Origin of the sequence: Microbaculum mangrovi (assembly GCF_051390635.1) — a bacterium.
Lineage (GTDB): Bacteria > Pseudomonadota > Alphaproteobacteria > Rhizobiales > Tepidamorphaceae > Microbaculum.
Genome location: NZ_JBPODT010000001.1, coordinates 1,274,377 through 1,331,398 on the forward strand (window position 1 = coordinate 1,274,377; position 57,022 = coordinate 1,331,398).

General features: G+C 65.4%; 50 protein-coding genes, 1 tRNA gene and 1 pseudogene (1 of these 52 cut by a window edge). 27 read left to right on the top strand and 25 right to left on the bottom strand.

Features of this window, described 5'->3' with window-relative positions; genetic code table 11:
* Window positions 1-538 carry the 3' portion of a peptidoglycan DD-metalloendopeptidase family protein gene (locus ACSF9G_RS06100; RefSeq protein WP_436639483.1) on the top strand. The gene continues 1,406 nt to the left of window position 1, outside the view, so the window shows 538 of its 1,944 coding nt (coding positions 1,407-1,944); the start codon falls outside the window, past its left edge; its stop codon occupies window positions 536-538.
* Window positions 539-620: 82 nt separating this feature from the next.
* On the opposite strand, the gene clpB is transcribed toward ACSF9G_RS06100, so the two are convergent.
* Window positions 621-3,224 carry an ATP-dependent chaperone ClpB gene (gene clpB, locus ACSF9G_RS06105; RefSeq protein WP_436639484.1) on the bottom strand — a complete coding sequence of 868 codons (2,604 nt, stop codon included), beginning with the start codon at window positions 3,222-3,224 and terminating at the stop codon, window positions 621-623.
* 176 nt (window positions 3,225-3,400) lie between these two features.
* Between clpB and ACSF9G_RS06110 the strand changes: the two genes are divergently transcribed.
* Window positions 3,401-4,159, top strand: coding sequence for an MOSC domain-containing protein (locus ACSF9G_RS06110; protein WP_436639485.1), 759 nt, complete (start codon window positions 3,401-3,403; stop codon window positions 4,157-4,159).
* A gap of 80 nt (window positions 4,160-4,239) precedes the next feature.
* Here the strand turns inward: ACSF9G_RS06110 and ACSF9G_RS06115 are convergent, their stop codons facing one another.
* The 6 genes from ACSF9G_RS06115 to ppk2 all read right to left on the bottom strand — a co-directional run bounded on the left by ACSF9G_RS06115 (window position 4,240) and on the right by ppk2 (window position 11,975).
* Window positions 4,240-4,890, bottom strand: a complete 651-nt coding sequence (locus ACSF9G_RS06115) for a DUF4167 domain-containing protein (protein WP_436639486.1) — start codon at window positions 4,888-4,890, stop codon at window positions 4,240-4,242.
* 422 nt (window positions 4,891-5,312) lie between these two features.
* A complete protein-coding gene (prmC, locus tag ACSF9G_RS06120; RefSeq protein ID WP_436639487.1) occupies window positions 5,313-6,203 on the bottom strand; it encodes a peptide chain release factor N(5)-glutamine methyltransferase in 891 nt (296 codons plus the stop codon).
* The gene (gene prfA, locus ACSF9G_RS06125; protein WP_436639488.1) at window positions 6,203-7,282 is read right to left on the bottom strand and encodes a peptide chain release factor 1; all 1,080 of its coding nucleotides are present in this window, start codon (window positions 7,280-7,282) and stop codon (window positions 6,203-6,205) included. Before prfA ends, prmC begins: the two co-directional genes overlap by 1 nt.
* Before the next feature lie 34 nt (window positions 7,283-7,316).
* Window positions 7,317-9,575 carry a phosphoenolpyruvate--protein phosphotransferase gene (gene ptsP, locus ACSF9G_RS06130; RefSeq protein WP_436639489.1) on the bottom strand — a complete coding sequence of 753 codons (2,259 nt, stop codon included), beginning with the start codon at window positions 9,573-9,575 and terminating at the stop codon, window positions 7,317-7,319.
* A 94-nt stretch (window positions 9,576-9,669) separates the two neighbouring features.
* Entirely contained in the window at window positions 9,670-10,923 is a 1,254-nt protein-coding gene (locus tag ACSF9G_RS06135) for an aspartate kinase (protein WP_436639491.1), read from the bottom strand.
* Window positions 10,924-11,054: 131 nt separating this feature from the next.
* On the bottom strand, window positions 11,055-11,975 hold the full coding sequence (gene ppk2 / locus ACSF9G_RS06140; protein ID WP_436639493.1) for a polyphosphate kinase 2: 921 nt from the start codon (window positions 11,973-11,975) through the stop codon (window positions 11,055-11,057).
* 188 nt (window positions 11,976-12,163) lie between these two features.
* Between ppk2 and ubiG the strand changes: the two genes are divergently transcribed.
* On the top strand, window positions 12,164-12,919 hold the full coding sequence (gene ubiG, locus ACSF9G_RS06145; protein ID WP_436639495.1) for a bifunctional 2-polyprenyl-6-hydroxyphenol methylase/3-demethylubiquinol 3-O-methyltransferase UbiG: 756 nt from the start codon (window positions 12,164-12,166) through the stop codon (window positions 12,917-12,919).
* 15 nt (window positions 12,920-12,934) lie between these two features.
* Here the strand turns inward: ubiG and ACSF9G_RS06150 are convergent, their stop codons facing one another.
* The 4 genes from ACSF9G_RS06150 to ACSF9G_RS06165 all read right to left on the bottom strand — a co-directional run bounded on the left by ACSF9G_RS06150 (window position 12,935) and on the right by ACSF9G_RS06165 (window position 15,448).
* Window positions 12,935-13,381, bottom strand: coding sequence for a DUF1178 family protein (locus ACSF9G_RS06150; protein WP_436639497.1), 447 nt, complete (start codon window positions 13,379-13,381; stop codon window positions 12,935-12,937).
* Complete coding sequence (locus ACSF9G_RS06155) at window positions 13,378-14,247, bottom strand: carbon-nitrogen hydrolase family protein (RefSeq protein ID WP_436639499.1); 870 nt, start codon at window positions 14,245-14,247, stop codon at window positions 13,378-13,380. Before ACSF9G_RS06155 ends, ACSF9G_RS06150 begins: the two co-directional genes overlap by 4 nt.
* A 92-nt stretch (window positions 14,248-14,339) precedes the next feature.
* A complete protein-coding gene (gene grxC, locus ACSF9G_RS06160) occupies window positions 14,340-14,594 on the bottom strand; it encodes a glutaredoxin 3 (RefSeq protein ID WP_436639501.1) in 255 nt (84 codons plus the stop codon).
* A 59-nt stretch (window positions 14,595-14,653) separates the two neighbouring features.
* Complete coding sequence (locus ACSF9G_RS06165; protein WP_436639503.1) at window positions 14,654-15,448, bottom strand: ComF family protein; 795 nt, start codon at window positions 15,446-15,448, stop codon at window positions 14,654-14,656.
* A 121-nt stretch (window positions 15,449-15,569) separates the two neighbouring features.
* Here ACSF9G_RS06165 and ACSF9G_RS06170 point away from each other — a divergent pair, with 121 nt between their 5' ends.
* Window positions 15,570-16,490: a methyltransferase domain-containing protein gene (locus ACSF9G_RS06170; protein ID WP_436639505.1), complete on the top strand. Its 921-nt coding sequence runs from the start codon at window positions 15,570-15,572 to the stop codon at window positions 16,488-16,490.
* Window positions 16,491-16,511: 21 nt separating this feature from the next.
* On the opposite strand, the gene ACSF9G_RS06175 is transcribed toward ACSF9G_RS06170, so the two are convergent.
* Genes ACSF9G_RS06175 through ACSF9G_RS06190 form a run of 4 tightly spaced genes read right to left on the bottom strand, consistent with a single transcriptional unit; the run spans window position 16,512 to window position 19,343 of the window.
* Entirely contained in the window at window positions 16,512-16,691 is a 180-nt protein-coding gene (locus ACSF9G_RS06175; RefSeq protein WP_436639507.1) for a Flp family type IVb pilin, read from the bottom strand.
* 50 nt (window positions 16,692-16,741) lie between these two features.
* Window positions 16,742-17,155 (bottom strand): (deoxy)nucleoside triphosphate pyrophosphohydrolase, encoded by a 414-nt coding sequence (locus ACSF9G_RS06180; protein ID WP_436639509.1) that lies wholly within the window; start codon window positions 17,153-17,155, stop codon window positions 16,742-16,744.
* Window positions 17,156-17,165: 10 nt separating this feature from the next.
* Complete coding sequence (gene argJ, locus ACSF9G_RS06185; RefSeq protein WP_436639511.1) at window positions 17,166-18,407, bottom strand: bifunctional glutamate N-acetyltransferase/amino-acid acetyltransferase ArgJ; 1,242 nt, start codon at window positions 18,405-18,407, stop codon at window positions 17,166-17,168.
* 24 nt (window positions 18,408-18,431) lie between these two features.
* Window positions 18,432-19,343, bottom strand: coding sequence for a peptidylprolyl isomerase (locus ACSF9G_RS06190; protein WP_436639513.1), 912 nt, complete (start codon window positions 19,341-19,343; stop codon window positions 18,432-18,434).
* A gap of 369 nt (window positions 19,344-19,712) precedes the next feature.
* Here ACSF9G_RS06190 and secA point away from each other — a divergent pair, with 369 nt between their 5' ends.
* The 3 genes from secA to ACSF9G_RS06205 all read left to right on the top strand — a co-directional run bounded on the left by secA (window position 19,713) and on the right by ACSF9G_RS06205 (window position 25,333).
* Window positions 19,713-22,535: a preprotein translocase subunit SecA gene (gene secA, locus ACSF9G_RS06195; RefSeq protein ID WP_436639515.1), complete on the top strand. Its 2,823-nt coding sequence runs from the start codon at window positions 19,713-19,715 to the stop codon at window positions 22,533-22,535.
* A 68-nt stretch (window positions 22,536-22,603) separates the two neighbouring features.
* Window positions 22,604-23,485: a lipid kinase gene (locus tag ACSF9G_RS06200; protein ID WP_436639517.1), complete on the top strand. Its 882-nt coding sequence runs from the start codon at window positions 22,604-22,606 to the stop codon at window positions 23,483-23,485.
* A 72-nt stretch (window positions 23,486-23,557) separates the two neighbouring features.
* Window positions 23,558-25,333, top strand: coding sequence for an SLC13 family permease (locus tag ACSF9G_RS06205; RefSeq protein ID WP_436639519.1), 1,776 nt, complete (start codon window positions 23,558-23,560; stop codon window positions 25,331-25,333).
* 115 nt (window positions 25,334-25,448) lie between these two features.
* Here ACSF9G_RS06205 and ACSF9G_RS06210 read toward each other — a convergent pair whose 3' ends face one another.
* The 4 genes from ACSF9G_RS06210 to ACSF9G_RS06225 form a co-directional block, all read right to left on the bottom strand.
* Window positions 25,449-26,876 (bottom strand): L,D-transpeptidase family protein, encoded by a 1,428-nt coding sequence (locus ACSF9G_RS06210; protein ID WP_436639521.1) that lies wholly within the window; start codon window positions 26,874-26,876, stop codon window positions 25,449-25,451.
* Between the two features lie 179 nt (window positions 26,877-27,055).
* Window positions 27,056-28,009, bottom strand: a complete 954-nt coding sequence (locus ACSF9G_RS06215; protein ID WP_436639523.1) for an acetyl-CoA carboxylase carboxyltransferase subunit alpha — start codon at window positions 28,007-28,009, stop codon at window positions 27,056-27,058.
* A gap of 91 nt (window positions 28,010-28,100) precedes the next feature.
* On the bottom strand, window positions 28,101-29,084 hold the full coding sequence (locus tag ACSF9G_RS06220) for a site-specific tyrosine recombinase XerD (protein ID WP_436639525.1): 984 nt from the start codon (window positions 29,082-29,084) through the stop codon (window positions 28,101-28,103).
* 10 nt (window positions 29,085-29,094) lie between these two features.
* Window positions 29,095-29,238, bottom strand: a complete 144-nt coding sequence (locus ACSF9G_RS06225) for a histidine kinase (protein WP_261615046.1) — start codon at window positions 29,236-29,238, stop codon at window positions 29,095-29,097.
* A 175-nt stretch (window positions 29,239-29,413) separates the two neighbouring features.
* On the opposite strand from ACSF9G_RS06225, the gene ACSF9G_RS06230 reads away from it, so the two are divergent.
* From ACSF9G_RS06230 to ACSF9G_RS06240, 3 genes are read left to right on the top strand one after another with little or no spacing between them, the layout of a single operon-like run.
* Window positions 29,414-30,109 carry a shikimate kinase gene (locus tag ACSF9G_RS06230; protein ID WP_436639527.1) on the top strand — a complete coding sequence of 232 codons (696 nt, stop codon included), beginning with the start codon at window positions 29,414-29,416 and terminating at the stop codon, window positions 30,107-30,109.
* Entirely contained in the window at window positions 30,106-31,251 is a 1,146-nt protein-coding gene (gene aroB, locus ACSF9G_RS06235) for a 3-dehydroquinate synthase (protein WP_436639529.1), read from the top strand. Before ACSF9G_RS06230 ends, aroB begins: the two co-directional genes overlap by 4 nt.
* Window positions 31,248-32,576, top strand: coding sequence for an HlyC/CorC family transporter (locus ACSF9G_RS06240; RefSeq protein WP_436639531.1), 1,329 nt, complete (start codon window positions 31,248-31,250; stop codon window positions 32,574-32,576). The genes aroB and ACSF9G_RS06240 overlap by 4 nt, the downstream gene beginning before the upstream one ends.
* A 7-nt stretch (window positions 32,577-32,583) precedes the next feature.
* Here ACSF9G_RS06240 and ACSF9G_RS06245 read toward each other — a convergent pair whose 3' ends face one another.
* Window positions 32,584-33,984, bottom strand: coding sequence for an MFS transporter (locus ACSF9G_RS06245; RefSeq protein WP_436639533.1), 1,401 nt, complete (start codon window positions 33,982-33,984; stop codon window positions 32,584-32,586).
* Between the two features lie 122 nt (window positions 33,985-34,106).
* Here ACSF9G_RS06245 and ACSF9G_RS06250 point away from each other — a divergent pair, with 122 nt between their 5' ends.
* Window positions 34,107-34,721: a helix-turn-helix transcriptional regulator gene (locus tag ACSF9G_RS06250; RefSeq protein WP_436639535.1), complete on the top strand. Its 615-nt coding sequence runs from the start codon at window positions 34,107-34,109 to the stop codon at window positions 34,719-34,721.
* Here ACSF9G_RS06250 and ACSF9G_RS06255 read toward each other — a convergent pair.
* Window positions 34,718-35,002 (bottom strand): BolA family protein, encoded by a 285-nt coding sequence (locus tag ACSF9G_RS06255; RefSeq protein ID WP_436639537.1) that lies wholly within the window; start codon window positions 35,000-35,002, stop codon window positions 34,718-34,720. The genes ACSF9G_RS06250 and ACSF9G_RS06255 overlap by 4 nt on opposite strands.
* Before the next feature lie 110 nt (window positions 35,003-35,112).
* Here ACSF9G_RS06255 and ACSF9G_RS06260 point away from each other — a divergent pair, with 110 nt between their 5' ends.
* From ACSF9G_RS06260 to ACSF9G_RS06275, 4 genes are all read left to right on the top strand, one after another.
* Window positions 35,113-35,751: a J domain-containing protein gene (locus ACSF9G_RS06260; protein WP_436639555.1), complete on the top strand. Its 639-nt coding sequence runs from the start codon at window positions 35,113-35,115 to the stop codon at window positions 35,749-35,751.
* A 77-nt stretch (window positions 35,752-35,828) separates the two neighbouring features.
* A complete protein-coding gene (gene cobS / locus ACSF9G_RS06265; RefSeq protein WP_261615038.1) occupies window positions 35,829-36,815 on the top strand; it encodes a cobaltochelatase subunit CobS in 987 nt (328 codons plus the stop codon).
* Window positions 36,816-36,853: 38 nt separating this feature from the next.
* Window positions 36,854-38,767 (top strand): cobaltochelatase subunit CobT, encoded by a 1,914-nt coding sequence (cobT, locus tag ACSF9G_RS06270; RefSeq protein WP_436639561.1) that lies wholly within the window; start codon window positions 36,854-36,856, stop codon window positions 38,765-38,767.
* 7 nt (window positions 38,768-38,774) lie between these two features.
* Entirely contained in the window at window positions 38,775-39,806 is a 1,032-nt protein-coding gene (locus ACSF9G_RS06275; RefSeq protein WP_436639563.1) for an esterase-like activity of phytase family protein, read from the top strand.
* A 129-nt stretch (window positions 39,807-39,935) separates the two neighbouring features.
* Here ACSF9G_RS06275 and ACSF9G_RS06280 read toward each other — a convergent pair whose 3' ends face one another.
* On the bottom strand, window positions 39,936-40,484 hold the full coding sequence (locus ACSF9G_RS06280) for a queuosine precursor transporter (protein WP_436639684.1): 549 nt from the start codon (window positions 40,482-40,484) through the stop codon (window positions 39,936-39,938).
* A 130-nt stretch (window positions 40,485-40,614) separates the two neighbouring features.
* Window positions 40,615-40,908 (bottom strand): 50S ribosomal protein L28, encoded by a 294-nt coding sequence (gene rpmB, locus ACSF9G_RS06285; protein ID WP_436639565.1) that lies wholly within the window; start codon window positions 40,906-40,908, stop codon window positions 40,615-40,617.
* Between the two features lie 225 nt (window positions 40,909-41,133).
* Here rpmB and ACSF9G_RS06290 point away from each other — a divergent pair, with 225 nt between their 5' ends.
* The 8 genes from ACSF9G_RS06290 to ACSF9G_RS06325 all read left to right on the top strand — a co-directional run bounded on the left by ACSF9G_RS06290 (window position 41,134) and on the right by ACSF9G_RS06325 (window position 50,285).
* On the top strand, window positions 41,134-42,063 hold the full coding sequence (locus ACSF9G_RS06290) for a sulfotransferase (protein WP_436639567.1): 930 nt from the start codon (window positions 41,134-41,136) through the stop codon (window positions 42,061-42,063).
* A gap of 138 nt (window positions 42,064-42,201) precedes the next feature.
* On the top strand, window positions 42,202-43,071 hold the full coding sequence (locus tag ACSF9G_RS06295) for a DUF3108 domain-containing protein (RefSeq protein WP_436639569.1): 870 nt from the start codon (window positions 42,202-42,204) through the stop codon (window positions 43,069-43,071).
* A gap of 132 nt (window positions 43,072-43,203) precedes the next feature.
* Entirely contained in the window at window positions 43,204-43,935 is a 732-nt protein-coding gene (locus ACSF9G_RS06300) for a class I SAM-dependent methyltransferase (protein ID WP_436639571.1), read from the top strand.
* A gap of 439 nt (window positions 43,936-44,374) precedes the next feature.
* Window positions 44,375-47,536, top strand: a complete 3,162-nt coding sequence (locus ACSF9G_RS06305) for a helicase-related protein (protein WP_436639573.1) — start codon at window positions 44,375-44,377, stop codon at window positions 47,534-47,536.
* The gene (locus tag ACSF9G_RS06310) at window positions 47,533-47,925 is read left to right on the top strand and encodes an RNA-binding S4 domain-containing protein (RefSeq protein WP_436639575.1); all 393 of its coding nucleotides are present in this window, start codon (window positions 47,533-47,535) and stop codon (window positions 47,923-47,925) included. Before ACSF9G_RS06305 ends, ACSF9G_RS06310 begins: the two co-directional genes overlap by 4 nt.
* 88 nt (window positions 47,926-48,013) lie before the next feature.
* Window positions 48,014-48,352, top strand: coding sequence for a ferredoxin FdxA (fdxA, locus tag ACSF9G_RS06315; RefSeq protein ID WP_436639577.1), 339 nt, complete (start codon window positions 48,014-48,016; stop codon window positions 48,350-48,352).
* A gap of 338 nt (window positions 48,353-48,690) precedes the next feature.
* A complete protein-coding gene (locus tag ACSF9G_RS06320) occupies window positions 48,691-49,260 on the top strand; it encodes a CarD family transcriptional regulator (protein WP_261615028.1) in 570 nt (189 codons plus the stop codon).
* Window positions 49,261-49,421: 161 nt separating this feature from the next.
* Complete coding sequence (locus tag ACSF9G_RS06325) at window positions 49,422-50,285, top strand: RNA polymerase factor sigma-32 (protein ID WP_425256230.1); 864 nt, start codon at window positions 49,422-49,424, stop codon at window positions 50,283-50,285.
* Window positions 50,286-50,353: 68 nt separating this feature from the next.
* On the opposite strand, the gene ACSF9G_RS06330 is transcribed toward ACSF9G_RS06325, so the two are convergent.
* Together ACSF9G_RS06330 and ACSF9G_RS06335 are read right to left on the bottom strand one after the other, a co-directional pair.
* On the bottom strand, window positions 50,354-51,871 hold the full coding sequence (locus ACSF9G_RS06330; protein WP_436639580.1) for a M48 family metalloprotease: 1,518 nt from the start codon (window positions 51,869-51,871) through the stop codon (window positions 50,354-50,356).
* Complete coding sequence (locus tag ACSF9G_RS06335) at window positions 51,855-52,652, bottom strand: thermonuclease family protein (protein ID WP_436639582.1); 798 nt, start codon at window positions 52,650-52,652, stop codon at window positions 51,855-51,857. Before ACSF9G_RS06335 ends, ACSF9G_RS06330 begins: the two co-directional genes overlap by 17 nt.
* Before the next feature lie 111 nt (window positions 52,653-52,763).
* Between ACSF9G_RS06335 and ACSF9G_RS06340 the strand changes: the two genes are divergently transcribed.
* From ACSF9G_RS06340 to ACSF9G_RS06355, 4 genes and pseudogenes are all read left to right on the top strand, one after another.
* Window positions 52,764-52,840: transfer RNA gene (locus ACSF9G_RS06340), tRNA-Arg, on the top strand.
* Between the two features lie 528 nt (window positions 52,841-53,368).
* Window positions 53,369-54,778, top strand: a complete 1,410-nt coding sequence (locus tag ACSF9G_RS06345) for a DUF1254 domain-containing protein (RefSeq protein WP_436639584.1) — start codon at window positions 53,369-53,371, stop codon at window positions 54,776-54,778.
* A gap of 11 nt (window positions 54,779-54,789) precedes the next feature.
* On the top strand, window positions 54,790-55,812 hold the full coding sequence (locus ACSF9G_RS06350; RefSeq protein ID WP_261614296.1) for a DUF1254 domain-containing protein: 1,023 nt from the start codon (window positions 54,790-54,792) through the stop codon (window positions 55,810-55,812).
* Window positions 55,813-55,876: 64 nt separating this feature from the next.
* Window positions 55,877-56,843, top strand: a pseudogene (locus ACSF9G_RS06355) (IS481 family transposase).
* The last annotated feature ends 179 nt before the right edge of the window (window positions 56,844-57,022 follow it).

Genomic DNA, 57,022 nt, shown 5'->3' on the forward strand with positions numbered 1-57,022 from the left:
TTTTTATGACGAGACGGGCAAGAGCGCGAAGAAGTTCCTGATGCGCAAGCCGGTTTCGGGCGGCACATTCCGCTCCAGCTTCGGCATGCGACGCCATCCGATTCTTGGCTACACGCGCATGCATTCCGGTGTCGACTGGGCGGCGCGCACGGGTACGCCGATCATGGCGTCAGGGAACGGCACCATCGCCTATGCCGACTGGAAGTCGGGCTATGGCCGCCACATCCGGATCCGCCACGCCAACGGATACGAGACGTCCTACAGCCACATGTCGGGCTTTGCCCGGGGCATCGCCGAAGGCTCGCGCGTCCGCCAGGGTCAGATCATCGGCTATATCGGCTCGACCGGCCTCTCGACCGGTCCGCACCTGCACTACGAGGTGATGGTCAACGGCCGGAACGTGGATCCGATGCGCATTCGTCTGCCGCGCGGCCGCGTGCTCGACGGACGCATGCTCGCCGCCTTCGAAAAGGAACGCGTCCGTATCGACGCCCTGATGAACCGCGCCCCGGCCTCGACACAGGTCGCCTCGCGCTGACCGGCGCCCGGCCACGAACCGAACAAAAAAACGCCCCGCCCGGACCTCCGGACGGGGCGTTTTGATTCGGACTGAAAGCCCGTCAGGCCGCCTTCTCGGAGACCTCCGCCGGGGCAAAGGTCAGCTCGCCCTCGGCTTCGCTGACGTGAACCTTTTCACCGTCATTAATCTCGCCGGCGAGGATCTTGCCCGCCAGCGGATCCTGCACCGCCTTCTGGATCACCCGTTTCAGCGGACGGGCGCCATAGGCCGGATCGTAACCCTTGTCAGCCAGCCAGTTGCGGGCCTTCTCGTCCAGATCGAGCGTGATCTTGCGCTCGGCCAGTAGTTTGCGCAGCCGCACGAGCTGGATGTCGACAATCGCACCCATCTGGTCGCGGCGCAGCCGGTGGAACAGCACGATCTCGTCGAGCCGGTTCAGGAACTCCGGCCGGAAGCTCGCCTTCACCACGTCCATGACCTTGTCGCGAACGGCATCCGAATCCTCGCCTTCCGGCTGATTCGCGAGATACTCCGAACCGAGATTCGAGGTCATCACGATCAACGCGTTTCGAAAATCGACCGTACGGCCCTGGCCGTCGGTCAGGCGCCCGTCGTCGAGCACCTGCAGAAGGACGTTGAACACGTCCGGATGCGCCTTCTCGATCTCGTCGAACAGCACCACCTGATAGGGCCGGCGCCGAACCGCTTCGGTCAATGCGCCGCCCTCCTCGTAGCCGACATAGCCGGGAGGCGCGCCGATCAGCCGGGCCACGGAGTGCTTCTCCATGAATTCCGACATGTCCATACGGACCATCGCCGTCTCGTCGTCGAACAGGAATTCGGCGAGCGCCTTGGTGAGCTCGGTCTTGCCGACGCCCGTGGGGCCCAGGAACATGAACGAGCCAATCGGCCGATTGGGGTCCTGCAGGCCCGCCCGGGCGCGGCGCACGGCGGTCGACACCGCTTCGACGGCCTCGTCCTGGCCGACGACGCGCTTCGCCAACGCCTCTTCCATACGCAAGAGCTTGTCGCGCTCGCCCTCCAGCATCTTGTCGACGGGGATCCCGGTCCAGCGCGATACCACCTGACCCACATGGTCGGGCATCACCGTTTCCTCGAGCATGACGTCGCCGCCTTCCTCGGTGTCCTCGATCTCCGCGACCTTCTTCTCCAGATCCGGAATGACCCCGTAGGCGAGTTCGCCGGCGCGCTGGTACTCGCCCGAGCGCTGCGCCTGGGCCAGCTCGTTGCGGGCATCGTCGAGCTGCTTCTTGAGGTCGGCGGCCGATCCGAGCTTGTCCTTCTCCGCCTTCCAGCGGGCCTCCAGATGAGAGGCCTTCTCCTCGAGGTCGGCGAGATCCTTCTCCAGCTTTTCGAGTCGGTCCCTCGAAGCCTTGTCGGTCTCTTTCTTCAGGGCCTCCCGCTCGATCTTGAGCTGGATGACGCGCCGGTCGAGCTCGTCGAGTTCCTCGGGCTTCGAATCCACCTGCATGCGGAGCCGCGACGCGGCCTCGTCAACGAGGTCGATCGCCTTGTCCGGCAGGAAACGGTCGGTGATGTAGCGATTCGACAGGGTCGCCGCTGCAACGAGCGCGGCGTCGCCGATTCGCACCCGGTGATGCTGCTCGTAGCGCTCCTTCAGGCCGCGCAGGATCGACACGGTGTCTTCCACCGTCGGCTCCGACACGAACACGGGCTGGAACCGGCGGGCGAGCGCGGCATCCTTCTCGACGTGCTTGCGATACTCGTCGAGCGTGGTCGCGCCAATGCAGTGCAAATCGCCGCGCGCGAGCGCGGGTTTGAGTAGATTGGACGCATCCATCGCCCCGTCTGCCTTGCCGGCCCCGACGAGCGTATGCATTTCGTCGATGAACAGGATGATTCCGCCTTCCGCCGAGCTGACCTCCTGCAGCACCGCCTTAAGCCGCTCCTCGAACTCGCCGCGATACTTGGCCCCGGCGATCAGCGCGCCCATGTCGAGGGCGAGAAGTTTCTTGTCCTTCAGGCTCTCCGGCACGTCGCCATTGATGATTCGCAGCGCCAGGCCTTCGGCGATCGCGGTTTTGCCAACGCCGGGCTCGCCGATGAGGACCGGGTTGTTCTTCGTTCGCCGCGACAGGACCTGGATCGTGCGGCGAATCTCGTCGTCGCGACCGATGACGGGATCGAGCTTGCCCTCGCGGGCGGCTTCGGTCAGGTCCCGCGCATAGCGCTTCAGCGCGTCATAGGCGTTCTCGGCCGATGCCGAATCGGCGGTACGGCCCTTGCGCAGCTCGTTAATCGCCGCGTTGAGGCTGTTCGCCGTCACGCCCGCGTCGGCGAGGATACGAAAGGACTCCGCACTCTTCTCCACCGACAGGGCCAGCAGCAACCGTTCGACCGTGACGAAATTGTCGCCGGCCTTGGAGGCTGCTTCCTCCGCGGTCTTGAAGACGCGCGCGGTCTGGGGCGCAAGATAGAGCTGACCGGCACCGCCGCCCTCGACCTTGGGCATCCTCGCCAGCGCCATCTCGACGGCTTGCAGCGCATCTTGCGGCCGGCCGCCGGCCTTCTGGATCAGGCCCGCGGCGAGACCCTCGGGATCGTCGAGCAGGACCTTGAGAAGATGTTCGGGGGTAAACTGCTGGTTGCCCTCGCGCAGGGCAAGCGCCTGGGCCGACTGGACGAAGCCGCGCGCCCTTTCGGTGTATTTCTCGAAATTCATGTGTCCCTCTTTTCCGGCACGTCGACACGGCCCAAAAGCACCGGATCGACATCCATAAGGAATTGTATTCGAGCGAGTGCCGTAGCCACCCGCTTCCCTAATATGGTGTTGCTTCCGCGCCACAAAAGGGGTGATGGTAGCGGCATTCGCTTCCATCGATTTGTCTAGGATTCCCCGTGCCAGACGCCACTATCGCCGCCCTTTATCGCTATCCCGTGAAGGGCCTGTCCGCGGAGCCGCTGGACACGGTCACGCTTTCTCCCGGCGCACCGCTCCCCTTCGACCGGGCCTGGGCGATCGAGAACGGACCAAGCGGCTTCGATCCGAACGCGCCGGCAAAGATGCCGAAGATCAAGTTCCTGATGCTGATGAAGAACGAGCGTCTGGCTGCGCTGGAAACCAGATTCGACGAAGAGACCGGCGAGCTGACGATCCTGCGCCACGGCAAACGGGTCGCCGGCGGCAAGCTTGACGAGCCGCTCGGCCGCCAGCTCATCGAACAGTTCTTTTCCGCCTATATGGCGGACGACCTGCGCGGCCCTCCGAGAATCCTGTCGCAACCCGGCCACACCTTTTCCGACGTCGGCAAACCGGTCGTCTCGATCATGAATCTGGCGAGCGTGCGCGACCTCGAACGGATCGCCGGGCGGTCCGTTCATCCGCTGCGTTTTCGCGCCAACGTCTACTGCGAGGGATGGCCGGCCTGGACCGAGTTCGACAAGGTCGGTGCGGAACTGCGGATCGGCGATGACGTCGTCGTCAAGGTCGTCCAGCGGATCGTCCGGTGCGCGGCGACGAACGTGGATCCGGAAACGGCCGCGCGCGACATGCAGATCCCGCGGCTTCTGGACCGGAATTTCGGTCACTCCGACCTCGGGATTTACGCCGAGATCATTCGCGGCGGCACGATTCGTAGCGGCGATACGCTCGCCTAGGACGCCGTCCTAGGAATCAGGCCTCATAGCAAACAGGCCCCTGAAGGGGCCTGCGCAATCGTCCCAGTCTTGTCTGGCGCTCAGTCGCCTGCGGGCGCCAGCGTCTCGGCCGCCGCGTCGCCGGCCGCCTTGGTTTCGGGCTTGTCCGCCTCGGCGCTGCCGTTCGAGCCGCTCGCCGGAGTGGCGTCATCGGGCTGTTTGGCTGCAGCTTCCGGGCTTGTGCGGCGACGGCGCCGCTTCGGCGGCTGAACCCCATTGCCGTCCGCAGCCGCATCCTGCTCCGGCTTGGCCGCTTCGCCTTCAGTGGAGGCTGCAGCAACCGACACGTCCGGCTGAGGCTGTTCACTTTGTTGCGGCTGAATGGCCGGCTGAGGCCCCTGACCACGCTGAGGCTGAGCCGTCGTGTCCTCATCGGCGTCATCGTCGCCGTCGTCGGACCCGTTCATCCGCTGCCGAGGCTGATCGCCCTGGCCGGACTGCTGCGGATTCTGGGCCTGCGCCGCGGCGATGATCCGGAAATAATGCTCGGCGTGCTGGAGATAGTTCTCCGCGCCGACAGGATCACCCGACGACTGCGCGTCGCGGGCAAGCTGCAAGTACTTCTCGGCGACATGCGAGGCCGTGCCTCGAATTTTCACGTCGGGACCATTACTTTCGTAGGTCCGTGATAGCGGACTCGGGCCCCTGCGGCCTCGTCCGCGCATTCTCTTGTTCTGCTGTCCCGGTCTCATGGGAGTTTAGTCATCTCCATTTGAAAGAAATATCATCCCAGCCGAGGCGATTAACGCCTATCTCGGCAACGAACGGGTTTCACGCTCGCCGTGTCCTGCTCCGAACTTTCAGGTCGCTGCCATCGTGTGGCGCATATCGGTCCGTTTCAGAGCGATTTCCCGGTCCTTGTCGCCAGCGCGGGCGAATACCTCTCCGGATCCGAGTGCAATCGCGTGCACCCATAGACCGGATAGCGCGGCGAAGTACGGGAACTTCTCCTATTTCGAGGCGTGGTCCATATGCCCCATTCCCATCGGTCAGCGCTCTTGCCCCAAAGGCACCGCCGGAAGGCGCAAGCAGCTTCGTAACGAGCCGCCTCCGAACCACGTTTTCGAAACTAGCCTGTTCGGCCCGGCATTCCAAGCGCTTTTTGACTGAAACCTTACGCAGCGTCATAAGGCGCCACCTCAAGCACGCGCTCGACGTCGCTGAGGTCACGGATGGTCCGACGGACCGTCAAGCCGCGCTTTTCCGCAAGAGCCGCGACCGCCATGCGCTGGCCGATCCCAAGCTCCAGAACCAGCGCCCCGCTGGGCTTCAGAACCCGTGCCGCGTCGGCGAGGATCGCCCGATAGGCGTCTAGCCCATCCGCCCCACCGTCAAGGGCGGCGATCGGGTCGTGGTCCGCGACTTCACGAGCAAGCCCGGCGCGGTCCCCCGTAGGAATATAGGGAGGATTGGATACGATTACATCGAATCCGTCGGTGGTCAGGGCCGCCGACCAGTCGCCGACCACGAAACCGGCGCGTCCCCCGACACCATTCGCCGCCGCGTTCTCCATAGCGACGCCGGCCGCGCCGGCTGCAATGTCGAGTCCGATCCCGTAGGCGGCCGGCAGTTCACTCAATAACGCGACCAGGAGACATCCGGTTCCGGTTCCCAGGTCCGCGATGCGCAGCGGCGCCGCCCTGCCGGGTCCCGCATCGATGAATTCCAGCGCTGCCTGCACCACCGTTTCGCTGTCCGGTCGCGGCTCCAGCGTGTCCGGCCCGAGGATGAACTCGAGACCCCAGAACTCGCGATTCCCCAGTATCCGACCGACCGGTTCGCCCTCACGCCGACGGGCGATCAACGCTTCGATGCGGGCCTGATCCTCTTCACCAAGCACGCGACGCCCCTCGGCGATCATCGCCACCCGATCCAGTCCGAGCGCATGGCCGGCGAGGAGGCGTGCGTCGAGGTCCGGGGTCGCGACGCCGGCCGCCGCCAGTTGGCGCCGCGCTTGCAGCACGGCTTCGGAAAGCGTCGGGGCGGCTCCGCCCGACGGGTTCATCAGACCCGTACTTCCGGCCGCAGATCCTCGGCGGCCAGCCGGCGGGCCTGATCCTCGGTGATCAGCGCATCGATGACTTCGCCCAGCGCCTCGCCTGCGATCACCTTGTCGAGCTTGTAGAGCGTCAGGTTGATGCGGTGATCGGTAACCCGGCCCTGCGGGAAATTGTAGGTGCGGATCCGTTCCGAGCGGTCGCCCGAGCCAACCTGCCCCTTGCGGTCGGCCGCGCGCTCGGAGTCGCGCCGCTCGCGCTCCTCGTCGTAGAGTTTCGCGCGCAGCAGCTTCATCGCCTTGGCCTTGTTCTTGTGCTGCGACCGCTCGTCCTGCACGGCGACGACAATACCGGTCGGCAGATGGGTGATACGCACAGCCGAGTCGGTCGTATTGACGTGCTGGCCGCCGGCACCCGACGAACGGTAGACGTCGATCCTCAGGTCGCCCTCGTCGACGTCGATGTCGACATCCTGGGCTTCAGGCAGCACGGCGACGGTCGCCGCCGATGTATGAATACGCCCCGACGCTTCCGTTTCCGGCACCCGTTGCACCCGGTGAACGCCGGATTCGAACTTCATCTTGGCGAAAACGCCGCGGCCCGACACCTCGGCGATGATCTCGCGAAAGCCGCCGCGGTCCGATTCGCTTTCCGACAGAACATTGACCTTCCAGCCTTCCAGCTCGGCGTAGCGCTGGTACATGCGGAACAGATCCGCCGCGAACAGAGCCGCCTCTTCGCCGCCGGTGCCGGCACGGATTTCCAGGATTGCGCCCTTTTCGTCCGCAACGTCACGCGGCAGGAGCAGGATGCGCATCTCGCGCTCCAGGTCCTCGATTTTTATCTGCAGGTCGGCGACTTCGGCCTCGGCGAGATCCGCCATCTCCGGATCGTCGAGCATGTTGCGGGCTGATTCCAGGTCGGCGCTCATCTTCAGGAGGTCGCTTGCCTTCGCCGCGACGGCCGAGATCTCGGCGTGCTCGCGCGACAGCCGCACGAATGCCTCCGCATCGGGCGGCGACGACATTTCGTGTTCGATCCGCTCCAGGCGGTCGACAAGAGACTGCAGCTTTTCCCTGGCTATCATTCGGGGGCTATCATTCGCGGGCTATCACCATTCGTCAGATCTGCACGTCGTGCTGGTGCGCGAAGGCGATCAACTCCTTGCGCAGACCTTGGTGCGGCATGTGGAGTTCGGGCATCAACCAGTTCTGCAGCGCGCCGAGATCGAGACTCATCAGCATCGACTTGACCGGTCCGATGGCTGCCGGCGCCATCGAGATCGACCGGTAGCCGATGCCGAGCAACGCCATCGCGCTCAACGGATCGCCGGCGAGTTCGCCACACAACGTTACGGGAACGCCGCCCGAATCAGCCACCTCGATCACCTTGCGCAGGGCCCGCAGAGGCGCCGGCGACAACGGGTCGAACCGATCGGCGAGCTGCGAATTCGCCCGGTCGATGGCGAACAGGAACTGCAGCAGATCGTTCGAGCCGACCGACAGGAAATCGACGCGGGCCACGAGTTCCTCGAGCTGCCACAGCAGGGACGGCACCTCGACCATCGCTCCAAGCAGTATCTTGTTCGGAATCGGATGGCCGTGCCGCTCCAGGTACCGCCGGTCACGTTCGACCAGTTCCCGGGCCCGGTCAAACTCGTCGACCTCGGTGATCATCGGGAACATGAGCCTGAGTTCACGGCCGGCGGCGGCGTGCAGCAGTGCCCGAATCTGGGTCCGCAGCAACCCTGGCCGGTCGAGTGCCATGCGGATCGCCCGCCAGCCGAGCGCCGGGTTCTCCTCCTGCGCACTGCGCATATAGGGAAGCACCTTGTCGCCGCCAACATCGAGCGAGCGGAACGTCACCGTCAGCCCGTTCGCGGCGTCAAGCACAGCGCGATAAAGAGCGAGTTGCTCGCGCATCCGCGGGAATGTCGCCGCGACCATGAACTGCAGCTCGGTGCGGAACAGTCCAATTCCCGCCGCCCCCGCTTCCTTGACGTGCGGCAGATCAACCAGCAGTCCGGCATTGACCATGAGGTCGATGGTCTGGCCGTCGCGGGTGACGGCCGGCTTGTCCCTGAGCTGGCGGTACTGCTCCTGCCGACGCGCCCGGAATCTCACTTTCTCGATATAGGCGGCCTCGACATCGGCGGGCGGACGCACGTGCACCTCGCCCGAAAGACCGTCGACTATGATCGGATCGCCGAAATTGACCAGGTCGAGTATGCCGTCGACCTGGCCGACGGTAGCGATGCCGAGTGCGCGGGCGACAATCGTCACGTGGCTGGTCGGGGCCCCCTCCTCGAGCACGAGTGCGCGCAGACGCTCGCGGTCGTAGTCGAGCAATTCGGCGGGGCCCATGTTGCGCGCCACGATGATCGCGTCCCGCGGCAACTCGAACTCGGCGAGATGGTCCCAGCCGACAAGCTGGCGCAGGAGCCGGTTGGCGAGATCGTCGAGATCATGCAGTCGGTCGCGCAGATAGGGGTCGGTCTGGCGCAGCATCCGAGCGCGCGTATCGTTCTGGACGCGCTCGACCGCCGCTTCCGCCGTGAGGCCCGTCGTCACAGCCTCGCGGATACGTTCCGCCCAGCCCCGGTCGTAGGCGAACATGCGGTAGGCTTCGAGCACCTCGCGATGCTCGCCGGCGCGCAGGATGTCGGACCGCGTCAGCAGGTCCTCGACCGAGGTGCGCACATGGCCCAGGGCCTCTTCGAGGCGCGCCAGTTCCGAGTGCGGGTCCTCCGCGATCAGGTTCGTGACGACCAGTCGCGGCTCGTGCAGGACAACGTGACCAAGGCCGAGGCCTTCGGTAAGCGCGCGTCCGGTCAGGTGTTGCGGACGACGCAGGGCCAGGTTTTCACCGGGCGTGACGAGGCTATCCAGTTCGTCGCCGGCGATCATCTCGGCGAGCACCATCGCCGTAGTCTGCAGCGCCTCGACCTCTTCCTCAGAGTAGATTCGCTGCGTCCGGTTCTGCACCACGAGCACGCCGAGCGTCTGGCCGCCGCGCAGGATCGGCACTCCGAGGAAGGAGTGGTAGATCTCCTCGCCGGTCTCCGGCAGATAGGCGAACGCGGGGTGCTGCTGGGCGTCGGGCAGGTTCAGCGGCTCGGCTTCGGCCGCGATGGTGCCGACCAGGCCTTCTCCGAGATTCAGGCTGGTTTTATGGATTGCCTCGCGCTTCAGCCCCTCGGTGGCGAACAGCTCCAGGCGTGCGTCACCGCGCAGGACATAGACCGAGCACACCTCCGCCACCATGTTGGAGGCGATGGTCACAACGATCTTGTCGAGCCGTTCCTGCGCGTTGACCGGATCCGCCATCAACTCGCGGAGCCGTCTTAGCATAACGCGCGGGCCGCCGATCGAGCCCCGCATTCCGGTCGTTCCCTGGTGCGCCGCGTGGTGCGACGATTCTAACCCACCTAGCCCCTAACGGGACCAGTGCAGCCGGCGGGATCAGTCCGTCGCGTTAGTGATTGTTGAGACCGTATAGCGAATGCAAAGTCCGCACCGCAAGTTCGGTATAGGCCGCATCGATCAGGATCGATATCTTGATCTCCGATGTGGTGATGGCCTGAATGTTGATGCCCTTTTCGGCCAAAGCCTGGAAACACTGCGCCGCGACGCCCGCATGACTGCGCATTCCGATACCGATGACGGAGACTTTCACGACATCGGCCGATCCGGTTACTTCCTCGTATCCGATCTCGTCGCTGGCGGCGCGAATCACCTCCAGGGCCCGGTCAAAATCCGCCCGCGGCACTGTGAAGGTCATGTCGGTGTGGCCGCCGTCGGCGGACACGTTCTGGACGATCATGTCGACATTGATGTTGGCCTCGGCGAGCGGCACGAAAACGCTTGCCGCCACGCCCGGCTTGTCGGCGACGCGTCTCAGCGTGATCTTCGCCTCGTCCTTGGAAAAGGCAATTCCGGTGACGATCTGCTTTTCCACGATCTCGTCCTCGTCGCAGATGAGTGTACCCGACGGCAGTCCGCCCGCGCCCGCCTGGGGCGCATCCGGGTCATCGAAACTGGAGCGCACGAAGGTGCGCACTCCGTGCACCATCGCCAGCTCCACGGAACGGACCTGCAGCACCTTCGCGCCGAGCGAGGCCATTTCGAGCATTTCCTCGAAGGCGACCCGATCGAGCCGCCTGGCATCCGGCACGATGCGCGGGTCCGTCGTATAGACGCCGTCGACGTCGGTATAGATGTCGCAGCGGTCGGCACTGATCGCCGCGGCAATGGCCACCGCGCTGGTATCCGAACCGCCGCGCCCGAGCGTGGCGATACGGTTGTCTGGGGCGATACCCTGGAACCCGGCGATCACCGCGACATGGCCCTGGCGGAACCGGTCGACAAGGATTTCCGACGGGATTTCCTTGATCCGCGCCGCGCCATGCGCCGAATCGGTACGGATCGGAATTTGCCAGCCGAGCCAGGAGCGAGCCGAGACGCCCATGTCCTGCAGCACGATGGCGAGCAGCCCGCTGGTAATTTGCTCGCCGGCGGCGACCACCGCGTCGTACTCGCGCGCATCGTGCATCGCCGCGGCTTCCCGCGTCCATGCGACGAGCTGATTGGTGAAGCCGGCCATCGCCGAGACCACGACGGCAACCTCGTTACCGACGTCGACCTCCCGCTTCACGTGGCGCGCCACGTTGCGAATGCGGCCGATATCGGCGACGGAAGTCCCGCCGAATTTCATCACGATACGGGCCATGCTGGGATCCGAAAACGGGGTCTCGTTGCAACAGAAAACGCACGAAAGCGCGAGGCGGGCCTTTCCCGCGCACTAGATACTCGTTCGCTTCCGTTGGCGCAACTGGCCGCTTCGACACCGGCGCTCTCGCTCTAATAGCGTTCGGGCACGTAGAGTTCGTCGGGCAGAACCTTGCGTTCGTAGGACGGATTGAAGACACGCTCGGGCAGATCGACCGCCTCCTGCGGAATGTCTTCGTAGGGCACCTGGGTCAACAGGTGGTGGATGCAGTTCAGCCGCGCCCGCTTCTTGTCGTCCCCCTCCACGATCCACCAATGCGCCTCGGGGATGTTCGTCTTGTCGAGCATCTCCTCCTTGACCTTGGTGTAGTCTTCCCAGCGTATCCGGGACTGGAGATCCATCGGGCTCAGCTTCCACTGCTTGAGCGGATCGTGGATGCGCATCATGAAGCGCAACTGCTGTTCCTGATCTGTGATGGAGAACCAGTACTTGATGAGCTTGACGCCCGATCGCACCAGCATGCGCTCGAATTCCGGGACGTCGTGGAAAAACTCCTCGACCTGTTCGGGTGTCGCGAAGTCCATCACACGCTCGACGCCGGCGCGGTTGTACCAGGACCGGTCGAACAGCACCATTTCTCCGGCGGCGGGCAGGTGCGGCACGTACCGCTGGAAGTACCACTGCGTCTTCTCGCGCTCGCTGGGAGCCGGCAGCGCCACCACCCGGCAGACACGCGGGTTGAGTCGCTGGGTAATGCGCTTGATGACGCCGCCCTTGCCGGCTGCGTCGCGCCCCTCGAAGATGACGACGAGCTTGTAGCCGGTATGGGCGATCCAGTCCTGCAGCTTGACCAGTTCCGCCTGGAGACGGAACAGCTCGTGGAAATAGAGCCGACGGTCGATCTCCGATTTGTGCCTGAGCGCCTTGATCGCGTCGAGGTTGCCCATCAGGCGCTCGTCGTCGATCTCCATCTCCAGTTCTTCGTCGAAACTGTCCTGCAGCTCCGCCTCGACCCAGGTTTTCCCGTCGCTTTCCGGTCCGTCCGTCGTCATCCCGTTCTTCCTGATTGGCCTCGCCACTCGCCGGCGACATGTTCAAACTAGGACGACGATTTGACAATCGCATATCGGGAACATATCGGACCGGAACATCGGGCGAACGCGCGATGACGCGCCGGTGCCGGCGACGTCTCGGTCAAACTGTGCTTGACTTGAAGCCCCCGTCGCGAGAGGCGTAGCGCATGGCCACGCGCAAGACAGCAACCGCAACCACCATCGACGAGGCCGAGGTCGCCCATTTCTCGGCGCTCGCCGCCGAATGGTGGAATCCGACCGGTAAGTTCGGCGTCCTGCATAAGTTCAATCCGGTCCGGCTCGACTATATCCGCGACCACGTCACCGCGCATTTCGGCCGCGATTCCCGCAGCGACAGGAGCCTCGAGGGACTGCGCGTTCTCGATATCGGCTGCGGCGGAGGGCTGCTCTGCGAGCCGATGGCACGGCTCGGCGCAGATGTCGTCGGCGTCGACCCGGCGGAGAAGAACATCGGCACCGCCCGTGTCCATGCGCAAGGATCGGGCCTGGCTATCGACTACCGCGCCACCACCGCCGAAGCGCTGGCGGAGGCGGGCGAGGGCTTCGACGTCGTTCTCAACATGGAGGTCGTCGAGCACGTTGCCGATATCGATCTGTTCCTCGGCGCGTGCGCGGATATGGTGAAACCCGGCGGGCTGATGTTCGTCGCCACCATCAACCGCACGCTGAAAGCGTTCGCGCTGGCGATCGTCGGGGCGGAATACGTGCTCGGCTGGGTCCCGCGTGGAACCCACCAGTGGGACAAGTTCGTAACGCCGGGGGAACTGGAAGAGGCGCTCAGTCACCACGGCATGTCGGTGCTCGACCGCGCCGGCGCCGTCTATTCGCCCCTGACGGACGAATGGCGGCGCAGCGCCCGCGATCTCGACGTCAATTTCATGCTGGTGGCCGAAAAGGCCTGAGTGCGACCCGCCCGCTCAGTTCTTGTCCTCGGGCAGGATCGGCAGCGGATGCAGCTCGACCCCCTCATCGATCAGCGACTTGGCGTCCTCAAGGCTCGCCTCGCCATAGATCGAGCGCTTGTCGGCTTCCTCGTAATGGATCTTGCGCGCTTCCTCGGCGAAACGCTCGCCGACATACTCGGAATTCTCCACCACGTGCTTCTTCAGTTGCCGCAGGGTATCGATCAGTTCCGCATGGCGCGGATCCGACGTGGCCACCGGCACAGCCTCCGCCGGTGCCTGGGCGCCCTTTTTCTTGGTCCCCGTTACCGCCGGCGCCATCAACGCCTTGGAAACCGTCGTCGAGCCGCAGGCCGGGCAGGCGACGGCCTCGGCCTTCACCTGCTTGTCGAAGCTGGCCGAATCCTTGAACCAGCCCTCGAACTCGTGGTCCTGCTCGCAGATCAGCGAGTAGCGGATCATGACGCGCGCCGTTCCTGCGTTTCGACCGGCGGCTGGAACGTCCGGTCATGGGTCAGCGAGGGCACCCGCCCGCGCGCTTCCTCGACCTTCGCCAGATCGATCTCGGCGACAATCACCTCCGGCTCCGTGCCCGCTTCCGCGAGCACTTCGCCCCACGGCGCCACGATCAGGCTGTGGCCGTATGTCGCCCGCCCGTTCTCGTGCATGCCGCCCTGCGCGGCGGAAATCAGGAAAGCGCCGTTCTCCACCGCCCGCGCCCGCTGCAGCAGGTGCCAATGCGCCTCGCCGGTCACCTTGGTGAAGGCGGCGGGTGCCGAAAGCACCGTCGCACCGGCCTTGGCGAGCGCCCGGTAGAGATAGGGGAAGCGGATGTCATAACAGATCGACAGCCCGAGGCGTGCCCAGGGCAGATCCGCGACGACCGCCGCCGTACCTGAACGGTAGGTCGCCGATTCGCGGTAGGTCTCGCCGTTGGGCAGGTCGACGTCGAACATGTGAATCTTGTCGTAGCGGGCGGCGATCACACCCTGCGGATCTATGACAAAGGCCCGGTTGGCGCCCTGCGTCTCGGAGACCCGGATGGCGAGCGAGCCGACATGCAGCCAGATGCCGAGTTCGGCGGCGAGTTTGCGGAAGACGGCGAGCGCCTTGTCGTTCTCCTCGTCGGTAATGGATTCGAACAGTTTCGCCCGCTGGAGTTCCATGATCCCGGTCTGTTCGGGCGTCTGCACGTAGTCGACACCGCGCTTGGCCGCTTCCCGGATCAGGGCGACGGCCGCCTCGATGTTGCGGTCGACCGACCGCGTCCCCTGCATCTGGACGCAGGCTGCCGTGAATTTCCGGGAACCGGCCATCTTCGCGGTCATATCGTCACCTTCGAACAATCGAACCGGGCCATGTTACCCGAAACAGCCTATCGGCGGCACGTTGGTTCATGGTTAACGGATCGTTTATGGCGTCATGCCGCCAGCAAGTCGTCCAGCTTGCCCTGGCGGTCAAGAGCATGGATGTCGTCCGATCCCCCCACCGATACCCCGTCGATGAACACCTGAGGCACCGTATGGCGGCCGGATTTCTGCATCATTTCGGTGCGCAGCGCTGGGGTCCGGCTGACGTCAATCTCCTCGAATTCGACGTTCTTCGCCTTCAAGAGCCGCTTCGCGGTGAAGCAATAGGGGCAAAACGGGGTGGTGTAGATGATGACTTTGGCCATTGAAGAAATCCCGATCGGTACGACACCGGACATATGCCGGGCACGGAATATATGGCGGCTCAAATCAGGGCAACAACCCTGGCGAAGGTCAGCACATCGACCCTCGCCGCTCCCGCGCGCCGGCAGACACGGGCGCAGGCGTCCACCGTCGCCCCCGTCGTCATGACGTCGTCGACGATCAGCACTCGCCGCCCCTCCACCAGCGGGCGGTCCTCCCGCATCACCTTGAAGGCGCCCGAGACGTTTCTCCGCCGTTCGGACGCCGAAAGGCCGATCTGGCGGCGTGTGCCTTTCACCCGCGTGATCGCGGTCGGCGCGTAGTCGCGACCGGTTCGCCGCGCGATAGGCTCGGCGAGAAGGGCGGACTGGTTGAAGCGGCGCGAGAACAGGCGCCGGCGATGCAGCGGCACCGGCACGACCACATCGCAATCGCCGATCAGCTCGGCGCCGGCGCGGATCATCTGCATGGCCATGACATCGGCCATCTCCAGCCGATCTTTAAATTTCAACGCATGGACCAGCGCCCGCGCGGGACCATCGTAGCGGGCAACCGTGCGGGCGCGGTCGTAATCCGGCGGATCGGAGATTGCCGCCGGGCTGACGAGCGGCTCGCCGGAATCGTAGGGAAACGGCGTGCCGAGCGTCTGGCAGAAGGGTGGCGCGACGAAATCGACCCTGGCCCAGCACGGCCCGCACAGGCCCGGCGCCGTCACCGCGCCGCCGCAGGCCGCGCAGCGCGGCGGCAGGACCAGGTCGACGACACGCCTGCCGGCGCCCCCCAGGGCCACCGCGATCGTGTTCACGAAGCCGGAGCGGATCCGCTTCGCGATCGCTCCTTCGACCTCGACGCTCATGACCGGCCATCCTGCCTTGGCGGCAAGCGTCGGTCGCCGCTGGCGATCCGTCAAGCGCCTTTGACCATTGGCCCGCCACGCGTCATATCTGCCCTGAAGATAGAAACCAGGATGCTTTCCCGTGACCGACGGGCTGACATTGTTCGACCGGGCCGCGCTCGCCCGCAATCGCGCGCGTGCCGCCGAAACCCTTGCGGAGGCCGATTTCCTGCTAGCCGAGGCCGCCGACGGGCTCGCCGCCCGCCTGCTGCCGATCGCCCGCGAGTTTCCCCTCGCCCTCGATCTCGGCGCCCATGACGGGCGGCTCGGCCGCGCCGCGCTCGCCACCGGCAAGATCGGCACGCTGATCAGCGCCGAGCGTTGCCGGCCGCTGTTATCCAGACTACCGGCGCCCAGGCTCGCCCTCGACGAGGAGGCGCTGCCGATCCGCGACGAAAGCCTCGATCTGGTGCTGTCGTCGCTGACGCTGCAATGGGTCAACGACCTGCCCGGGACTCTGATCCAGATCCGCCGCGCGCTGAGGCCCGACGGCCTGTTCATGGCCGCGATCATCGGCGGCGAATCGCTGAAGGAGCTGCGCGAGGCCTTCATTGCCGCTGAGACGGAGATCCTTGGCGGGATCTCGCCACGGGTCGCTCCGTTCGTGGAGATCCGCGATGCCGGCGCACTGCTGCAACGGGCGGGCTTCGCCTTGCCCGTCGTCGACGCCGACACGCTGACGGTGCGCTACGGGCAGCCCTTCGCGTTGCTGCGTGACCTGAAGCGCATGGGTTGGTCGAACGCGCTCACCGAGCGGGCGCGGGCGCCGCTGCGCCGCGACGTGCTGGTCAGGGCCATGGAACTCTACGCCGAGCGCAATGCCGATCCCGACGGGCGCCTACGCGCCACGTTCGAGTTCATCTATCTGCTGGGCTGGGCGCCGGACGAGAGCCAGCAGAAACCGCTGATGCCGGGCAGCGCGCGGATGCGCCTCGCCGATGCGCTGGGCACGAGAGAGCACTCGGCCGGAGAGCGCGCCGGCAATCGGGCAGATCCGGATTGAGGCGGATCCGCCGAGCGCCGGTTATTTGAAGCTGTCGTTGACGGCCTGGTAGTTGGAAGTCAGCGTTCCGCCGAACTCGAATACAATGGCGGTAATCGCAACAAAGATCCCTGCGGCAATCAGGCCATACTCGATTGCCGACGCGCCACGCTCGTCGGCAAAGAAACGTTTCAGGGGATTTTGAACTCGCGACGGAATCATTGTCCGGTCCTCGCAATCTCTTTGGTCCGCCCCCTTTAATCCGCGCAGACCTACAGAAGATCGCGTAGCATCGGCACCAGAGGCAGGTCCGCGGGCGGCATCGGATAGTCGCCGAGGCGCAGAGGCCGCACCCAGGCGAGTTCCTGGCCTTCCAGGGGCCGGACATCGCCCTTCCAGCGCCGGCAAACGAAAAGTGGCATCAAAAGATGAAAGCTTTCGTAACCGTGGCTCGCAAAGGTCAGGGGGGCGAGGCAGGAGTCGTGAACCGTGATTCCGAGCTCTTCCTCGAGTTCACGCGTGAGCGCGTCCTCAGGCGTTTCGCCTGGCTCGACCTTGCCGCCGGGGAATTCCCATAGTCCTTCCATGGGCTTACCCGTCGGCCGTCGGGCGATCAGCACCCGCCCGTCGACATCGACCAAGGCGACGGCAGCGACCAGAACGAGCGGGCGCCCGGCTGTCGGCATGGTAAACTCGTCAGCTCCGGTAATCGGCGTTGACCGCGATATATCCGTGAGTGAGGTCGCAGGTCCAAACCCGCGCCTTGCCGTCGCCGATCCCCAGATCGACACGGATCACGATCTCCGGGGTCTTCATGTAGGCCGACACGGTCTTTTCGCTGTACTCGGGGTCTCGCTCCCCGTCGACGGCCACCCGGATATCTCCGAACCATATCGCCAGCCGGTCCCGCTCGGCCGGCTCGCCCGCCTTGCCGACCGCCATCACGACGCGGCCCCAATTGGCGTCCTCGCCGGCGACCGCGGTCTTGACCAGCGGCGAATTGGCGATCGCCATGGCGATCCGCTTCGCCGACTTCTTCGATTTCGCGCCATCGACCTCGACAGTGACGAACTTCGTTGCGCCCTCCCCGTCACGCGCGATCATACGGGCGAGCTCGCCCATCACCGAGCCGAGCGCCTTGCGGAAGGCTTTCAGCCGCCTGTCCTTGGCATCGTCGATACGCGGCGCGCCGCGCTCGGCGGCCTTGCCGGTGGCGAACAGCAGCACCGTATCGCTGGTCGAGGTGTCGCCATCGACGGTGACGGCGTTGAAGCTGTCGCGGGTCAGGCGTTTCAGCAGCTTTTGCAGCGCCGGCGCGGCGATCGGCGCGTCGGTGACGATGAAGCCAAGCATGGTCGCCATGTCGGGCGCGATCATGCCCGCACCCTTGGCGATGCCGCAGATCGTTACCTCCGTGCCGTCGATGTCGACCCTTGCGGTGGCTCGCTTGGGGAACGTGTCGGTGGTCATGATGGCGCTGGCCGCGTCGGCGAAGCCATCCGGCTTCGCCTGCTTCGCAAGCCCGCCCAGCACCGTCTCGAACGGCGCCGGATCGAGTGGCTCGCCGATCACGCCGGTCGATGCCAGAAACACCTCCGCGACCTTGCAGCCGACCGCTTCGGCGGCGACCTTCGCCGTCGTGGCGACCGCATCCCGCCCCTTCATCCCGGTGAAGGCGTTGGCATTGCCGGAATTGACGACCAACGCCCGTGCCTCTCCGCCCGACAGCTTGTCCCGGCACCATTCGACAGGAGCGGACGGGCATTTCGAACGGGTTAGAACGCCGGCGACCGTGGTGCCCGGATCGAACACCATCAACAGCACGTCCTTGCGCCCCTTGTACTTGATGCCGGCTTCGGCGACCGCCATGCGGACGCCGTCGACGGGGGGCAGACTCGGAATTTCGGCCGGCTTCAGCGGCGAGACTTCATGCGCCATGAAACGTCCTCGACCCAGCTCGCGCTATTCCGACGTCTTCTCTTCGGCGGCGGCCGGTTCGCCTTCGCCCGCGTCGTCCGCGTCGTCCGCGGACGGCTGCTCGTCATCGGCCGGCTTGTCGAGGCGCTCGACCGTGCCCTCGTCACGCAAGCCCATGATGATGTCGCGCTGCTTCTGCCGCACCAGCATCTCGTAAAGCTGGTCTTCGACCTCGTCGAAACCCGGCTTGTCGCGCTTTTCCTCGACCTTGATGATGTGCCAGCCGAAATCCGACTTCACCGGTTCGGATACATCGCCGACATCGAGGGCGAAGGCGGCCTCGGCGAATTCAGGAACCATCTGTTCCTTGGTGAACCAGCCGAGGTCCCCGCCCTCGGCCCCGGAGCCGGGATCTTTCGACTTTTCCTTGGCGATATCGGCAAAATCCTTGCCCGCATCGAGCTCCGCCTTGATTTCCTTGGCCTCATCCTCGGTCTCGACCAGGATATGGCGGGCGCGCACGCGATCCTCGGGTGGAATGTCGGCGATCACCTGATCGTAGAGCTTCTGCGCCTCCTCAGGCGTGGCAACCTTCTCGGCTTCGCGGCTGAGGTAGATTTCCATCAACGCCCGTTTGACCAGATAGTCGATGCGCAGCTTGACCTCGTCCTCGTCGGCGAGCCCCGCTTCGCGGGCGGCCCCGGAGACGAGCTCCAGGTCCGTCAAATAGTTCACCAGATAGTCGCGACGCTGGGCCTTGGACATCTGCGGCATGGACTCGCGGATGTCTTCAAGGGCCATTTTCAGGTCGTCTTTGGTGATGTCCTTGCCGTTGACGCGAGCAACGACGTCTGTTTCCTGCGCCGAAAGGGGCATTGGAAGCGTCATCGCCAGTCCGGCGGCGAGCGTGGCGGCCGCGCACATGCGCGTGAGCGACGAGGGGATCGAAATCGTCATGAGCCGGGTTTTCCGTCTTGCTGGTGTCGGTTTGCCGGGCGCGCATCGCCACGGCTTTTCATCCTCAAGATCGCCGCCGCGCCGGCCGCCCCGATGGGCGGCGCGCGCGACCATTTGGATGCGGGCGCCAAGCTTGCTCAAACCGGCCGCGTTGACAAGGAGAAATCCGACTCTTATCTCACCGCACGTTGTCCTCTCGGCCACAAATGCGCCCGACCCTTGATGGTACGGTCGCAATTCTGGGGTCGAGTCCGGCCCACCCGACCGGCCCCCGCTGGACCGGCCATGTTTCGACCGACCGCCCCAGTGGCGATCACATTCCCAAAAGGCGCCAACCGTTCGAGGCGAGGCGCCGGAGAGACGGCACTCATGATCGGCCTCGGCAATTTCGCCAGCAAATTTTTCGGCTCCGCCAATGACCGGAAGGTCAAGTCCTACCAATCCCGCGTAGACACGATCAACGCACTCGAACCGGAGATCGAGAAGCTCTCCGACGAGGAACTGCGCGCCCGCACCGCCGCTTTCCGCGAACAGCTTGCCAACGGCGCCTCCGTTGATGACCTGCTCGAACCCGCCTTCGCCACCGTCCGGGAGGCGGCCAAGCGCACGCTCGGACAGCGCCATTTCGATGTGCAGTTGATCGGCGGCATGGTCCTGCACGAGGGTAATATCGCCGAGATGAAGACCGGTGAGGGCAAGACCCTTGTCGCCACTCTGCCGGTCTACCTGAATGCGCTAAGCGAGCGTGGCGTCCATGTGGTCACCGTCAACGATTACCTCGCCAGCCGCGACGCGGAGTGGATGGGGCAGATCTACCGTTTCCTCGGCCTGACCGTGGGCTGCATCGTCCACGGTCTCGACGACGAGGAACGCCTTCGCCAGTACGCCTGCGACGTCACCTACGGCACCAACAACGAGCTCGGCTTCGACTATCTGCGCGACAACATGAAGTACGAGCTGAACCAGATGGTCCAGCGCGGACATCATTTCGCGATCGTCGATGAGGTCGACTCGATCCTGATCGACGAGGCGCGCACGCCGCTGATCATTTCCGGCGCCGTCGAGGACCGCTCCGATCTCTACAGCCAGATCGACACGCTGATCCCCTCGCTGTCGCCCGAGCATTTCGAGGTCGACGAGAAACAGCGCTCCGCCACTCTCACCGAGGTCGGCACCGAGTTCATCGAGGAGAAGCTGAAGGAAGTGGGCCTGCTGAAGGAAGGCTCGCTCTACGACGTCGAGAACGTCACGCTGGTCCATCACGTCAACCAGGCGGTCCGCGCCCACAAGCTGTTCCAGCGCGACAAGGACTACATCGTCAAGAATCGTCAGGTGGTCATCATCGATGAGTTCACCGGCCGCATGATGGAAGGCCGGCGCTATTCGGAAGGCCTGCACCAGGCGCTCGAGGCCAAGGAGCACGTGCAGATCCAGCCCGAGAACGTCACGCTGGCCTCGATCACCTTCCAGAACTATTTCCGCCTCTACGGGAAGCTTGCCGGCATGACCGGCACCGCGGCGACCGAGGCCGACGAGTTCATGGACATCTACGGTCTCGAGGTCATCGAGATCCCGACCAACGTGTCCGTCGCCCGCATCGACGACGACGACGAGGTCTACCGTACGGCCAAGGAAAAATACGACGCCATCCTCGAGCTGATCGCCGATTGCAAGAAACGCGGTCAGCCGGTCCTCGTCGGCACCACCTCGATCGAGCGTTCCGAGCAGCTCGCCGAAGTATTGAAGGCCAACGGCTACCGCCAGAAGGACTTTACCGATCCGGACGCCTTCAAGCCGCTTTATGATGGCGACCAGGGCACGACGCAGGAAAAGGTCTTCGCCGTCCTCAACGCCCGCTACCACGAGCAGGAAGCCTACATTATCGCCCAGGCCGGCGTGCCCGGCGCCATCACCATCGCCACCAACATGGCCGGCCGCGGCACCGACATCCAGCTCGGCGGCAACGCCGACATGCGCATTCGCCACGAGCTGGAAGGCATCGAAGACGGCCCCGAGCGCGACGCCGCCATCAAGCGGATCCACGACGAGATCGAGGCGCTGAAGACGAAGGCCAAAGATGCCGGCGGTCTTTTCGTGCTCGCAACCGAGCGCCACGAAAGCCGGCGCATCGACAACCAGCTCCGCGGCCGTTCCGGCCGCCAGGGCGACCCGGGCCACTCCAAGTTCTTCCTGTCGCTACAGGACGATCTTATGCGCATCTTCGGCTCCGACCGTATGGACGGGATGTTGCAGAAGCTCGGCCTGCAGGAGGGCGAGGCCATCGTCCACCCCTGGATCAACAAGGCACTGGAGAAGGCGCAGTCGAAGGTCGAGGCCCGCAACTTCGACATCCGCAAGAACCTGCTGAAGTTCGACAACGTGATGAACGATCAGCGCAAGGTGATCTTCGAGCAGCGCATCGAGATGATGTCCGGCGAGGACATCGCCGAGACCGTCGCCGACATGCGCCATCAGGTCGTCGAGGAACTGGTCGCCAAGCACATCCCGCCGAAGGCCTATGCCGAGCAGTGGGACACCGCGGGCCTCAAGGCGAAGGTGCAGGAGGTGCTCAACCTCGACCAACCCGTCGACGAATGGGCCAAGGAAGAGGGCATCGCCGACGAGGAGATCACCGAGCGGCTGATCAAGGCCGCCGACGAGCGCTTTGCCCGAAAGGTCGCCGACTTCTCGCCGACCGTCATGCGCCAGATCGAGAAGGCGGTGCTGCTGCAGACGCTCGACCACCTTTGGCGCGAGCATCTGGTCACGCTCGACCACCTGCGCCAAGTGATCGGCTTCCGCGGCTATGCCCAGCGCGATCCGCTCAACGAATACAAGACCGAGGCTTTCGAGCTGTTCGAGTCGATGATCGACCGCCTGCGCGAGGCGGTCACCAGCCAGCTGATGCGCGTCGAGCTCGTCCGCGAGGCGCCCGAGCCCGAACCGCTTCCCGTCATGGAGGCCCATCACCTCGATCCGGCCACCGGCGAGGACGAGATGGCGCTGGCGGATGCCGAATACGCCTATTCGCACGGCGGGGCCGCGCTCTCCCCGGCACCGTCCGGGTCCGCCGCCCGCAAGCCCGAGCGCGATGCCTCCGATCCCGCGACCTGGGGCAAGGTCGGCCGCAACGAGCCCTGCCCCTGCGGTTCCGGCAAGAAATACAAGCACTGCCACGGTCGGCTGGCTTAGGTCTCGCGGAACCCGCGGCGGTCCGTTGGCGTTTCCGGTAGCGTGGGAACAGTCGGACGGGCCGCGCCATGCCTAATCGCCTGCTGATCGTCGCCAACCCCGGCGCATCCCGCGCCGATGTCGCCCTCGGTCCGGCGGTCGGGACACTGGCAGCCGCCGGGTTCGATCTCGACCTGCGCCAGCCCGACGATGCAAACGACATTCCGGCCCTGATCGAACGGGAAGCGGCATCCTGCGACGCAATCGTCGTCGCCGGCGGCGACGGCACGGTCAACGCCGCCGCCGACGCCCTCATCCACGCCGGCAAACCTGTCGGCCTGCTGCCCGTCGGCACCGCCAACGACCTCTCCCTGACCCTCGGCATTCCCGCCGACCCGCAAGCCGCCGCCGACGTCATCATCGCCGGCCACAGCCGGGATATCGATGTCGGTCGCGTCAACGCAAAGCCGTTCCTGAACGTCGCCTCGATCGGTCTGTCGGTCGATATCGCCCGGCGCCAGGATACCGGACGCAAGCAGCAATGGCGGGCTTTCAGCTACCTCCTGACGACCATCGAGGTGCTCGGCGAGGCGAATCGGTTCCGCGCTGAGATCGAATGCGACGACGAGTCCGTCGTGGTCGACACCTACCAGATCGCCGTCGGCAACGGCGTCTTCTACGGCGGCGGCATGCGCATCGCCGAGGATGCGGCGATCGACGACGGTCTGCTCGACGTCTACGCGATCAAGGCGGCGGCGATCCTGGAACTGCTGGCCCTTGCGCCCGCACTCAGGGCCGGCAGGCACCTCGAGCGCGACGATGTTGTCTCTCTGCGCGGGGCGCGGGTGCGCATCGCCAGCACGCAGCCCCTGCCCATCAACACCGACGGCGAGGTGACCGCCAAGACACCGGCCGAATTCAGCGTCGATCGCAGCGCGCTGACGATTTTCTCCCCGGCATTGGATCCGTAAGGGGGTCGCGGGAACGGTTCGGTGCCGTTACACATTGAGTCACGCAAGACCCGCACGCTACCCAGGCTTTTGATGACTTTCGACCAGACATTCCTGTTCGCCCTGTTCGCCGCCGTTTTCGCGCTGATGCTATGGGGCCGGTTCCGCTACGACGTCATCGCGTTTTCCGCGCTGTTGATCGGCATAGTCGTCGGCGTCGTGTCCAAGGAGGCCGCCTTCAGCGGCTTCGGCCACCCGGCGACCATCATCGTCGCCCTGGTGCTGGTCGTCTCGCGCGGACTGGTCAACTCCGGCGCCATCGAGATCGTCATGCGCCTCATCGCCAATGGCGGCAAAAGCGTCGGCAGCCACATCGTCAAGCTTGCCGGGATCGGCGCGGCCCTGTCGGCCTTCATGAATAATGTCGCCGCGCTCGCGCTGCTGATGCCGGTGGACATCCAGGCCGCCGCAAAGGCCGGCCGCAGCCCGGCGATCACCCTGATGCCGCTGTCGTTCGCCACGATCCTCGGCGGCCTCGTCACCCTGATCGGCACGCCGCCCAACATCATCATCGCATCGTTCCGCGAGCGCACGCTCGGCGAGAGCTATCACATGTTCGATTTCGCGCCGGTCGGGCTGGCCTGCGCCGTTGTCGGCGTCGCCTTCGTCGCCACCATCGGCTGGCGCCTGATCCCGAAATCGGCGACCGAGCGCAATACCGGAGCGGAATTGCGCGACATTCACGGCTATATCGCCGAGTTGGTCGTCAGCGAAAAGTCGACTGCCGTCGGCCAGAAGGTCTCGGATCTGGACGAGATCGCCGAGGAGCACGAGGTCACCGTCGTGGGTCTTGTCCGGCACGGCAACCGCCTGCCCGGAGGGGCCCGGCGCGAAGAGATCCATTCCGGCGACATTCTCGTGGTCGACGCCACGCCCAACGCGATCGACGCCTTCGTCGGCGCCCTCAAGCTCGGTTTCATCGGCGAGGAGAAGCATCGCCAGGCGGCCGGATCCGACCTGGAGGTGATGGAGGTCGTGGTGCCGCAGGATGCCCGCATCGTCGGCCGCTCCTCCGACGACGTGCGCCTGCTGAGCCGATACGGCGTCACCCTGCTCGGCATCTCGCGACGGGGCAAGCGCTTCCGCGAACGGGTACGGCGGCTGCCCATCGAGGCCGGCGACATCCTGCTGTTTCTCGGCCCCGTCGACCGCATCGAGGACGCGTCGATGCGCATTGGCGCCCTGCCGCTCGCCAAACGCGGCCTTCAGGTAACGCAACACGGTCGTGCCTGGCTCGCCGCCGGCATTTTCGGCCTGGCCGTCGCCGCGGCCAGCTTTGGCATCGTCTATCTGCCCGTCGCGCTCGCCGCCGTGGTGGTGGTCTACGTGATCACCGACATCATTCCCCTGCGCGAGGTCTACGACGGCATCGAGTGGCCGGTGGTGGTCCTGCTCGGCTCGATGATTCCGCTAGGCGTAGCGCTGGAGAATTCGGGCGGCACGCAGCTCATCGCCCACAGCCTGGTGACGATCGCCGCGGGCACGCCGCCCTGGGTCGTTCTCACCCTGTTGATGGTGGTTACGATGACGCTGTCGGACGTCCTCAACAACACCGCCACGGCCGTCATCGCCGCCCCGGTCGCCGTGGAAATCGCCGACAGCCTGGGGACCAGCCCCGATCCCTTCCTGATGGCGGTCGCGGTCGCCGCGTCCTGCGCATTCCTCACGCCGATCGGCCACAAGAACAATACGCTGATCCTCGGGCCGGGCGGTTATGCCTTCGGCGACTACTGGCGCATGGGCCTGCCGCTGGAGATAATCGTCATCGCCGTAGCGATCCCGGCGATCATGATCTTCTGGCCGTTCTGAGAGCCCGGTTCTGAGGGCCCGGCTCTGAGTGCCCGGCTCTGAGTGCCCGGCGGCAAAAAAGAAAAACGCCCGGGCGACCCCGGGCGTCCTCGCTGAACCGTTAAAACCGGCGCCCTTAGCGGAGCGGAGCCTTCGCCCGCTCGTGCAGTGCCAGATCGGCCGGCACCGATACGCCGTCGACCTCCTCGAAATAATCGAACACGACGAACGGGTTCTCGTTGACGAGGATCGGCACGAATGCCGTCGCCGGCGTCAGGCGCGGCAAGCCGTCCTCGAGCCCGCTATCGATCGATGCGCTCTTGTCGTCCGGCGTCTTCGCCGGCGTCGGCACGGTGCCCGTAGTGATGGGATCTGCGTCCGCATCCGGTTCGGTAGCCGCCTCGTTGCCCTTGACGTTGCCGAGGGTGCGCAACCCGCCGGTGATCCCCACCAGCTTGCCCCAGACGCCCGAGAAAGCGGTTGCGACGGAGGAACCGTCACCGGCGTCGGCGCCAACGGTCGCCGGGTTCCCGGTCAAGGCGAAATCGGACTCGGCCGGTTTCGTCTCGGCGGACGTCTCGGACTCGGCGACCTGCTTGCCGAGCACCTTGTCGGCCTGGGCGTCGGAGGCGTTCGCCGCATCGCCCTGCTCCTCGATCGAAGCGGTCATGATGACATTGGAGCGCGACTGCTGCTGCTGCTGCTCCTGCATCTTGATCTCGGCGAGCGCCACCTGGAAGGCGGTCTCGTCGCGCATCTTCTTGGCGGCGACGGCGACTTCGATTTCATCGGGCACGTCGAGCTGCGGGCAGCGCGCATTGGCGATGAGCTTCTGGTTCGGATTGGCCGGCTTGGCGTTGAACACGTAGTCGCGTCCGCAGACACCGACCTTCGGCGGCACGCCCGCCACCTCGAAATGGTCGCTGCCTTCCTTGAGCGACTTCCAGAACGACATGTTCGGATTGCCGGCATGACGCGCCATGTTGGCCGGCGTCATGCGGAACGGATAGGCCTGCACTTGGAATTCCCGCTGGCCGCCCCGGAAGGAATCGCGGGCGAGCGCGTAGACCTCTGCGATCGTCTCGTCGGTCATCGCATAGCAGCCTGCCGACGAGCAGGCCCCGTGTACCATCAGGTACTTGCCGGTACGCCCCAACGCCTGGTCATAGGCATTGGGAAAACCGATGTTGAACGACAGATAATAGCTGGAATTCGGGTTCATCTGCCCCGGCGCGACGGTATAGAAGCCCTCCGGCGCCTGGCGGTCGCCTTCCTTGATCTTCGGACCGAGCTCGCCGGACCACTTGCAGATTTCGTAGGTTTTGAACAGCGCGAAGCGGCCGTCCTTGCCGGGCTTCCAGACCTCGAGCGTGCTTTCTTCCTTGAAGATTCGCACGACGATCGGGTCTTCCTTGCGCATGCCCTTGTCTTCGAGCTCTTGCAAGGTGGCGTAGCTGAGCGGCTGCAAATGCTTTGCGCCGCCCATCTGCTCATCCATACAGCCGCCGACGGCCAGGAGCGAAAGGGTAACGAGCGCTATGCGGGATTGGCGAAGCGTGATCATGTGGTGGTCCGAAAATCCGTACACAGAGACTACCGTACCGCTCAATTTGGGCCGATAGCGTTAAGACTTCGTTTACCGCCTGAACCGACGGCAACGATTTTGCGCCGACGGACCCGGCTATCGCAACCGTAATTTAGCGGCAAAACGATGGCAGCGCATCGATCGCGGACCGGCTGTGGTTAAAGCGAACGGCCCATCGCGATGAACTTTTCGCGACGTCTACGCCGAATTTCGTCGGAATCGAGCCCAGCGAAGTCCTTCAAGGCGGATTCGATGGCCCGACCAGCTGATTCGATAGCCTCTTCGGGCTGACGATGCGCTCCCCCGACGGGCTCGGAAATTATCGTGTCGATAATCTTGAAACGCTTCAGATCCGTCGCCGTGACCTTCATCGCCGTCGCCGCATCGGCCGCGCGCGAAGAATCCCGCCACAGAATCGAGGCCGAAGCCTCCGGCGAAGCCACCGTGTAGATCGAGTGCTCCAGCATCAGCACCTGGTTGGTCACGGCGATCGCCACCGCACCGCCGGAACCGCCCTCGCCGATGACAACCGAGACGTTCGGCGTACCGAGCGTGAGGCAGGAGTCGATGCCGCGCGCGATCGCCTCCGCCTGGCCGCGCTCTTCGGCGCCAACGCCGGGATAGGCACCGGCTGTATCGATGAAGGCGATCACCGGAACGTCGAAACGGTCGGCCATCTCCATCAGCCGCACCGCCTTGCGATAGCCTTCGGGCCGCGCCATGCCGAAATTGTGCTTCAGCCTGCTCTCGGTGTCCGAGCCCTTCTCGTGCCCCATCACCATCACCGATTGGCCGCGGAAGCGTCCGAGACCGCCGATAAGCGCTTCGTCCTCGCCATACTGGCGATCGCCGGCCAGCGGCGTGAAATCTTCAATCAGCCGCCCGATATAGTCGAGCGTATGCGGCCGCCCGGGATGGCGAGCGACCTGGGTCTTCTGCCAGGGCGTCAGCTTGCCGTAAATCTCGCGCAGCGCCTGATCTGCCTTCGTCTGCAGACGGGCGATCTCGTCGGCGATGCCGACGCCGCCCTCGCCTTCCTCTATGGCGCGCAGCTCGGCAAGCTTGCCTTCCAGGTCGGCGACCGGTTTCTCGAAATCCAGATAGACTTTCATGGGTTCTCTTTACCTGCCCTTCGGGGCCGACGGAAACTGGCTTTCCGCGTATGCCGTGTCAAGCGTGTGCCTGCCGCACCCAACCGACCTGTCAACGCGCCCGGCTACCCCGATCGGCCAGCGGATGATGGTCCGACATCACGCGTTTCAGTCGTTCTTCAAGAACATGGGTATAGATTTGCGTCGTCGAGATGTCGGCGTGACCGAGAAGTTGCTGCACGACGCGGAGATCGGCGCCGTTTTCCAGCAGGTGGCTGGCGAAGGCGTGGCGCAGGACGTGCGGCGAAACCTTCGCCGACGGCAAGCCGGCACGCGCCGCCAGCCCCTTGAGATCGCGCCCGAAGGCCTGCCGCGTCAGGTGGCCAGTGTCGGAATCGGCGGGAAACAGCCAGCGCCCGGTCAATCCGGCATCCCTTTTCGCCGCGTCCCAGTCCGCAAGCGCCTCGCGCGCGGCGTCCGTCAGCGGTACCAGCCGCTCGCGCCCACCCTTGCCGATCACCGCCAGCACCGGCCGATCGCCGCGCCCCGCCGAGGCCGGCAGCGCCGTCAGTTCTGAAACGCGCAGGCCCGTCGCGTAGAGCACCTCCAGCATACTGCGCATGCGCACCGCGCGCAGCCTTTTGGATTTCGAGGCCTCCCCGTCGCGGGCTTCGCTCGCTGCCTGCTCGAGCAGCGCCGTCACCTGGTCCTGGCTCAGGATCTTCGGCAGCGGCCGGCCGCGCTTCGGGCTGTCGAGCGTGCGGGTCGGATCGTCCTCCCGATGACCGCTCTCGACCAGGAAGCGATAAAACTGGCGCAGCGCCGACAAGCGCCGCTGCTGGGACGTGGCGGCGAAGCCGCGCGCCTCCAGATCCGCGATATAGGCACGCACGAGCCGGTCATCGGCCGCATCGACCCGCGCGCGGCGTTCGCCGGCGAAACCGGCGAAGTCCTCCAGGTCCCGGCGATAGGCGTCGAGGGTGTTCTGCGAGGCGAGCCGCTCGGCGGCGATCATTTCCAGAAAAGCTTCGACGACAGCGCCAGAGCCGGCGCCAGAATTTGCGCGGGAGCGATCCGAAGGGCGGGCCACGGTCATCGCCGGCCCTTTAGGGCTGCAACCGGTCGGCGGGAACCCGCACCGAAATCTCGCGCGGCTCGGGATCGACGAACGTGACCAGCGCGAACATCGTCGCGTAGACAATCCCGACAAGGAAGCCGATCGTCACCAGAAAACGAAAAAGACTCGGCACCCCGCAAATCTCCCGTCCGCCCGTGCGCGCCTCCTCGGGAGGAGCGCGACGCTTGTATCGAAGCCGGTCGGCGACTAGTGAAAGTAGTCCATCAGGCCCGCCAGCCGCCGATATAGGATAATTTGGCGTCTGATGCCACCAACACGGGTTTCGAAAGGACGCCGGAAAGCGACCGATGCCGTCGACACGCAACAGTCCCCGCAACGCGCGCAGGAAAGCCCAACGGGGCCGGTTTCCGGAGCCGACGGAGATCCGTGCCCGGCTCGGCGACCGCTCCGCGGTGCTGATCGGTATGATGGGCGCGGGCAAGTCCTCGGTCGGCCGACGGCTGGCCGCGCGTCTCGGCCTGCCCTTCATCGACGCCGATACCGAGATCGAAGCGGCGGCCGGCTGTTCGATCTCCGAGATCTTCGAGCAGCACGGAGAAGCCTATTTTCGCGACGGCGAGCGCAAGGTGATTGCCAGGCTGCTGGAGGACGGCCCGCAGGTGCTGGCGACCGGCGGTGGCGCCTGGATGAACGACGCCACGCGCGAGAATATCGCCGCGCACGGCGTCTCGGTCTGGCTCAACGCCGATCTCGACGTACTTCTGCGGCGGGTCAAGCGGCGCGGCAACCGGCCGCTGCTGAAGGTCGAGGACATCGACAGCACCCTGCGCAGGCTCGTGGGGGAGCGCTATCCCGTCTACGCGCTCGCCGACGCGACGGTGCACTCGCGCGACGTGCCGCACGACGTCGTCGTCAACGAGATCCTGGCCGCGCTCGACCAATGCCTTCCCCCCGCCGCAGACGAGTCCGCGAACGACGAGACCGCGATCGACGAGACCGCGAGCGGAGAGACGACCGGTGACGAAACGAGGATGACGTCATGACCGCCGAAACCAGAACCGTGCCTTCCGGCGAGACCGTGCGCGTCGATCTCGGCGAGCGCGCCTACGACATCGTCATTGCCCCGAACGCCCTGTCCGGTCTCGGCGGCCTCATCGCGGCGCTGGCGCCCGGCGCAAGGGTGGCCGTCGTCAGCGACGAGACCGTCGAGAAGCTGCACGGGCCGGCACTGCGCGCCGCGCTGTCGGGCCGGGTCGAGATCGCCGCGACCATAACCGTGCCACCTGGCGAATCGTCCAAGTGCTTCGCCGAACTGGAGCGCGTCGTCGGGGCGCTGCTCGATGCGCGGGTCGAGCGCGGCGATCTTGTCGTCGCCTTCGGCGGCGGCGTCGTCGGCGATCTCGCCGGCTTCGCGGCGGCGGTCCTGAGGCGCGGCGTGCGCTACGTGCAGGTGCCAACCTCCCTGCTGGCCCAGGTCGATTCCTCCGTCGGCGGCAAGACCGGCATCGATACCGTCCACGGCAAGAACCTGGTCGGCGCCTTCCATCAACCGGCCCTCGTGGTTGCCGATACGGCGCTGCTCGATACGTTGAGCCCGCGCGAATTCCGCGCCGGCTACGCCGAGGTCGCTAAATACGGCCTGATCGACGATCCCGCCTTCTTCGCCTGGCTCGAGGGGAGCTGGCGCGAGGTCTTCGCCGGCGGCCCGGCGCGCATCCGGGCGATCGCCACGAGCTGCCGTTCCAAGGCCCGCGTGGTGGCAGCCGACGAGCGCGAGGCCGGCCAGCGCGCGCTGCTCAATCTCGGCCACACCTTCGGCCACGCCTTCGAGGCGGACGCCGGCTTTACCGGACGGCTCATCCATGGCGAGGCGGTGGCGATCGGCATGGTGCTCGCATTCGGCTTTTCGGCGAAGCTCGGCCTGTGCGATCCCGCCGACGAGGATCGCGTCGTCCGCCATCTGGCGGCCGTTGGATTGCCGACCAGGCCATCCCATATTGAGGGCGGACTCCCCTCGGCCGACCGGCTCCTCGACCTGATCCGTCAGGACAAGAAGGTCGAACGCGGCAACCTGACGTTCGTCCTGGTCGCGGGTATCGGCAAGGCGTTCGTCAGGAAGGACGTGCCGGAGACGGCGGTGCGGGAGTTCCTTCTCGAACGACTGGATTCCAGACTCAAATCATGACCCTCGCGATTGCCATCATCATCGGCGCCATTGTCGGCCTGATCATCTCATCGGGCTTCTTCTCGGGGTCGGAGACCGCATTGACGGCCGCGTCCCGCGCGCGCATGCACCAGATTGAGAAGTCCGGCGACCGGCGCGCCCGCACCGTCAACCAACTGCTCGAGACCCGCGAGCGCCTGATCGGCGCGCTGCTGCTCGGCAACAACCTCGTCAACATCCTGGCCTCGGCGATGGCCACGAGCGTCGCCATCCAGCTGTTCGGCGACGCCGGCGTTGTCTACGCCACCATCGTCATGACTGCGCTGGTCGTCGTCTTCGCGGAGGTGCTGCCGAAGACCTACGCCATTCTCCATCCCGACCGCGTCGCGCTGTTCGTGTCGCCGGGGGTGCGCATTCTCGTCTGGGTATTCGGCCCGATCACCATGGCAATCGAATACCTGGTGCGCGGCATCATGCGCGCCTTCGGCAGCAACATCGCCGATACGCAGCCGCTGCTGTCGGCGCACGAGGAACTGCGCGGCGCCATCGACCTGCACCACCGCGAAGGCGCGGTGATCGCCGAGGACCGCTACATGCTCGGCGGCATTCTCGACCTGCGCGACCTCGAGGTCTCCGACGTCATGGTCCACCGCACCGAGATGCGCATGCTGAACGGCGACGAACCGCCGGAGAAGATCGTCCAGGAGGTGCTGGCGAGCCCGCACACGCGCATGCCGATGTGGAAGGGCGAGCCTGAGAACATCGTCGGCGTGCTTCATGCCAAGGACCTGCTGCGCGCCCTCGCCGCCGAGAATGCCGACGCCAGCAAGATCGATATCGACGCGATCCTGAACCCGCCCTGGTTCGTGCCCGACGTCACCACGCTGCAGGACCAGCTCAACGCCTTCCTCAAGCGCAAGGCGCATTTCGCGCTCGTCGTCGACGAGTACGGCGAGGTGATGGGCCTGGTCACGCTTGAGGACATCCTCGAAGAGATCGTCGGCGACATCGCCGACGAGCACGATATCGTGGTCGAAGGCGTGCGCCCGCAGCCGGACGGCTCGGTCGCCGTCGACGGTTCGGTGCCGATCCGCGACCTGAACCGGGCGATGGACTGGGACCTGCCCGACGACGAGGCGACGACGATCGCCGGCCTCGTCATTCACGAGGCGCGCCAGATCCCCGAGCCAAGCCAGGCCTTCACGTTCCACGGCTTCCGCTTTCAGGTGCTGCGCAAGACCGGCAACCGCCTGACCAAGCTCCGGATCACGCCGGTCTCCAAGCCGAAGACGTCGCGCCCGGGAAAGCCGCCAAAGGCGGCAGAGGGCGCCAGCGGCCAGGGTTGAACCGCCACTAGGCCGTCGCCGGCACGTCGCGGGACGCAAGTCGCCAGGCCGCCCAGATACCGACCGCGGCCACGGGCAGGAAGACCGCGAACACCCAGAAAGACGCGCTTTCGACGGCTTGCGGCGACGTGCCGTGCCCGAGCCCGACGGAATTGGCGACGATTCCCGAAAGCGCCGAGCCGATCGCATAACCGAGCATCTGAAGCGTCGGCACCGCCGAAGACGCGCGCTCGCGTTCGGCGCTGGCGACCGAGGCGACGATGCGGCGGATGATGAACGCCCAGGCCATGCCGAATCCCGCCCCCTGCAGTACCGCCCACGGCACCAACGCCTCCAGCGGACCGTTGGGCATGGTCAGCGCGAAACCAAGGATCCCGCCGGAAATGGCGAGACAGCCGAGGCGGATCAGCCAGGCTTCGAGCTTCGGGCCGGCATTGACGAAGATGATCGCGGCAATCGTCCACGATACGGATTCGACCGCGATCATCAGCCCGGCGGTGAACGGCGTGATTCCGTAGAGCGCCTCCATAAGCAACGGACCGTAGACGGTGAACGAGACTGTCGCGATCGAAAGGGCGAGGACCATCAGGTAGCCGGCGCCCCATGGCTTCGCCAGCGCGAACGGCGACGGCGGCAGCAAACGCACCGGGCTGCGGCCGTCGAGCCGGAGCGCCAGGAACAGACAGGCGAAGCCGGCGGCGACAAGCACGGCCGCGAGCAGCGGCTGCGGACGAACGCCGGCGGCCAGAATGACGAGCACGCCGACGCAGACCAGAACCAGCCGCCGCCACGGCAGCACCGCATCGTGGATGGACTCGCTGCGGCGCGCGGGAAACAGCATCAGCGACAGCCCGGCGAAGAGCACGGCCTGCACGCCGAACGCGACGAACGCGCCGCGCCACAGCCCGATCGTGGCGAACGCGCCGCCGACGAGCGGTCCGACCAGGGCGGAAGCGCCCCAGGTCGCCGAAATCAGCGCAAGCAGCTTGGGCCAGTGCCGCTCGGGGAAGAGCTGGGCCATGCCGACATGACAGAGCGCCATCATCCAGCCGCCGCCGAGCCCCTGCAGAAGCCGCCCGATCAACATCGTCGACATGTCCGGCGCCGCCGCGCTCGCCGCACAGCCTGCGGCGTAGACGAGCGCGGCCCCGGCCATGGCGTGGCGCAAGCCGAATCTCAGCGAGATCAGGGCGGCGAGGAAACCGGCCGCGATCGAGCCGAGCTCGTAGAGCGCGATCGTCCAGTAGATCCAGGCGAGCCCGCCGATATCCTCGACCGCGCTCGGCATGACGGTGGCGGCCAGCAGCGAATCGGCGGCGTGCAGCCAGACGCCAAGGCAGAGAACGGCCACCGTGGCAGGCCCCCCGCGCAGCACCGCCGCAAAGCTCGTTTCACCCCCGTCCGCCACGGTCGCCCCCATTTTTGACAAGACCATCGTTGTTTAACAGAAGACATTCTTTTGACAAGTCGATACTTGTCTAATTTACTGATCCCATCGAGCGGGATTGAAACACGATCCAACGGCCCGGAATGGACAAGCTGCTGTTTCAACTCAAGATGCGCGGGAACCTGACCGCCGGCGACCTCGCAGGGAGCCTCGGCGTCTCAGCCCAGGCGGTGCGCGAGAAGCTTGCCCGTCTCGCCGAAGAGGGGCTCGTCGAACACCGCGACGAGGCGCGTGGCATCGGGCGGCCGAAACGCGTCTGGCAATTGTCGTCGGAGGCGTGGAAGCGGTTCCCCGACACCCATGCCGAGCTATCGGTCAGCCTGATCGAGGCGATCCGCGGCTCGCTCGGCGAGGATGCGCTAGACCGGCTGATCGGCCATCGCGAACGGGAAACCGAGATGCGCTACGCCGAGGCCCTGTCGACCTGCGAATCGCTCGACCGGAAGGTCGCCGCGCTCGCCGACTTGCGTGACCGTGAGGGCTACATGGCCGAATGGCGGCCGGCCGAGGACGGAGACGGATTTCTGCTGATCGAGAACCACTGCCCGATCTGCGTCGCCGCCCGCGCCTGCCAGGGCTTCTGCCGGGCCGAATTGGAGGTCTTCGCCCGCGTGCTCGGACCCGCCTGCACGGTCGAGCGCACCGAGCATCTTCTGGCCGGCGCGCGACGGTGCGCCTACCGGATCAGGCCCGCCTAGTCTTCGCCGGGCGCCTTCGCCGAAACCGCGAGCGCGTGGACGCCGCCGGCAAGTTCGTCGGCGAGCGCGTCGTTGACCATGCGATGCCGGTCGACGCGGCTCTTCCCCGCGAAGGCTTGCGCGACGATCTTCACGCGAAAATGGGTCTCGCCACCTTCCCGCCATCCGGCGTGACCATGATGGCGTTCGGATTCGTCGATCACATCCAGCGCGCTCGGCGAGAAAGCGGTCGTCAACTTCTCGGCGATACGATCGCCGGTGTTTTTCGTTCCGGTGCTCATCGGATTTTCGTGGCCGGCGCAAGCACGACTGTCAAGTCGTCGAGCTATGCGCATGGCGCGATTCTGCGCACCGCTTGTGCCGATTCACGTGGATACCCATAATTCGACTCATGAAACTGAACTCCAAATGGTTCGACCGGATCCGGGTACGCCCCGACGAGGAGCGCCGTGCCGCCGAGCGCGTGCCGCAATGTGAGGCGCCGGGCTGCCGTCAGCCGGGCGGCCACCGCGCGCCCAAGGGCCGGCACAAGGAGGGCGAGTACTACAATTTCTGCATCGACCACGTGCGCGACTACAACAAGTCCTACAACTGGTTCTCCGGCATGTCGGAGAGCGACGTTCAGGAATGGCTGCGGTCGCGCGCAACCGGCCACCGGCCGACCTGGTCGATGGGAGTCGACGGAAAAGGACAAAATGCCGCTGGCAAGCGCGGCGCGGCCGAGGCGTTCCGGGCCGGAATGTACTCCGATCCCTATGATTTCTTCGCCGAGGCCGGTCGCGGCACCCCGCGCGGCGACGAGCCGTCGGTGAGAAAACGCCGCGTTGGCGCGCTCGAACGGCGCTCGCTCGACGTCCTCGGTCTTGACGAAACGGCAACGGGCCCCGAAATCAAGGTTCGCTATAAGGAATTGGTGAAGCGCCATCACCCGGACGCCAATGGCGGGGACCGATCCAAGGAGGATCGGCTGCGCTCTATTATCGAGGCCTACAATACCCTCAAGGCCTCTGGCTTCTACCGCGATAGCTGAGTATTGTCGGCGCGCTTCAATAAAGGCGAGGGTTTGATAGTCGGGACGCCATGCGTGTTCCGCAAGCTGGAGGCAGCATGAATACCGCAGTTACGGAGCCGCAAGCTTTGCCGGACATGAAGGTGTCGGTTCGCCAGGTGTTTGGTATCGACAGCGACATGGAGGTTCCGGCCTATTCCGAGCCGGACGAGCACGTTCCGGAGGTGGATCCGGACTACCAGTTCAACCGGGAAACGACGCTCGCGATCCTCGCCGGCTTTGCCTACAACCGCCGTGTCCTCATCCAGGGTTATCACGGCACCGGCAAGTCGACCCATATCGAGCAGGTCGCCTCGCGCCTCAACTGGCCGTGCGTCCGCGTCAACCTCGACAGCCACATTTCCCGTATCGACCTCGTCGGCAAGGACGCGATCGTCCTGAAGGACGGCATGCAGGTCACCGAATTCCAGGACGGCATCCTGCCGTGGGCGCTGCAGACCAACACCGCGCTCGTCTTCGACGAGTACGATGCCGGCCGCCCGGACGTGATGTTCGTCATCCAGCGCGTTCTGGAGGTTTCCGGCAAGCTGACGCTGCTCGACCAGCGCCGCGTCATCCGCCCGCATCCCGCCTTCCGGATGTTCGCCACGACCAACACCATCGGTCTCGGCGACACCTCGGGCCTCTATCACGGCACCCAGCAGATCAACCAGGGCCAGATGGACCGCTGGTCGATCGTCGTCACCCTGAACTACCTGCCGCACGACGACGAGGTGGCGATCGTCCTGGCCAAGGCCAAGCACTACCAGAACGACGAGGGCCGCGACATCGTCTCGAAGATGGTGCGCGTCGCCGATCTGACCCGTAACGCCTTCATCAACGGCGACCTGTCGACCGTGATGAGCCCGCGTACGGTGATCACCTGGTCGGAAAACGCGCAGATTTTCGGCGATATCGGCATGGCCTTCCGCATGACGTTCCTGAACAAGTGCGACGAGGTCGAGCGCGGGATCGTCGCCGAATTCTACCAGCGCTGCTTCGGCAGGGACCTGCCGGAGTCGGCGGTCAACGTCGCCCTGAACTGATTACGTGCTGATCGCTAACTGAGGCTCTCTGACGCCCCGTGTCCGGCTCCCCGACCAGCAACCGGAAACCCGGCCAGCCCGGCCGTGTCGCGCCCAACGAACCGTTCAAGCGCGCCGTCACGGCCGCGGTTAAGGCGATCTCGGGGCGCAACGACGTCGAGGTCACCTACGCCTCCGACCGGGCCGGCGCGTCGGGCACCAACGTCCGGCTGCCGGAGCCGCCGCGCAAGATGACGGCCGCCGACGCCGCCGTCACCCGCGGCCTCGCCGATTCCATGGCGCTCCGGCTCGCCTGTCACGACCAGGGCGTCCATCGCAAGCTGTTGCCGCAGGGCCGCAACGCGCGGGCTCTGTTCGAGGCCGTCGAGCAGGCGCGCTGCGAATCGATCGGCTCCCAGCGCATGTCCGGCGTCGCCGACAACATCAGCGCCATGCTGGAGGCCCGCTACCAGCGCATGAACATCTCCGCCGCCGAGTCGCGTGCCGACGCACCGCTGGAGGAGGCCGTCGCCCTGATGACCCGAGAGCGTCTGACCGGCATGGCGCCGCCGCCGAGCGGCCAGCGCGCGGTCGAGCTGTGGCGCGGCTGGATCGAGCAGAAGGCCGGCGGCGAACTCGACCGCCTCACCGAGCTGGTCGATGACCAGGACGGCTATGCCCGTCTCGTGCGCGACATGATCGCCGCTTTCGACATGGCCGACGAACTGGGCGCCGAGCAGGAGGACGAGGACGAATCCGCCGAAGGCGACGATTCCTCAGACACCCAGGGCGAGTCCGGCGAGGAAGGCGAGCAGGATGCGGCCGAGGCCGCCGCCGACGAGAGCCAGGAATCGTCCGAGCAGGACGAAGGCGAGGTCGAGGCGACGGAAACCAGCGCCGAGGAGGTCGACGAGGACGCCGACGCCGCGGACGCCACCGATTCCACCGAGCCGTGGCGGCCGAACTTCCCGTTCTCCAACATGACTGGGGAGAACGCCTACCGCATCTTCACCAGCCGCTTCGACGAGACCATCACCGCCGAAGAGCTGTGCGACACCGAGGAGCTGGAGCGTCTGCGCGGGTTCCTCGACAAGCAGCTGCATCACCTGCAGGGCGTCGTCACACGCCTCGCCAACCGGCTGCAGCGCCGCCTGATGGCGCAGCAGAACCGGTCCTGGGATTTCGATCTCGAGGAAGGCGCCCTCGACGCCGCGCGGCTTCACCGCGTGGTCATCGACCCGCTGCACCCGCTGACCTTCAAGATGGAGCGCGACACCGATTTCCGCGATACGGTGGTGACGCTGCTGCTCGACAATTCCGGTTCGATGCGCGGCCGGCCGATCACGGTCGCCGCCACCTGCGCCGACATTCTCGCCCGCACGCTCGAGCGCTGCGGCGTCAAGGTCGAGATTCTTGGCTTCACCACCCGCGCCTGGAAGGGCGGCCAGAGCCGCGAGCACTGGCTCTCGTCCGGCAAGCCGCTCAATCCCGGCCGCCTCAACGACCTGCGCCACATCATCTACAAGCCCGCCGACATGCCGTGGCGGCGCGCCCGGCGCAATCTGGGCCTGATGATGCGCGAGGGGCTCCTGAAGGAGAACATCGACGGGGAGGCCCTCGCCTGGGCGCATGATCGCCTGCTGGCACGTCCCGAGCAGCGGCGGATCCTGATGATGATTTCCGACGGCGCCCCGGTCGACGACTCCACCCTGTCGGTCAATCCCGGCAACTATCTTGAGCGCCACCTGCGCCAGGTCATCGAGGACATCGAGACCCGCTCTCCGGTCGAGCTGATCGCCATCGGCATCGGCCACGACGTGACGCGCTACTACCGCCGCGCCGTCACCATCGTCGACGCCGAGGAGCTCGGTGGCGCCATGACCGAGAAGCTCGCCGAACTGTTCGAAGAGACCCCCGGCCCTTCGCGCGGCATGCCGCGTGGCCGCGGTGCGCGTTCCCGCGCCGTGGCCTGACGGGGTCATGCCCCGTAAAGCCGCCCCCCTGCTCTTCGCGCTGCTGCTGGCGGCCTGGTCCGTACCGACGGAAGCCGTGGCGGCCGAGGCGGCCGTGCCGGTCGAGGCGAGCCCCGTCCCCGCCTTCGATGAGGACGATCCGTCGCAAGCGGTATTCGGCGGCCTGCGTTTTCTCGGCGGCATCGAGGTCGACTCCCCCGACGACCGATTCGGCGGCCTGTCGGGAATCGAGATCTCCGGCGACGGCCGCAAGGCGCTTCTCGTCGGCGACAACGGCGACCTATTCTCCGCCACCCTCGATTACGACGACGGCATCCTGGCCGGCCTGTCCGACGTCGCCGCCTACCGGCTGATCGGCGCCGACGGCAAGCCGCTCGGCGACAAGGAGAGCTCCGACGCGGAATCGCTCAGGGCCCTCGGCGGCAACGGCCTCTCCGACGGCGGCGTGTCGGGCGACTTTCTCATCGGCTTCGAACGCGACAACCGCATCCTGCAGGTCCGCGTCGACGACAACGGCGCGCCGGTCACGGCAAAGCGCCTCGCCCTGCCCGACGCTGTCGCCGCCCTGCCCGAAAACAAGGGATTGGAGGGCATCGCCGTCATCCCGCCCGGCGCCCCCAATGGCGGCGCCATCGTCACCTTCGCCGAGAGCATCGTGACGGAGGAACCGGACGTCATTCCAGGTTGGATGATCCGGGATGGAGAGACCCGCGACCTCGGCCTGAAACGCACCTCCGATTTCAACCTGACCGATATCGTCGCCCTGCCCGACGGCGACCTGATCGTACTGGAGCGCTATTTCAGCATCTTCTCGGGCGTGGCGATGCGGCTGCGACGCATTTCCGCCGCCGCGCTCGACGGTCCCCAGCCGATGGAGGCCACCACGCTCCTGACCGCCGGCTCGGCCCGCGAGGTCGATAACATGGAAGGCGTCGCCGTTCACACGGACGCGCAGGGCCGCACCGTCCTGACGATCATCTCGGACGACAACTTCAACCTGCTGCAGCGGACGCTGATCCTGCAGTTCGAGCTTCTGTAGAGCGCAATTCCCCGGTTCCGCTGCCGTCGCGAGAAGCACACGTCTCATCCTGAGGAGCGCGGACTCGCGTTTCGAGGACGGCTAACGTGCGGGCACGCCCGGAATCCTAACGTCCGGGCACGCCCGGAATCACAGCGCCGGATACTCGTCCCGCCTGGCCTCGATGCGCGACCGCAGGAGGTGAAAGGGCCCGAGCATCGCGATCGCGTGCACGGCCTTCACCAGAAAATCGAACGTCGCCCAGCCGACCCAGACCGGCAGCGTCAGCCCCCAGTAGTCGGCCACGCCGACGCCACTCCCGGCGAAGGCGAGCGTGAAGAACAGCGCGGTGTCGACGGTCGAGCCGATCAGCGAGGAAACCAGCGGCGCCGTCCACCAGAGGCGCTGGCGCAGGCGGTGGAACACGGCGACGTCGATCAGCTGCGCGGTCAGGAACGCGGTTCCCGAGGCGAGCGCAATGCGCGGCGTCGCCAGCACGATCGACAGCACGACGGCGGCGGCGAAACCGACATAGACCACCGTGCGCGCCGCCTTCGGCCCGAAGCGGCGATTGGTCAGGTCGGTGACCAGGAAGGCGAAGGGATAGGTGAACGCACCCCAGGTGAGATAGTCGGCAAGGCCCCAGGGCGTGAACGGGTACTGGACGAGAATGTTCGAGGCGACGACCACCAGGGCCATCACCCCGATTGGAACGAACAACCCGGACGGAATCAGCAACCGGGCCTTGGCCGGCCCGGTTCTGATCTTTTCATCGGAATGCGACATCTCTCGCGCGCCGTCGAAGCGGCGCCGCCGGACAGGCGGCGGGTCAGGCCGCCTTGGCGGCCGTCGCCTTCGTGATGTCCCGCTTCAGCGTGAGCGCCTTGTCGGACAGATCCTCGTCGTGCGCCTTCAGAAGGAACGCATCGAGACCGCCGCGGTGCTCGACGCTGCGCAGCGCATGTGCGGAGACGCGCAGCTTGAAGCCGCGGTCGAGCACGTCGCTCAGCAACGTCACGTTGACGAGATTGGGCAGGAACCGACGCCGGGTCTTGTTGTTGGCGTGGCTTACATTGTTTCCGGTCATGACCGATTTTCCGGTCAATTCACAACGCCGGGCCATGGTACTGATCCTCAATTGTCTACGGCCGCCGGAGACGCCGGTGGCCGAGTCTGGCCTTGCCGTGTAGGGATTTCTTCGAAAGCGTATAGTAAGCGGGCCGCCAAGCGTCAAGCGGGGAGACGGATTCATCGCGCCCCTGTCCACGCCCCACGTTCGGTCGACAGCCCGGCAACCCGCTGTTATTCAGCTCGCCCGGACACGATACGGCGAGCACGCGTGCAAAGCATGACGGACAAGATCTTCCTGCTGGGCGTTGGGTGCCAGAAGGGTGGCACGAGCTGGCTGCACGACTATCTGAGCGCGCATCCCCAATGTAACCTCGGGTTCAGAAAGGAATATCACGTCTTCGACGCGATCTTCCTCAACAAAGCCACGGACATCCAGATCCACAGGGAACAACGGCTGAAGCGGCTGCGAAACCTGCTCTCGAAACAACAACAGGAGAACAGGAAAAAACCGAAGATCGACGCCGCCGAAATCATCTCGGAACTTGAGCGTCTCATGGCTTTCCGCGAGAACCCCGAGCTCTATGCCCGGTATTTCGACGAATTGCATGCGGGCTCGCCGGGGGTCGGTGTCGTCGGCGACATCACGCCCGCCTACTGCGGACTGAGCCCGGAGCATTTCCGATACATCCGCTCGCTGCTGGAGCCCAGGGGCTTCACGGTCAAAGCCCTGTTTCTGATGCGCGACCCCCTCGAGCGCGTCTATTCGTCCCTGCGCATGAAAATGTACAAGCGCTGGAAGGACGAGTCCGGTCAGGACGAGGAAACGGTGCTGAACCAGCTGTTCTGGGATACCTACAATTCCCCGAGGACGCAGTTGCGCACCCGGTACGAAAACACCGTCGAAAACCTGGAACGCGCCTTTGACCCCGACAATCTCTTCTTCGGTTTCTATGAATCCCTTTTCACCGAAGAGACCGTCACCGGCATTACCGACTTTCTCGGCATAGACTATCGCTCCCCCGAGTTCGCGAAGTTGGTGAATTCGACGCCGCGTCGGACCGGGCTGAGCCAAGACGCCGTGGACGAAACCCGAAGATTCTACGCGCAGACCTACGAATTCTGCCGAAATCGGTTCGGGGCCGACACCATCGCCCGCCTCTGGGGTGACGCGTCCACCGCCCCCGCGGAAGGGCGCGAAGCCGGCTGAAAATACCGCCTCGCCACGCTGTGGACGAAATTGCGCTATACTGTTCCTTAACCTTGGCACGAGATTCTGCGCCCCGTAGGGCGTAGCGTTTCCGGCAAGGCCGGTTCTGCCGGCCGGTCAGTATGAGGCGGTAAGGTGATGAAGGCGGGTGCATCGTTGGCCGGTCTTGGCGGAAGGTCCGCCTGCGCGGTCGCGTTTGCGGGTCTGATCCTGTCGGCAGGCACGACTTCGGCCGCCGAGTACAAGTTCAAGACCGATTACAGTGCCTATCTCGCCGGCGTCCCGGTCGGCAAGGCGACCCTCAGCGGCACATTCGACGGCCCTCAGTACCGTCTCGACGGTTACGGCAAGCTCACCGGGCTCGCGGGCGCCGTCTACGACTATACCGCCAGCGCCTCCTCGGCCGGTCGCCTGATGTCGGGCGGAACCCAGCCGCGCGCCTTCAGCGTCGACGCCACCGACGGCAAGAAGTCCGCCAAGGTCCGCATGACCATGAACCAGGACGGCGTCCGCCGCCTGAAGTTGACCCCGCCCGTGCCCAAGGAGTGGTACAAGCATCCCAAACGGGTGCAGGTCACCGACGCGCATACCAAGAATACCGTCGATCCGATGAGCGCCCTGATCGTCACCGGCGGCAATACGCCGAACGGGATCGACAAGCGCGCCTGCGAACGCACCGTGCCGATCTACAACGGCCGCGAGCGGTTCGACGTGACCCTCGAGTTCCGCAAGGTCGAATCGATCTCCGACAGCAATGTCCCCGGCGGTCAGGTGCTCGTCTGCGGCGCCCACTACCGCGCGATCGCCGGCCATCGCACCGACAAGAAGGAGGTGGAGATGGCCGAAAAGATCGATATCGAGCTGAAGCTCGCCCCGGTCGCCGGATCCGATCTGCTGGTGCCCTACCGCATCTCGATCCCGACGCCGATCGGTCTCGCCGTCATCCAGGCCGGCGCGACCACGACGACCGGCGCGCTGAACGCGCGCGCAGCAGCGCTCCGCGAATAATCGGCTTACATCCGGCAATCCGCACCTCGGCACCGGCCGCGGCTATGGTGCCGACGTAGCGGTGATTGTTGACATGCGGTCAAATCGGCCATTCGTCGATGACAGGAATGCCGCTCCGAGGTTTGCGGCCGCATGAACCGTCTGTACGACACAATCGGCCTGAGCTACGCGGATCTGCGTCGACCCGACCAGCGAATTGCCCGGCAAGTCGAAACGGCCCTCGGTGATGCGGAAACCGTCTTGAACGTCGGGGCCGGGACAGGCTCCTACGAGCCTTCTGGTCGCAGGATTACGGCTGTCGACCCCTCGGCCAGGATGATCGGGCAGCGATCTGCGTCGGACGCGACCGTCATTCAGGCAAGCGCGGAGAATCTGCCCTTCGACGACAATTCGTTCGATGCCGCGATGGCTGTTCTGACCATCCACCACTGGTCGGACAAGGAGAGGGGCGTCGCCGAGATACGACGCGTGACCCGCGGAAAAATCGTCTTCCTGACCTATGACCCTTCGTTTCGCGGGCTCTGGCTCGCCGAGTATTTTCCGGCGCTCGTTTCACTGGACGAAGACCAGATGCCCACGATGACCGACTTCGCACGCTGGCTCGGGCCCGTCTCGGTTTCGCCAGTGCCTGTTCCGCACGACTGCACGGACGGGTTTCTGGCCGGCTACTGGCGGCGTCCGGCAGCCTACCTCGACGAGAGAGTTCGCGCCGCAATGTCCTGTTTTTGGGCAATGGGCGACGTTTCGGAGGGACTGGCGAAGCTGGCGAACGATCTGGAAAGCGGAGGATGGGACCGCCGCCACGGACGTTTCGCCGGTCTCGAAGCCCTCGATTGCGGCTACCGGCTGGTTGAGAGCCGATGAAGTGCCGGAGGTCCGGCAGGTCCCATTCGACCCTCCCGGCTTTCAGCCTGCCGCCTGCCCTTCCCTCGCCATGCCCCCGTCACCATCTTCAGACCCAATCGCCGCTGACTGTCGATCTCCACCGACCTGCAATTGTGGATTACCTCCAATCGCGGGTTAACGTTTGACCCGCGCCCAGAGCCACGCCGCAAACGGCCGAATCCAGATTTCGTAGGACTATGAACGACCTACCCAATATCTTGCCGGGAACGAAACGCGATTCCGTCCGAGTCAGCGATTCGGCCAGCATTTGTTCTAGGCTCGTTCCACAGATTAACGGCGACCGCGAATCTGTGCCGAAATGGAACGCTGGCGCTTACCTTGACCTCGGTTCGGCCTTTACAGCGCCCCGCGAAGATGCGACAGCCGCGCCCTTGAAGTCCCTCGCCCGGGAGGCGTCATGAGTATCGCGCCGGATGTCGGCCATCATCCCGCGGCGCGCAGCCGCGCGGTGACGGCCATTTTGGGCCCGACCAATACGGGCAAGACCCATCTCGCCATCGAGCGGATGCTGGGCCACGAGTCCGGCGTCATCGGCCTGCCGCTGAGGCTGCTCGCGCGCGAGGTCTACAATCGCGTCGTCGACCGCGTGGGCGCGGAAGCCGTCGCGCTGGTCACCGGCGAGGAGAAGATCAAGCCGGAAAACCCGAAATACTGGGTCTGCACCGTCGAGGCGATGCCACGCGACCTCGACGTCGCCTTCGTCGCCATCGACGAGGTGCAGCTTGCAGCCGACCTCGACCGCGGCCACGTCTTCACCGACCGCATCCTGCGCCGGCGCGGCCGCGAGGAGACGCTGCTGCTGGGCGCGGCCACCATGCGGCCGATCCTGACGCGGATGATGCCGAACCTGAACGTCATCACCCGCCCGCGCCTGTCGCATCTGGCCTACTCGGGGCAGAAGAAGATCACCCGCCTGCCGCGCCGCTCGGCGATCGTCGCCTTCTCCGCCGACGACGTCTACGCCATCGCCGAGTTGGTCCGTCGCCAGCGCGGCGGCGCCGCGGTGGTGCTCGGCGCGCTCAGTCCCCGCACCCGCAACGCCCAGGTCGGGCTCTACCAGAACGGCGACGTCGACTTCCTGGTCGCTACCGACGCCATCGGCATGGGCCTCAACCTCGACGTCGATCACGTCGCCTTCGCGGCGCGGCGCAAGTTCGACGGCTGGCAGTTCCGCGACCTCAACCCCGCCGAGATGGGCCAGGTCGCCGGCCGCGCCGGCCGCCACATGCGCGACGGCACCTTCGGCGTCACCGGCCGCGTCGACCCGCTCGAGGACGAGCTCGTCGCGCGCCTGGAAAGCCACGATTTCGAGCCGGTACGCATCCTGCAGTGGCGCAACACCCATCTCGATTTCACCAGCATGGAAAGCCTGCACGCGAGCCTGGCCGCCACGCCGCGCGAGGACACGCTGACCCGCGCGCCCGCGAGCGACGACGTTCTGGCGCTGGAGGCCGTCACCCGCGATCTGGAGATCGCCGACATCGCCAGGGGCCGCGATGCCGTGGAGCTCTTGTGGGACGTCTGCCAGGTCCCCGACTATCGCAAGATCGCGCCCGCCAACCACGCCGAGCTGGTCGCCACGCTCTATAGCCAGTTGATGCGCTACGGCCGCATCGACGACGACTGGTTCGCGCGCCAGATCGGCCAATGCGACCGCGACGACGGCGATATCGACACCCTGTCCAACCGCATTGCCCATATCCGCACCTGGACCTTCGTCGCCAACCGGCCCGAGTGGCTCGGCGATCCCGCCCATTGGCAGGAGCGCGCCCGCGCTGTAGAGGACCGGCTGTCCGACGCCCTGCACGAACGTCTGGCGCAGCGTTTCGTCGATCGCCGCACCAGCGTGCTTGCCCGAAGCCTGAGGGAGAATCCGGCCATGGAAGCCGAAATCGACGCCAGTGGAGACGTAACCGTCGAGGGGCACCATGTCGGCCGCCTCGAGGGATTGCGATTCACGCCCGACCCGGAAGCCGACGGCCAGCACCTGAAGGCCATCGCCGCCGCCGCGCGGCGTACCCTGACGGGAGAGCTCACCACCCGCGCCGAGCGCCTTGCCAAGGACGCCGACGAGGTGATCCAGCTCAGCCTCGACGGCACCTTCACCTGGCGCGGGGCCACGATCGGCCGCGTCGAGAAGGGTGATTCCGTCCTGAACCCGCGCGTCGTTCTGCTGGCCGACGAACACCTGGCCGGCGCCCCGCGCGAGAACGCCGAGGCGCGTCTGGCCAAGTGGATCGGCGACCGCATCTCGGCGCACCTCGGGCCGCTGCGCGCGCTCGAAAGCGACGAGGCGATCGCCGGCATGGCGCGCGGCGTCGCCTTCCAGCTCGGCGAGGCGCTGGGCGTGCTCGAGCGGCCGCGCGTTGCCGACGAGGTGAAGGCCCTGAGCCAGGACGACCGCGCGCTGCTCCGGAAGCACGGCGTACGCTTCGGCGCCCACCACGTCTATCTGCCGGTGTTGCTCAAGCCGGGTCCGCGCGTTCTCGCCGCCCAGCTCTGGGCACTGCATCATGGCGGGCTGCATCAGCCCGGCTTCGACGACATCGCCGCCCTTGCCCAGAGCGGGCGCATGTCGGTCGCCGTCACGCCGGGCACCGCGCGAAGCCTCTACCGCGCCTTCGGCTTCCGCGCCTGCGGCAGCCGCGCGGTGCGCATCGACATCCTCGAGCGCATCGCCGATCTGATCCGCACCGCCCTGTCCTGGCGCCCCGACGGCGACGCCGCCCCGCCCCCCGGCGCGGTCGACGGCCGCACGTTCCGGATAAGCGAACAGATGACGTCGCTTGCCGGCTGCGCCGGCGACGACTTCGCAGAGATCCTCAAGGCCCTGGGCTACCGCAGCGAACGCCGCCCCGCGCCCGCGACGCCGGAGGCGAAAGCGGAGCCGGCACCGCAGACCGCCATTGCCGGGGACGAGGCGCCAACGCCGGAACTCCCCGTTGCGGAAACCGAAACGGCGACTGCCGACGAAGCCGCGGCAGAGGCGGCGGAACCGTCCGCCGGAACGAGCGTCGACGCTCCCCAGGCCGAGGCCGTCCCGGACTCAGCGGAGTCGGAGGCGCCGCTATCGGTAGCCCCGGCGCCGCTAATGGCGGCTCCGGAGGTGATGGAACCCGCAACCGCGCCAGCCGAGGCGGAGCCCACTGAAGCGGCCGCCACGCCAACCGAAGTATCAGACGAGGCCAAAGCGGAAACCCCGGCAGCGCCCCCTGCAGAGACCGCTGCAGCCCCCACGACGGCCACCGAGGCCGAAGAGGCCGAACCGACGGAGATCGTCGTCTGGCGCCCCGGCCGCCGGCCCGACGCGCCGCGCCGCCGCAAACCCGAGCAGAAAAGCGCGAAGGCCCGCCAGGGCGACGGCAAAAGGCCCCCGCGCGGTGAGGCAAAGGGTCGCAAAGGCGGTCGTGGTGACGGCCGCAAGGGCGACCGCCGTTCCCGGCCTGACGGCCAGCCGCAGGGCAAGCGCCCGCCGAAGGAGCCGGATCCGCTGTCCCCCTTCGCCGCACTCAAGGACCTGCGCGACACGCTCACCGAGCGTGGGCGCTCGGACGCGTGAGCGACAGCCAGCGCCTCGACAAGTGGCTTTGGCACGCGCGCGTCGCGAAGACCCGGACTCTGGCCGCTTCGCTTGTGACGAGCGGGCACGTACGGCTTAATCGTGCCCGGATTTCCAAGGCGAGCCAGCCCGTCAAGCCCGGCGACGTGTTGACGGTCGCCCTGCGCGGCCGCGTTCTCGTTCTGCGCATCGAGGCGATCGCTGAGCGCCGCGGACCGGCGAGCGAGGCGGCGACGCTCTATTGCGACCTCTCGCCGCCCCCGCCCACGCCGGAAGAAACGGCCCCCGGTTCGCGCCCGCGCGGCGGCGGCAGACCCACCAAACGCGACCGGCGGCAAATAGACGCCTGGAAAGACGATCTACGCGCCCCAAATGACGAAGAAATCTAATCCTTCGGCCCGTCTTGAACCGTCTCGACAAAACGGATAGGCACCACCTCCGGCGTACTCTTCCCGCGCATTTCTCGTGGAGCTTCACATGACCTATGTCGTCATCGACAACTGCATTCGGTGCAAATACATGGATTGCGTCGAAGTCTGTCCGGTGGACTGCTTCTACGAAGGCGAGAACATGCTGGTCATCCATCCCGACGAATGCATCGATTGCGGCGTCTGCGAACCGGAATGCCCCGCCGAGGCGATCAAGGCCGACACTGAGCCGGGGCTGGAGAAATGGGTTGAGCTCAACGCCGATTACGCCGAGAAATGGCCGAATATCACCATCAAGCGCGAACCGCCGGCGGACTCCAAGGAATGGGACGGCGTGGCCAACAAGCTGGAGACGCAGTTTTCGCCCGAACCCGGCGAAGGCGACTGAGAAGGCCGGAAACGCTGGCTTTTGGATCGGCGAGACGGCGCCGTGATCGGCCATGATGCGGCGCAGCACTTGGAATTTACCCAGTATTGTGTTATATATTTCAAATAGCTGATGAAATCCCTCGCCCATATTGCCCGTAAAGCGGGCATATTTTGTGAGAGCAAGGATGGCTTTTCTGCCGGGGGCCCTCTCGGGCGTCCGGAGATGCTTTTCGTGCGGGATTTCGACGGCTCGTTTGGCGTCCGCACTTCGCGCCTGCTCCACTCGAGTATGCAGGCGGGGCGCGAGGTGGGACAATTGGTCGCTATGCGGCGACAGGCAGGAGTTCGAGAAAGAGTATGACCACTCGTAACAGCAAGAAATCGGTTCAGCGTCAGGGTTTCCGGACGAGCGAGTACATCGTCTATCCGGCGCATGGTGTTGGGCAGATTACCGCCATCGAGGAACAGGAAGTGGCGGGCGCCAAGCTTGAGCTGTTCGTGATCAATTTCGAGAAAGACAAGATGACGCTGCGGGTTCCCACCGCCAAGGCGGCCGCCGTCGGCATGCGCAAGCTGTCCGAGGACGCCCTTGTCGGCAAGGCACTGACCGTGCTTAAGGGCCGCGCCCGCGTGAAGCGGACCATGTGGAGCCGCCGCGCCCAGGAATACGAAGCTAAGATCAATTCCGGCGACATCATTGCCATTGGCGAGGTCGTGCGCGACCTGCACCGCGCCGAGTCGCAGCCCGAGCAGTCCTATTCCGAACGCCAGCTCTACGAAGCCGCGCTCGACCGCATGGCCCGCGAGGTCGCGGCGGTGAAGAAGATCACCGAGACCGAGGCGATCCGCGAGATCGAGGCGATGCTGGCCAAGGGCCCGCGCCGTGGTGCCGCCGCCGAGGAAGACGAGCGCGACGAAGCCGCCTGAGATCACGCGCCTTTTACCTGGCGCATAGCCGATCTGCGGGCCGCCCGGCTTCAAGCCGGGCGGCTTTTCTGCTTTGATTGGTGAACCGTGCAGCCAAGTCGATCGTTTCCCTGTGAGGATCGATGCAGGAAGGGCGGAAGAGACGCCTCGGTATGGATGCCATGAAGAACGCCATGAGCCATCGCCGCCGGTTCGTCAGGGCGGCCATGAACGCTCCCTATCTCGAAAGGGATGAGGAGCACGGTCTGGCTGTGAAGTGGAAGCAGGACGGCGATGTCGACGCCCTGCACCGCCTCACCCATGCGCATATGCGGCTGGTGATCGCCATCGCCGCCCGGTTCAAGCATTTCGGCCTGCCGATGTCCGACCTGATCCAGGAAGGCCATGTCGGGCTCCTGGAGGCCGCCGCCCGCTTCGAGCCGGAACGCGAGGTGCGCTTTTCGACCTACGCCACCTGGTGGATCCGCGCCTCGATCCAGGACCACATCCTGCGCAACTGGTCGATCGTACGGGGCGGCACCAGCTCCACCCAGAAGGCGCTGTTCTTCAACCTGCGCCGGCTGCGCGCGAAGCTCGGCCGCGGCCCCTCGCCGATGGCGGAGCACGAGATGCACGCCCATATCGCCAAGGCGCTCAGGGTTTCCGAGGACGATGTCGCGCGCATGGATGCCCGCCTGTCCGGGTTCGATGCGAGCCTGAACGCGCCCGTGCTGGAAAGCGAGGGCAGCGCCGAGCGGCAGGACTTCCTGGTCAGCGAGGATCCGCTGCCCGACGAGACCGTCGGCGAGGCGATCGACCAGGAAAAGCGCACCAAGCGGCTCTATGCCGCGCTGGAGGTGCTCAACGACCGTGAACTCAGGATCGTCAAGGAGCGGCGGCTGTCGGAGGACGGCGCGACGCTGGAGGCGCTGGGCGAGGCGCTGGGCATCTCCAAGGAGCGGGTGCGCCAGATCGAGAGCCGGGCGCTCGAGAAGCTGCGCGCGGCGCTGTTGGCCGCAGAGCCCGACGCGAGCGCCTTCACCTGAGTTTCCCGATTATAGCCTGCGCGTCCCGGTTCGCCGGCTCAGCGCCCGTCGGGTCAGCGCCCCTCGGGTCAGCGCACGACGATCTTGACCTCCTGACCGGCGCGTAGCCGGTCGGCGGGTGACAGCCCGTTCAGCACACGGAAACGTTCGATCTGGTGGTCGTCGAAGGCCATGCGCGAGGCGACGCTCTCGATGCTGTCGCCGGGCCTGACGGCAACGATGTCGAGCCGCTGTGGCCGGATCGACCGCGCCTCCTCCTGCGGGATAACGCGGAAGCTGCGGGCCGCGGCCAGCAGCTCCTGCTCGCGCGCGTAGTCTAGATCGCGCGAGGCCAGGATGAACCGGTAGACGCGGTTGCCGTCGCCGCGGATGGCGGCGACCTTGAAGGTCCATCCCTCCCCGCCGACGGTCGCGGTTGCCGCCGGCAACCCGTTGACCGTCATCGGCTTGATATCCGTGACCCTGCCCCCGCGCACCGCGTCGGCGGCGAGGTAGTCCGACAGCGACACCGTGCTCGGCACGGCGACCGCGTCGAAGCGGATGATGTCGCCGTTCTCGGAGAAACCGACCACGGCCCGCGGCGTGTTTTCCAGCCCGTAGCCTTCCGGCAGCGTGAAGGTGATGCCGAGGGCGGGATGGATGAAGGTCCGGCCCGAGACGAAACCCTCGCGCGGATCGTCGCCATAGGCCATGCCGTCGATGACCTGGAAGTAGCTCGCCTGGTCGCGCTCCATGTCGGCGTTGCGGCCGACCTGGGTGGCCTCGCGCTCCGCCGACAGGATGCGCTGCGGGGTCGCCGGGTGGCTGGCGAACAGGTCGACGCGGCCGGCGTCGTAAACCTGGTTCAACACCTTGGAATGCAGGTCCGTCTGGCGTTCGAGCGCCCGCAGGAAGGCCACCGCCCCTTCCGGGTCGTAGCCCGCCTTCGCCGCCATGCGGATGCCGATCACGTCGGCGTCGAGCTCCTGCTGGCGCGAGAACTGGGCGAGCCGCCCCTTGGTTAGCGCCAGCGCCGCCTGGCCCGCTTCCGGGTCGCGGATCACGTCGTTGACGACCTGGCTCATCACCGCGACCGAATTGGCCTGTTCCTCGCGCTGGATCGCGTGCCGCGCGATCACATGCGCCATCTCGTGGGCGAGGACGTTGGCGACCTCCGAGGAATCGTTGGCCAGCGCCAGCAGCCCGCGGGTGACGTAGACATAGCCGCCCGGCAGCGAGAAGGCGTTGATCGACGGCGAATTGAGCACCGTCACCGTGTAGCCCAGGTCGGGCCGGTCGGAGGCCCGGCTCAGCTTCTCCACGGTCGCATTGAGATAGCGCTGCAGCTGCGGATCGGCGTAGGTGCCGCCGAAGGCGGTGACGATCTTGGGATGCTCGCGCTTACCCAGCGCCACTTCCTTCTCGTCGAAGCCGGCATTGCTCTGGACCGGCTGGATGGCGGCGGCCGAGAGGCTTCCGCCGTCGCCCAGGCTCAGGCCGCCATTGGCGCAGCCGGCAAGCGCCAGCGCAGCCAGCAGCATCGCCGCCGCCGGGGCCTTCCGCCACGCCGATTTCGGCCAGGTCAGCGATTTAGCGCGCGTCGACAATCTCGAGCTGCTCCGGATTCGTCATGTGAATGGCAGGGCCCCTGTCGTCGAGGATCCAGCCGCGTACACGCACACGCCGTCCCTCGAGCCCCTTGAGGTCGATGTCTGCGGTGTCAAAGCGCGCGCGGTCCCCTCGATCCACGTAGACGGTGAAATCCTCGCTCCAATTCGTGCCGAAATTGAGATAGGTCCTCTTCGGCCGTTCGCCAACCGAATCCACGCGTCCTTCCACGATCGCGAAACGGCCGGTTCTCCCCGACAGCTGCTGCGGCCGGCCACCATCCGCCATTGCGCCGAGTTTCGTCGCCCAGAGGCCCATTCGCGCGCCGCGCGCCCGTGCCTCCTCGTCCAACAGCGGCCCGACACAGCGATAATTGTCCTCCAGCGCATAAACCCACGCAAGACCTTTGACAATTATGTCGCGCTGCAGCCAGCGGTCCGGGTTTCCGTCCAAGAAGGCGTGCGCCAGGATGCGGCCGTGGCGATCCTGCGCCCGGCCGGTAACGGCAAGGCCCAGATCGCGTCCGACAACCGCGTCGGCAAGCGCCGTGCGGGCGGTTTCGGCAAGCCGGCGCGTCATGTCGGCCAGTTCGCCCGCCTCCGCCTTCGGCGCGAGCACCGAGACCAGCCGCACGATCCGCCCGTCCTCAAGCCCGAGCGTGTCGCCGTCGATCGCCTTGGCGACCCGAACGGTCTCCTCCGGTCTCGGCGGACAGCTCTCCGCCCCCTCCGCGGGCGGCGATATCAGCCCCGCCAGCGCGATGACGGCAAATGTTCGCAAGGGACTTCCTCCGTTTGCGTGTCCATTCGCATTATATGAGGCTGCACGATTCAATTGACCATGGTATGAACCGATGTCCGGCTGCCCCCGACAGATTTCGCAGCCGCCGGGGTCCCCGTAGCTCAGCAGGATAGAGCATCAGATTCCTAATCTGAGGGTCGCAGGTTCGAATCCTGCCGGGGACACCACCCAGTCGGCCCGACCGCGAGCCACGTTTGGCCGACTCGGAATTGCCCCGACATTTCCGCGCCTTGCGAGACAAGCGCGCACTGTCGCGCCCCTCTCTCCGCGCTGTTTAAGGCCATATTGGCGCGAATGGCCGGCTCTTTCTCTGGTGGCCCTTTTCCGCGACATGCTCACCGATGTGCACATGCCTGATCTTCATCAGTGCGGCCGGCGTGCGAGCAACGCATCTCGAATAAGAAAGACGGAGCATCAGATGTGTCCTGACCGGTGCGACTCGCATTGATTCGCGCTGCAGGCGAGACGGCGATCAGTGCAGGAGAACCGCGCGCTGTTCGTTCCAGTCGAGGGGAAGCGGGCGACGGGCCTTCAGTCTCTCCGACGTCAGCGTGACCGGCTGGCCGCCCGTGAGGATCATTGCGACGATGTTCGGGGCGGTTCAGCTGTTGCCGAGGCTTTAAGATGCGGCGATAGCCATGTATTGGGAGTTGTTCTGGGTTGGAAATTGCACCCGAACGGAGGGGAGTCGCGGGATGCCGAAAATGGTCCACAGCATCTTTGGAGCCAGTCTGGTCTTCGGGGCATTGGTGTTCACCGATCCGGCGCTAAGCCAGACAATTTCGCCGGAGGAAACGCAGGCCATTGCAAAGGAGGCCTACATCTGGGGCTTCCCGCTGGTTGACAGCTACCGCATCCAGTATTCGTACTTCGTCGACAAGGGCGGTTCCGAATTCAAGGCGCCCTGGAATACCATCTATAACAACGCCCGCGTCTACACGCCTGACGATCGGGCAATCCAGACACCGAATTCCGATACGCCGTATTCCTACGTAGGCGCGGACCTTCGCGCCGAGCCAATCGTCCTCACGGTCCCGGCCGTCGACGACGGGCGTTACTATTCGCTGCAGTTCATCGATATGTACACCTTCAACTTCGCCTATGTAGGCAGTCGCGCGACCGGCAACGAGGCCCACCGCTTTCTGCTCGCGGGGCCGAACTGGAGCGGCGAGACGCCTGCGGGCATCACGGAGGTCATCCGATCCGAGACGGACCTCAATTTTATCCTCTACCGGACCCAGCTTTTCAGCCCGGACGATATCGACGACGTCAAGACGATCCAGGCGGGGTACAAGGTAGAGCCGCTCTCGGTCTTTCTCGGTGAGCCCGCGCGCCCGGCGGCACCCGCAATCGATTTTCTGAAGCCCATCGAGGCCGAAGAGGAGAAGACCTCGATCGCCTTCTTCAACCAGCTCAACTTCATCCTGCAATTCTGCCCCACCAACCCTGCCGAAGCCGAGATCCGGGAGCGCTTTGCCAAGATTGGCATCGAGCCTGGCAAGGCATTTGATGCGGCAACGCTCTCGCCTGAGATGCGGAAGGCGATCGAGGATGGGATGGCGGACGCCTGGGCGGAGTTCGAGAGCTACAAGAAGAACGAGATCGACACCGGGAAAGTGTCGAGCGCAGATGGTTTTGGCACCCGCGCGTTCCTGGACGGCCGTTATCTCGACCGCATGGCGAGTGCTGTACTCGGAATCTACGGCAACTCGAAGGAGGAGGCTCTTTATCCGGCCTATTTCGTCGATGCCACCGGCCAGCCACTCGCAGGCTCCGATCGCTACACGATCCGCTTCGCACCCGGCGAGCTGCCACCGGTGAACGCCTTCTGGTCGCTCACGCTCTATGAGCTTCCCGCAAGCCTACTCTACGCCAATCCGATCAACCGCTACCTCATCAACTCTTCGATGCTACCGAGCCTCAAGAATGATGCTGACGGCGGATATACCCTCTACGTGCAACACGATTCGCCCGGCGCGAGCGAGGAATCGAACTGGCTGCCCGCGCCTGCGGGACCGTTCTTCCTGGTGATGCGCCTCTACTGGCCAAAGCAAGAGGCGCTCGACGGTGCGTGGACAGCGCCGCCGCTCCAGCCGATGAACTGAAGGAGGCTGAAATGACACGGACTATAGGCATCGCCGTGCTCGGCGCCGCGCTTCTTGCGTTGCCAGTGAAGGCGGCGCAAGAGGAACCAATTCCCGTCACTGTCGATAACTTTGCCCGGGCCGAATCGGATCTCTATTTCAGCAACGTGGTGAAGGAGGGCGGCTTCGGGCAAATGACGCACCGCCGCGAGCCGGCCGACATCGACAATCAGACCGTCATCCGGCTCAATCGCGACACCCTCTATTCCTCCGCGGTGTTCGATCTCGACGCCGGGCCGGTCACCGTTACCATGCCCGATGCCGGCAGCCGCTTCATGTCGCTCATGGTCCTGACCGAAGATCACTATGTGCCGATGGTTCACTACGGCGCCGGGACGGTGACGCTCGACAGGGAAACCGTCGGCACCCGATACGCTGTCATCGCCATCCGGACGGTGGTCAATCCCTCAGACCAGGAAGACGTCAAAGCCGTCCACGCGCTTCAGGACGCGATCGCCATCGATCAGGCGAGCCGCGGCAGCTTCGATATCCCGAACTGGGATCAGGCCAGCCAGAAGAAAGTGCGCGATGCGCTGTTGGTTCTTCAGTCGACGCTTCCCGATTTTAAGACGGCCTTCGGTTCCAAGGACGAGGTCGATCCGATCCGGCATCTACTGGGCACGGCCGCTGGATGGGGCGGCAACCCGGACAAGGATGCCTTCTATCTGAACGTCACACCCGACGGGAACGACGGAAACACCGTCTACAAGCTAAAGGTGGTGGATGTGCCCGTGGACGGGTTCTGGTCGGTGAGCCTCTACAATGGGGACGGCTACTTCGAGAAGAACCCCTACGACGCCTATTCGGTCAACAACATCACCGCGGTGAAGAACGACGACGGGACGATCGAGATCCAGTTTGGCGGCTGCGACGGAAAGATCCCCAACTGCCTTCCGATCATGAAGGGCTGGAACTACACCGTTCGCCTCTATCGGCCGCACACCGAGATTCTGGACGGCTCGTGGACCTTCCCGGAGCCACAGCCAGCCGGCTGAGATGTTATTGTTTGGTCCCGAACTTTAATGGTGCATTGTTTTCTCGCGAATGGAAGGATGCGCTATGGGCCAAGTTCTACATGGGGGCGCCACGACGACAGAGGCGGTCCGTCGGAGCGATACAACATAGTCAAGAGAGCCTGAGAACACTGGCCAAGCGCTACGGCATCAACCAAAAGACCGTGGCGAAGTGGAAGATACGCACGTCGGTCGCCGATCTGCCGACCGGGCCGAAGGATGCTCATTCCACGGTGCTGTCGCTGGAAGAGGAGGCGATCATTGTCGCCTTTCGCAAGCATACGCTGCTGCCGCTGGACGACTGCCTCTATGCGCTGCAGCCGACCATTGCGCATCTGACGCGGTCCTCATTGCACCGCTGCCTGCAACGCCACGGCATCTCGCGCTTGCCAGACGTGGAGGGCGAAAAACAGCCGAAGAAGAAGTTCAAGAGCTACCCGATCGGCTACTTCCACATCGACATCGCCGAGGTCCGAACCGCGGAGGGGAAGCTCTACCTGTTCGTGGCTATTGATCGCACGAGTAAGTTCGCCTTCGTTGGGTTGGTGGAGAAGGCCAACCGCGTCACTGCGTCGGCCTTCCTCGTCGCCCTGATAGCGGCCGTACCCTACAAGATCCACACGATCCTGACCGACAACGGCATCCAGTTCCGCTACGCGCCGCGCTATGCGAACGGTCCGACCGCCCGCTACATGACCCACATGTTCGACATGCGCTGCCGGGAAAACGGCATCGAGCATCGCCTCACCAAAATCAACCATCCCTGGACGAACGGTCAGGTCGAGCGCATGAACCGCACGATCAAGAATGCAACCGTCAAGCGCTACCACTACGACAGTCACGATCAGCTTCGAAAGCACCTCAACGACTTTGTCAGCGCCTACAATTTCGGGCGGCGACTGAAGACCCTCAAGCGCCTCACGCCATACGAATACATCTGCAAGATCTGGACAAAAGAACCAGAGAGATTCACTCGCGATCCAATCCATCAAATGCCGGGACTGAACACCTAGTCGCCGTCACGACTTCCCTGATCTCCAGAATAAATTCGCTCTTCGCCCTCAAAGTATCCCCCGTTCCAATGAGCAGGGGATTTTCCGCCAACGCATTGATATTCCGCGAGAAATGGCGAGCAGAAAAGCCGCCCCCGGCGCCTGAATCGAGGCAAGTTCCCTGTATTTTCCGTGTAGTT

Coding starts and splice junctions, on each gene's coding strand:
- ACSF9G_RS06250 (WP_436639535.1), top strand. CDS start 34,107: ATGGACAAGCTGCTGTTTCAACTCAAGATGCGCGGGAACCTGACCGCC.
- aroB (WP_436639529.1), top strand. CDS start 30,106: ATGACCGCCGAAACCAGAACCGTGCCTTCCGGCGAGACCGTGCGCGTC.
- ACSF9G_RS06190 (WP_436639513.1), bottom strand. CDS start 19,343: ATGACGATTTCGATCCCCTCGTCGCTCACGCGCATGTGCGCGGCCGCC.
- ACSF9G_RS06180 (WP_436639509.1), bottom strand. CDS start 17,155: ATGCCGACAGCCGGGCGCCCGCTCGTTCTGGTCGCTGCCGTCGCCTTG.
- ACSF9G_RS06280 (WP_436639684.1), bottom strand. CDS start 40,484: ATGGCCCTGGTGGTCGTCGCCTCGAACATTCTCGTCCAGTACCCGTTC.
- ACSF9G_RS06210 (WP_436639521.1), bottom strand. CDS start 26,876: ATGATCACGCTTCGCCAATCCCGCATAGCGCTCGTTACCCTTTCGCTC.
- prmC (WP_436639487.1), bottom strand. CDS start 6,203: ATGAACCCGTCGGGCGGAGCCGCCCCGACGCTTTCCGAAGCCGTGCTG.
- ACSF9G_RS06350 (WP_261614296.1), top strand. CDS start 54,790: ATGACACGGACTATAGGCATCGCCGTGCTCGGCGCCGCGCTTCTTGCG.
- ACSF9G_RS06275 (WP_436639563.1), top strand. CDS start 38,775: ATGCCCCGTAAAGCCGCCCCCCTGCTCTTCGCGCTGCTGCTGGCGGCC.
- ACSF9G_RS06295 (WP_436639569.1), top strand. CDS start 42,202: ATGAAGGCGGGTGCATCGTTGGCCGGTCTTGGCGGAAGGTCCGCCTGC.
- ACSF9G_RS06260 (WP_436639555.1), top strand. CDS start 35,113: ATGAAACTGAACTCCAAATGGTTCGACCGGATCCGGGTACGCCCCGAC.
- ppk2 (WP_436639493.1), bottom strand. CDS start 11,975: ATGACGACGGACGGACCGGAAAGCGACGGGAAAACCTGGGTCGAGGCG.
- fdxA (WP_436639577.1), top strand. CDS start 48,014: ATGACCTATGTCGTCATCGACAACTGCATTCGGTGCAAATACATGGAT.
- rpmB (WP_436639565.1), bottom strand. CDS start 40,908: ATGGCCCGGCGTTGTGAATTGACCGGAAAATCGGTCATGACCGGAAAC.
- ACSF9G_RS06155 (WP_436639499.1), bottom strand. CDS start 14,247: ATGACCGCGAAGATGGCCGGTTCCCGGAAATTCACGGCAGCCTGCGTC.
- ACSF9G_RS06320 (WP_261615028.1), top strand. CDS start 48,691: ATGACCACTCGTAACAGCAAGAAATCGGTTCAGCGTCAGGGTTTCCGG.
- ACSF9G_RS06325 (WP_425256230.1), top strand. CDS start 49,422: ATGAAGAACGCCATGAGCCATCGCCGCCGGTTCGTCAGGGCGGCCATG.
- ACSF9G_RS06165 (WP_436639503.1), bottom strand. CDS start 15,448: ATGAGCGTCGAGGTCGAAGGAGCGATCGCGAAGCGGATCCGCTCCGGC.
- ACSF9G_RS06175 (WP_436639507.1), bottom strand. CDS start 16,691: ATGATTCCGTCGCGAGTTCAAAATCCCCTGAAACGTTTCTTTGCCGAC.
- ACSF9G_RS06215 (WP_436639523.1), bottom strand. CDS start 28,009: ATGAAAGTCTATCTGGATTTCGAGAAACCGGTCGCCGACCTGGAAGGC.
- ACSF9G_RS06205 (WP_436639519.1), top strand. CDS start 23,558: ATGACTTTCGACCAGACATTCCTGTTCGCCCTGTTCGCCGCCGTTTTC.
- prfA (WP_436639488.1), bottom strand. CDS start 7,282: ATGATAGCCAGGGAAAAGCTGCAGTCTCTTGTCGACCGCCTGGAGCGG.
- ACSF9G_RS06300 (WP_436639571.1), top strand. CDS start 43,204: ATGAACCGTCTGTACGACACAATCGGCCTGAGCTACGCGGATCTGCGT.
- ACSF9G_RS06345 (WP_436639584.1), top strand. CDS start 53,369: ATGCCGAAAATGGTCCACAGCATCTTTGGAGCCAGTCTGGTCTTCGGG.
- grxC (WP_436639501.1), bottom strand. CDS start 14,594: ATGGCCAAAGTCATCATCTACACCACCCCGTTTTGCCCCTATTGCTTC.
- ACSF9G_RS06135 (WP_436639491.1), bottom strand. CDS start 10,923: ATGGCCCGTATCGTGATGAAATTCGGCGGGACTTCCGTCGCCGATATC.
- secA (WP_436639515.1), top strand. CDS start 19,713: ATGATCGGCCTCGGCAATTTCGCCAGCAAATTTTTCGGCTCCGCCAAT.
- argJ (WP_436639511.1), bottom strand. CDS start 18,407: ATGGCGCATGAAGTCTCGCCGCTGAAGCCGGCCGAAATTCCGAGTCTG.
- ACSF9G_RS06305 (WP_436639573.1), top strand. CDS start 44,375: ATGAGTATCGCGCCGGATGTCGGCCATCATCCCGCGGCGCGCAGCCGC.
- ACSF9G_RS06150 (WP_436639497.1), bottom strand. CDS start 13,381: ATGATCCGCTACTCGCTGATCTGCGAGCAGGACCACGAGTTCGAGGGC.
- clpB (WP_436639484.1), bottom strand. CDS start 3,224: ATGAATTTCGAGAAATACACCGAAAGGGCGCGCGGCTTCGTCCAGTCG.
- ACSF9G_RS06220 (WP_436639525.1), bottom strand. CDS start 29,084: ATGACCGTGGCCCGCCCTTCGGATCGCTCCCGCGCAAATTCTGGCGCC.
- ptsP (WP_436639489.1), bottom strand. CDS start 9,575: ATGCGGGGCTCGATCGGCGGCCCGCGCGTTATGCTAAGACGGCTCCGC.
- ACSF9G_RS06115 (WP_436639486.1), bottom strand. CDS start 4,890: ATGAGACCGGGACAGCAGAACAAGAGAATGCGCGGACGAGGCCGCAGG.
- ubiG (WP_436639495.1), top strand. CDS start 12,164: ATGGCCACGCGCAAGACAGCAACCGCAACCACCATCGACGAGGCCGAG.
- ACSF9G_RS06255 (WP_436639537.1), bottom strand. CDS start 35,002: ATGAGCACCGGAACGAAAAACACCGGCGATCGTATCGCCGAGAAGTTG.
- cobS (WP_261615038.1), top strand. CDS start 35,829: ATGAATACCGCAGTTACGGAGCCGCAAGCTTTGCCGGACATGAAGGTG.
- ACSF9G_RS06200 (WP_436639517.1), top strand. CDS start 22,604: ATGCCTAATCGCCTGCTGATCGTCGCCAACCCCGGCGCATCCCGCGCC.
- ACSF9G_RS06230 (WP_436639527.1), top strand. CDS start 29,414: ATGCCGTCGACACGCAACAGTCCCCGCAACGCGCGCAGGAAAGCCCAA.
- ACSF9G_RS06290 (WP_436639567.1), top strand. CDS start 41,134: ATGACGGACAAGATCTTCCTGCTGGGCGTTGGGTGCCAGAAGGGTGGC.
- ACSF9G_RS06240 (WP_436639531.1), top strand. CDS start 31,248: ATGACCCTCGCGATTGCCATCATCATCGGCGCCATTGTCGGCCTGATC.